We start from the raw sequence: 55,905 nt of genomic DNA on the forward strand, positions 1-55,905 counted from the left end.
ACTGACTCCTCAGTCGCTTCGCTTAATCAATTTCGTGATCAGCGAAGAAGCGAGATTATGACTGAATTCTTTTGAATCCGTCAAGCGCTTTGCAAAATATTTTTGTCATCGCGCTTGCTCACTCCCCATCTCCCCCAACCACTGCGCCCCGCCCCTTTCGAAGCAGCGCCGTGATCAGCGAAGTCCGCCACTATAGCATGGAAATTTCAGCCGGGCGAACATCTCTGCAGCGGGTATCGCAACGGCTAGTGCCGGACCGGCTCGCTGCGGCTGCTGGCGAACGCCAGCGACGCAGCCTGCTGCGGGTCTTCGCTCTGAAGAACGACAGGCAACAACTGTGCAAGGCGCCCACTGTCTGCGCGCAGCACGCGCTGCTTGATGGAGGGGATCTGCGCTGGATGCATTGAGAAGCTGCGCAGGCCCATGGCCAGCAGCAGGTCGGTAAACATTGGGTCGCCGGCCATCTCGCCGCAGACGCTGACCGACTTGCCCGCTGCGCGAGCCTGGGAAATCGAGGTGGAGATCAGTTGCAACACTGCCGGATGCCACGGGTCGTACAGATGCGCTACCGCTTCGTCGGCCCGGTCGATTGCCAGCGTGTACTGGATCAAGTCGTTGGTGCCAATGGAGACGAAGTCCACATGTTTGAGCAGCAGGGGCAGCATCACGGCCGCCGCGGGGATCTCGATCATCACGCCCAGCTCCACCTTGGTGTAGGCGTGGCCCGCGTCATTCAGCTGCTGCTGGACGCGCTTCAACGCCTCCAGGATCTGCTTGACTTCGTTCAGGTGCGCCACCATGGGAATCAGCAATCGAATCTTGCCGAAAGCGCTTGCCCTATAGATAGCCCGCAGCTGCTGGCGGAACATGCTGGGCTCGGCCAGACTCCAGCGGATGGCGCGCAGACCCATGGCCGGATTGAGCACATGCTCGTGGCGCAGCTCGTTGGTCGTCATGCGGTCCAGCGGCTTGTCGGCGCCGATATCCACGGTGCGGATGGTGACCGGCATGCCCCGCATGGCCTCGACAGCAGCCTTGTAGGCCTCGAACTGCTCATCCTCGGTAGGCAACTCACCGCCCCGGTTCATGAACAGGAATTCGCTGCGAAACAGTCCGACGCCGGTCGCCCCGGCCTCCACCGCCGCCACAGCGTCGGCCGGCAGCTCGATATTGGCGTGCAGCTCGATCCGCTCACCATCCATGGTCACGGCTGGCGTGTGGCGCAAACGGGCCAGCCTGGCTCGCTCAAGTTCGCTCTGGCGCTGGCGGAAGCGGTACTCCTCCAGCACGATGGGTGAAGGATCGACGATGACCAGGCCCGAGTCACCATCGATGATGACCCAGTCGTCCTGCCGGATCAGCCGGCTGGCCTCACGCGTACCGACGACCGCAGGGATGTCCAGGCTGCGCGCCACGATGGCCGTGTGCGAGGTCTTGCCGCCGATGTCGGTAATGAAGCCATGGAACACGCTGCGCTTGAACTGCAGCATGTCGGCCGGTGCAATGTCTGCCGCCACCAGCAGCAGCGGGTCTTCGCCGGCGAAATCTCGCTGGGTCACGCTGACCGCGCCGCGAGGTGTCTCGCCCGACTCGGCCGCCAGCGCATCCAGGATGCGTTCGACCACCTGCTCCAGGTCCGCCTTGCGCTCGCGCAGGTAGTCGTCCTCCATCTCGTCGAACTGGCGAGCCAGCACTTCGAGTTGGGCCGACAGCGCCCATTCGGCGTTGTAGTGACGCTCGACGATCCACTGCCGGGTTGCGCCTGTCAGGGCCTCGTCGTGCAGCAGCATCAGGTGCACGTCCAGCAGCGCGGCCAACTCGTGCGGAGCATCCTCGGGCAGGTCCTGCTTCAGCGTCGACAGCTCGCGGGCCACTTCGTCGCGGGCTCGCAGACAGCGGGCAATCTCGGCCTCGATATCGGCTGCGTCGATGAAGTAATGCGCCACGTCGAGCCGGCTGGACGCGACGAGCACGGCCCGTCCGATGGCCACGCCGCGAGAAACCGGAATGCCGAAGACCTGAAAACTCATGGGCCGAATGTAGCAGCGCCCTGCGTCATCTGGCGGTCACGCAGCGGTCACGACGAGGTCACGCCCGACGCCGAGCATCTCGCTATCTCAGCCAACGAGAGACGCCATGCGAGACCTGCCCCTGCCCACCCTACCCTTTGCCGAGCTGAACAGCGCGGACCGGAGGTCTCTTCCAGCAGCGTTGCCGCAAACTGTTGCGACGCCTAGGCTCCATGTGGCCTGGGCCCGCACGCAAGACGATCTGATCGAGGCGCAATCACTGCGATACCAAGTCTTCGTCGGCGAGATGGGTGCGCGCCTGACGCCCCCCGCCGGCACGCCGACGGGTCTGGACGTCGACCGCTTCGATGAATTCTGCGAACACCTGTTGGTGCGCACGGTCGAGGTCGACGGCCGCCCCGGTGAGGTGATAGGCACCTACCGCGTGCTCACACCGGACGCCGCTCGCCGGGCAGGCGGTCTCTACAGCGAAACCGAATTCGACCTGAGCCCGCTGGCCTCGCTGCGCTCACGCATGGTGGAACTCGGCCGCTCCTGTGTGCATGCCGACCATCGCTCCGGCGGCGCCATCATGAGCCTGTGGGCCGCGCTCGGTGAGTTCATGCAGCGCAACCAGCTCGACACCATGATCGGCTGCGCCAGCGTCTCCATGCGCGACGGCGGCCATTACGCCGCCAGCCTCTGGAAGCGCCTGGAGCAAAGCCATCTGGCCGCGCCTGAATGGCAGGTGCAACCCAAGCTCGCGCTGCCGGTGGCCGAACTGGACCAGAACCTGGATGCCGATCCGCCGCCGCTGATCAAGGGCTATCTGCGCTGCGGCGCCCGCGTGCTGGGCGCGCCGGCCTGGGATCCGGACTTCAACACCGCCGACCTGCCGCTGCTGATGCGCATCCCGGACCTGCCGGCGCGCTATCGCCGCCACTTCCTGGGCGAGTGACCCGGCGCCTTACTGGCCTTCGCCGAACTTGTCGTTCACCAGGGCGGTGATCGCGTCCTGCGCGGCCTGCTCGTCCGGGCCCTCGGTCTCCAGCTCGACCTGGCTGCCCAGACCGGCGGCCAGCATCATCACGCCCATGATGCTCTTGGCATTGACCCGCCGGCTGTTGCGGCTCATGAAGACTTCACACTGAAAACTGCTGGCCAGCTTGGTCAGCTTGGCGGAGGCGCGGGCATGCAGGCCCAGCTTGTTGCTGATGGTGAGGGTCGACTTGAGCATCTGGGAACGATCCGGCGGTTCAGGGGATGAAGTCAGGATTTGTCGGGCGAGGTCACCGGCGCAATGCCGCGTCCACCGCCTTCGATGGCGCGCTGGGCCAGGGCATCCAGCGGTTCGGAGGAATAGCAGAGCGTGCGCCACAGCATGGGCACGTTGACGCCGCTGACCATGCGCACCTGCTCGCCGAGCAGGCGCTGGGCGGCATTGCTGGGCGTCGCGCCGAAGACGTCGGTCAGCACCAGCACCTCGTCGGCGCCTGCCGAAGCCAGCAAGGCCCGCGCTTGGCTCTCCACTTCGTCGGCCGACATCTCCGGCGCCACGTCCAGCACGCTGAGCTGCGCGGTGCAGCTGGGGAAGGTGTGCTGGGCCACGGCCTTCAGGGCCGAAGCCAGGGGCGCGTGGGCGATCAGGAGCAGGTGAGCCATGGGCGGGATTATCCAGGCAGTGCCGTCTCGCCCAGGCGCAGCGAGCCCAGGAAGCCCTCCCAGGCGGCGGCATCCGCACGCGGGCCCAGCATCATCAGCTGGTAGACGCGCAGTCCGCGGGCGAACACCGCCAGGCGGGCCTGCGGACCCTTGCCATCCGGTGCCCCCAGAGCCTGGGTGAGGGCATGCGGGCTGGGCATCATGCCGGCCAATTGCAGTGCTTGCGGTTCGCCTGCCGGCAGCTTGAGCCCATCGACCACAGCCGCGCGCATCTGCTGCAGCGAAGGGCCGAGCTGGCTCGGGTCCGGCACGTCGGCCCAGGACAGGCTGAAACCCAGGCCGGCCGTTTCGCAACGCGCCAGACCCATGCGGGCGGTTGCCGGCGCATCGGGCGCCACCAGCGGCCGGGTCTCCTGCTCCGGCTTGCAGGGGAACATCAGAACCAGATCCGTCGTGCCCTCGGGCCGCACCTCGCGCCAGTTGAGGCTGGGCGTGCAAGCCGCGAGCGCGGCAAGCAGCAGCGGAAAAGGCAAGAAGGGCTTGATCGGCATGGAAGGATTATCCAGGGCCGCTACCGCACAATGCCTCGCCATGACCGCTACCCCCTCCCTCCCGCCCCAGGCCTTGGCCGGGGTCCGCGTCCTGGACCTCTCGCGCGTGCTCGCCGGCCCCTGGTGCACCCAGACCCTGGCCGACCTCGGCGCCGACGTGATCAAGGTCGAGCGGCCCGGCTCCGGCGACGACACCCGCAGCTGGGGCCCGCCCTATCTGAAGGACGAGGCAGGCGCCGACACCAGCGAGGCCGCCTACTACCTGGGCGCCAACCGCAACAAGCGCTCCATCGCCATCGACATCGCCAGCCCCGAGGGTCAGGCCTTGATACGCAAGCTGGCGGCCCAGGTCGACGTGCTGGTCGAGAACTTCAAGGTCGGCGACCTGGCCCGCTACGGCCTCGATGCCGAGACCCTGCAGCGCGAGAACCCGGGCCTGGTCGTCTGTTCCATCACCGGCTTCGGCCAGACCGGCCCCTACAAGGACCGGGCCGGCTACGACTATGCGATCCAGGGCATGGGCGGCCTGATGAGCGTGACCGGCGAGCGGGACGACCGCCCCGGCGGCGGCCCGCAGAAGGTGGGCGTGGCCGTGGCCGACCTGTTCACCGGCCTCTATTCCACCATCGCCATCCTGGCCGCCCTGCGCCACCGCGACCTCACCGGCCAGGGCCAGGTCATAGACATGGCCCTGCTCGACACCCAACTGGCCATGCTGGCCAACCTGGGCAGCAACTACCTCTGCACCGGCCAGCCGCCGGGCCGCATGGGCAATGCCCACCAGAACATCGTGCCCTACCAGGTGTTCGAGGCGGCCGATGGCTACCTGATCCTGGCGGTCGGCAACGACGGCCAGTTCGCCAAGTTCTGCGAGATCGCCGGCCGCGACTGGGCGCAGGACCCGCGCTTCGCCCGCAATGCCGACCGGGTCCGGCACCGCGCCCTGCTGGTTCCCGAGATCGAGACCGTGGTCAAGACCCGACCCCGCGCCGACTGGCTGGCCGCGCTGGAAGCCGCCAAGGTGCCCTGCGGCGCGATCAACGACATCGCCGAGGCCCTGGCCGATCCGCAGGCCCAGGCCCGCGGCATGACCGTGGCCATGGAACATCCGCTCAGCGACGGCCTGCGCCTTGTCGCCAGCCCGCTCAAGCTCTCGGCCACGCCGGTGCAGTACCGGCATGCGCCGCCGCTGCTAGGCCAGCACACGGACGAGCTGCTGGCCGAATTCGGCCTCAGCGAGGCCGAGATCGAAACCCTCAAACAGAAGAAGGCGGTGGCATGAGCGACTTCGTCCTGGTTCACGGCGCCTGGCATGGCGCCTGGTGCTGGCAGCGCCTGCTCGAACCGCTGTGGGCCGGCGGCCACCGCGTGTTCACCGTCAGCCTCACGGGCGTCGGCGAGCGGGCCCATCAGCTGAGCCCGGACATACGCCTGGCCACCCACATCCAGGACGTGCAGGCCGTGATCGAGGCCGAGGAGCTGCAGGACGTCATCCTGGTCGGCCACAGCTATGCCGGCATGGTGATCACCGGCGTGGCAGACCGGCTGGCCGACAAGCTGGCAGCCCTGATCTATCTAGATGCCGTGATACCGCTCAGCGGCGAGGCCTGGTCCAGCCGCCATGCACCTGAAACCCAGGCGCAGCGGCGGACGGCCATCGCCCAACACGGCTTCATCCCGGCGGCGCCGCCCAGCGTCCTGGGATTGACCGGTGCCGATGCAGCCTGGGTCGAGCGACGCCAGACCCCTCATCCCGGCGGCGTCTATGACGACCCGCTGCACTTCGATGCCGAACGCTGGGCCGGCATCTCGCGCTACTTCATTGACTGCACAGCCCCGGCCCTGCCGACCATCGCTATCGCCCGCGAACGGGCCCGCGAACAGCCGGGCTGGCAGGTCTACGAGATCGCCACCGGGCATGACGCCATGGTCAGCGCCCCGGACGAACTGTTGGCCATCCTGATGACCATCGCCTTCAAAACGTGAACAAATGCGCAGCCCGGCGGCCATGCCGGTGCGCACTGTGAAGTTCCCCCGGGGACGGGGGATGGACGCTGGGCAGGGCGAACGAGACCATGCGCCCGACTTGGTCTTGTTACAAATGATTGCCCCCCAGGCCTACAAGCCTCCGATGAACCACCCGCCGCCCACCGCCACGCCCGCGCCGCCGGCAGCCGCCAATGACGTGCTGCAAGGGCCGAGCCATGCCCAGTGGGTGGACATAGTCCAGCAGCTGGGCGCCGAGGTGGCCGGCCCGCTGAGCAATGCGCTGGAACGCATCCACAACCTGATCAGCACCGGCCAGATCGACCGCCAGAGCCTGCGCGCCCTGCGCGAAAGCGTGGCCCAGGCGCGCGAGTCGGGCATGGTCGGCCAGCAACTGGCCCGCCTGGCCTCGGGCCGTCTGCGGCTCAGCCGCGAGCGCCTGCACCTCACCCAGATGCTGCGCGGCGTGCTGGCCCACCGCAGCCGCGAGACGCAAGCCCGCGGCATCCAGGTGCGCCAGGTGCTCAAGCCGGTCGAGATCCTGGCCGATGGCGCCCTGCTGTTCTCGCTGCTCAATGCGCTGATGGACTGGGCCCTGGCCTGCACCCATTCATCCATCGACCTGCGCCTGGAGCTCAGCTCCTGGCCGGCCAAGGCCAGGCTGAGCTGCCGCTTCGCCCACCGCTCGCTGGAGATGATTGCCGACAGCCGGGGCGGCGCCGACGCGTCGAACCGGCTGGATTCGCTGGCCTGGCGCCTGGTCGAGCAGACCGCGCTGACCATGGGCGTGCTGCCCTTGCGCGAGGACGAAGCCGGCATCACCGTGCTGACGCTGGAATTCCCGCACACGGCCGGCGATGAACCCGGACTGCCCGAAGCCGAGGCGCCGCCCGCACCCGCAGCGCCGCGCGACTTCCATCCCTCGTCCAATTCCAAGCCCTTGGCAGGCAGCCACCTGCTGGTGGTCACGCCGCGGCGCGAACTGCGCACCCAGCTGCAGGACGCGGTGCGCCACATGGGCCTGATCATCGACGTGGTCGGCACGGTCGAGGAGGCCATGCAGTTCTGCCAGGACGGCCTGCCGCACGGCATCGTGTTCGAGTCCGCCGCCCGTGGCGAGACGCTGGACGAGCTGCGCGCCGGCATCGCCCAGGAAGTGCCGCAGTTCAGCTTCATCGAGGTGCTGGACGAAGAGCACATCACCCAGCTCTCCACCGCCACCACCGACGGCGTCGCCCGCATCGCCCGCAAGCATCTGGCCGATGCCCTGCCCTCGGTGCTGCTGTTCGAGTTCTCGAAAGCGCTCTGAAAGTCGGGCCCCTAGAATCGCGGCCCATGAAGCTGCCGCGCCTGCTCGCCCCCCTGCTGATCGTCGTCGCCTTGGTGATTGCCGGCGCGCTGGCCTATCGCAGCCTGGTGCAAAAGCAGCGCGCCCCCCAGGTGGACTATGTGCTGGTGGATGGCAGCAGGCTCAACTCGGCCCAGTGGGGCGGCAAGGTCATGCTGGTGAACTTCTGGGCCACCAGCTGCACGACCTGCGTGCATGAGATGCCGCAGATCATCGCCACCCACCAGAAGTTCAAGGGCCGCGGCTTCGACACCGTGGCCGTGGCCATGAGCTACGACCCGCCGGCCTATGTGGCCAGCTTTGCCGAGAGCCGCCAGCTGCCCTTCAGCGTGGCCATAGACAGCACCGGCGTCGTGGCCCAGTCCTTCGGCAAGGTGCAGCTGACGCCGACCACCTTCCTGGTCAACAAGCGCGGCGAGATCGTCAAGAAGTACGTGGGCGAACCCGACTTCAACGCGCTGCACGCCCTGGTCGAACAGCTGCTGGCCGAATCCTGAGCTGATCCCGCCGGTCGCACTGCGCACCGGCTTTGCGCTTCTTTTCATCAAGGCAATCGCCGATCGAAAGGCCCGCAGGTAGAGTCGTGCGCGCCGCGCCTCGCTGCGCCTCCCTGAACAAGAAGCCCCATGCCTCAAGCCCAGCCCCGCTCCGTTCGCCCCCTTCCCCACGCCCTGTCCGGCCGTGCCCTCTATTGGGGCCTGGCCGTGCTGGCCCTGGCAGCCGGTGGTGCCGGCTGGTGGTGGAAGTCGTCGCAGGCCGGCGCTGCCGGCGGTCCGGGGGTGGCGGCCAGTGCGGCCTCGGGTGCAGCCAGCGGACAGCAGGGCCCGGGTGGCCCCGGCGGACGGCGCTTCGGCGGCGGCAACCGCGAGCAGCCGGTCTCGGTGGCGCCGGTGCGCCGCCAGGACGTGCGCGTGATGGTCTCGGCCGTCGGCACGCTGACGGCTTCGAACACGACCACGGTGCGCACCCAGGTCGGCGGCCAGCTCCAGGCCCTGCTCTACAAGGAAGGCCAGCAGGTCAAGGCCGGCCAGCAACTGGCCCAGATCGACCCGCGCAGCTTCCAGGCCACGCTGGGCCAGGTCGAAGGCACGCTGGCCCGCGACAAGGCCTCGCTGGACAACGCCCGCATCGACCTCGCCCGGTATCGCGATCTGCTGTCCAAGGACGCCATCGCCAAGCAGCAGGTCGATACCCAGGAAGCCCTGGTGCGACAGCTCGAGGGCACGCTCAAGGCCGACCAGGCCGCGGTGGACAACGCCAAGCTGCAGCTCTCGTACACCAAGGTCATCGCGCCCATCCCCGGCCGTGCCGGCTTGAAGCTGGCCGACGTAGGCAACATCGTTTCGCCGGGCGACAGCGCCGGCATCGTCTCCATCACCCAGACCCAGCCGATTGCCCTGGTGTTCGCCGTGCCCTCGGCCAATCTGCCGCAGATCAGCAGCCGGCTGCGTGCCAACGAGCCCATGCAGGTCGACGCACTGGACCGCAACGGCGGCAAGTTCCTGGCCACCGGCAAGGTCGCCACGGCCGACAACGCCATCGACCTGACGACCGACACCATCAAGCTCAAGGCCTTGTTCGCCAACAAGGACGAGATGCTCTATCCCAACCAGGCGGTCAGCGTGCGCCTGCAGCTGGACACGGTGAAGGACGCACTGGTCGTGCCGCCAGCCGCCGTGCTGCGCGGCACCCAGGGCTTCTATGTCTACGTGGTCGCGGCCGACAGCACGGTGGGCGTGCGCGTGGTCAAGCCGGGCGTCGTCGATGGCGATGCCATGGTGGTCGAAGGCAATCTGGAACCGGGCGAGAAGGTGGTGATCGACGGCGTGGACCGTCTGCGTGACGGCGCCAAGGTCGTGGTGATCGCGGCCGACCCGCGCCAGCGCGTCGGTGCCACCGGCGGGGGCGGACGTCGTGGCGGACGAGGTGGCCCCGGCGGCGCCAGCGCGCCGGCCTCGGGTGCGGCGCCTGCCGCAGCCCCGGCTCCCGAGCGCGCCGCCAGCCGTGGTGGCAAGCCGCAAGGCGCCGCTTCGGCCCCGGCCCCGGCCCCGGCCGCGGCCCAGGCCGGCGCCGAGGAACGCCCGCGCTGGCTCGACCGCCTGCCGCCCGAGATGCAGGAGAAGTTCATGAAGATGAGCCCCGAGGAGCGCAAGGCATTCATCGAGAAGCGCCGCGCCGAACGGGCGGCCCGTGAAGGCGGCGGCAACTGAACAGCGGGACGGCGATGAACCCCTCACGTCCTTTCATCGAGCGGCCGGTCGCGACCTCGCTCTTGATGCTGGCCATCCTGCTGGCCGGCCTGCTGGCCTACCGGCTGCTGCCGCTGTCGGCCCTGCCCGAGGTCGACTACCCGACCATCCAGGTCACGACGCTCTACCCTGGCGCCAGCCCCGACGTCATCTCGACCACGGTCACCGCGCCGCTGGAGCGCCAGTTCGGCCAGATGCCCGGGCTGAACCAGATGACCAGCACCAGCTCCGGCGGTGCCTCGGTGATCACCTTGCGCTTCTCGCTCGGCCTGCAGCTCGACGTGGCCGAGCAGGAAGTGCAGGCCGCCATCAACGCCGGCAGCAACCTGCTGCCCAACGACCTGCCCATGCCCCCGGTCTACAGCAAGGTCAATCCGGCCGATGCGCCGGTGCTGACCCTGGCCGTGACCTCGCCTTCGCTGCCGGTGATCAAGGTCCATGACCTGGTCGAGAACCGGCTGGCGCCCAAGCTCAGCCAGGTCGATGGCGTGGGCCTGGTCAGCATCGCCGGCGGCCGCCGGCCTGCCGTGCGCATCCAGGCCAACCCCGGCACGCTGGCCGGGCTGGGCCTGTCGCTGGACGATGTGCGCAGCGCCATCGCCGCTTCCAACGTCAACCAGGCCAAGGGCAGCTTCGACGGCTCGCAGCGCGCCTCCACCATCGACGCCAACGACCAGCTGAAGTCGGCCGCCGAATACCAGAACCTGATCATTGCCTGGCGCAACGGCAATCCCTTGCGGCTGCGCGACGTGGCCAAGATAGTCGACGACGCCGAGAACCTGCGCCTGGCCGCCTGGGCCGACACCACGCCGGGCGTGATCCTGAACGTGCAGCGCCAGCCCGGCGCCAACGTGATCCAGACCGTGGACCGGGTGCGCGCCCTGCTGCCCAAGCTGCAGGCCACGCTGCCGGCCTCGATCGACGTGCAAGTGATCGCCGACCGCACGACCACGATACGCGCCTCGGTCGAGGACACGCAGATCGAGCTGCTGCTGGCCATCGCCCTGGTGGTAGCCGTGATCTTCGTCTTCCTGCGCAGCGGCAGCGCCACGCTGATCCCCAGCGTGGCCGTGCCGCTGTCCCTGGTCGGCACCTTCGGCGTGATGTACCTGGCCGGCTTCTCGATCAATAACCTGACCCTGATGGCCCTGACCATCTCGACCGGCTTCGTCGTGGACGATGCCATCGTGATGATCGAAAACATCGCGCGCAATCTCGAAGAGATGGAGCGCGATGTTTCGGCACAGGCTGACTTGGCCCCTGGCCAAGTCAAGGGCGCGGATGCGCCCGGCCGACGCCAGAACATCGTCATGCAAGCCGCGCTCAAGGGCAGCCAGCAGATCGGCTTCACCATCATCTCGCTGACCGTCTCGTTGATCGCCGTGCTGATCCCGCTGCTGTTCATGGGCGACGTGGTGGGCCGGCTGTTCCACGAGTTCGCCATCACCATGGCCGTGTCCATCCTGATCTCGGCCTTCGTCTCCTTGACGCTGACGCCGATGATGAGCGCGCGCCTGCTGCGCCCCGAGCGCGAGCACAAGCACAGCCGCTTCGGCGCCTGGTTCGGCCAGGCCTTCGAGGACCTGATCGCCGCCTACGGTCGCGCCCTGAACTGGGTGCTGGACCGGCCGGTGGCCACGCTCCTGACCTTCGTTGCCACCGTGGCCCTGACCGGCATCCTCTACATGGCCGTGCCCAAGGGCTTCTTCCCGGTGCAAGACACCGGCCTGGTCCAGGTGATCACCGAGGCCACGCAGGACAGCTCGTTCGAGGCCATGAGCCTGCGCCAGCAGAAGCTGGCCGAGGTGATCCTGCAGGACCCGGACGTGGACCATCTGGCCTCCTTCATTGGCGTGGACGGCCAGAACGCGACCTTGAACACCGGCCGCATGCAGCTGACGCTCAAGCCCCACGCGGAGCGCAAGGCCTCGGCCACCGAGATCATCCAGCGGCTCTCGCAGGCCACCTCGCGCATTCCCGGCATCACGGCCTACATGCAGCCGGTGCAGGACCTGACCATCGAGGACCGGGTCTCCAAGACCCAGTACCAGTTCCTGCTCAGCTCGCCCGACATGGGCGACCTGAACCGCGCCACCACGCAGATGGTGGAGCGGCTGAAGCAGCTGCCGCAGCTGGCCGACGTGGCGACCGACCTGCAGGACCAGGGCCTGCAGGCCTTCGTCGAGATCGACCGCGAGTCGGCCGGCCGCCTGGGCGTCAGCGTGGCCGCCATAGACACGGCGCTGTACAACGCCTTCGGCCAGCGCCTGATCTCGACCATCTACACCCAGAGCAGCCAGTACCGCGTGGTGCTGGAGGCAGCGCCGGAATTCCGCCGCGGCCCGCGCGCTCTGGAAGGCCTTTACGTGGCCGGCTCGACCAGCTCGCCCACCGGCGGCACGGTCTCGGCCCAGGTGCCGATCAGCTCGGTGGCCCGCGTGGTCGAGCGGCCGGCGGCCCTGGCCATCAACCATGTGGCCCAGTTCCCCTCGGCCACCGTGTCCTTCAACCTGGCGCCGGGAGCAGCCCTTGGCGACGCGGTCGATGCGATCAAGGCCGAGCAGGCCAAGCTGGAATTGCCGCTGAGCGTGGAGACAAGCTTCCAGGGCGCGGCCGAGGCCTTCCGCTCCTCGCTGTCCAGCACCTTGATGCTGATCCTGGCGGCCGTGGTCACCATGTACATCGTGCTGGGCGTGCTCTACGAGAGCTACATCCACCCGGTCACGATTCTCTCGACCCTGCCCTCGGCCGGCGTCGGTGCCCTGCTGGCCCTGCTGGCGGCCCGGCTGGACCTGGGCATCGTGGGCATCATCGGCATCGTGCTCTTGATCGGCATCGTCAAGAAGAACGCCATCATGATGATCGACTTCGCGCTGGAGGCCGAACGCGATGGCGGCATGGCGCCTCGCGAGGCGATCCACAAGGCCTGTTTGCTGCGCTTCCGTCCCATCCTGATGACCACGCTGGCCGCCCTGCTGGGCGCCCTGCCGCTGATGCTGGGCAATGGCGTGGGCCATGAGATGCGCCATCCGCTGGGCGTGACCATGGTCGGCGGCCTGATCGTCAGCCAGCTGCTGACCCTGTTCACCACGCCGGTGATCTACCTGGGCTTTGCGTCGCTGGCGCAGCGCTTCCAGGCCTGGCGTACGGCCGAGGCGGCATGAACATCAGTGCGCCTTTCATCGCAAGGCCGGTCGCGACCAGCCTGATCACGATCGGCGTGGCCCTGGCCGGCGTGCTGGCCTTCCAGCTGCTGCCGATAGCGCCGCTGCCCCAGGTCGATTTCCCGACCATCTCGGTCAGCGCCTCGCTGCCCGGTGCCAGCCCCGACACCATGGCGGCCACCGTGGCCACGCCGCTGGAGCGCGCGCTGGGCACCATCGCCGGCGTCAACGAGATCACTTCGCGCTCCTCGCTGGGCAACAGCAATATCACGCTGCAGTTCGACCTCAGCCGCGACATAGACGGCGCGGCCCGCGACGTGCAGGCCAAGATCAATGCGGCCCGCACCCTGCTGCCCACTGGCATGCCGAGCAACCCGACCTACCGCAAGGTGAATCCGTCGGCGGCGCCCATCATGATCATCTCCATGACCTCGCAGACGCTGACGCGGGGGCAGATGTACGACGCCGCGTCCACCGTGCTGGCGCAGCGGCTTTCGCAGATCAAGGGCGTGGGCCAGGTCAACGTGGGCGGCGGCGCGCTGCCGGCGGTGCGCGTGGAGCTGAACCCCGACAAGCTGGCCGGCAACGGCATCGCGCTGGACAGCGTGCGCCAGGCCATCACCGCCGCCAATGCCAATCGGCCCAAGGGCGCAGTGGAGGAAGACGGTCGCTACTGGCAGATAGGCGCCAACGACCAGGCACGCACCGCGGCCGACTATGCGCCGCTGGTGCTGAGCTACCGCAACGGCGGAGCGGTGCGGCTGCGTGACGTGGCCGAGGTCACGGACTCGGTGCAGGACATCCGCAACTACGGCGCCGCCAACGGCAAGCCGGCCATCCTGCTGTTCGTACAGAAGGAGCCCAACGCCAACATCATCGAGACGGTGGAGCGCATCCGCGAGGTGCTGCCGCAACTGCAGGCCTCGATACCGCAGGCCATAGACGTGAAGGTCGTGTCAGACCGCACGCCGACCATACGTGCCTCGCTGCGCGAGGTCGAACGGGCGATGGCGATCTCGGTCGGCCTGGTGGTGCTGGTGGTGCTGCTGTTCCTGCGCAACTGGCGCGCCACGCTCTTGCCGGCCGTGGCCGTGCCGGTGTCGCTGTGCGGCACCTTCGGCGTGATGTATTTGTGCGGCTACAGCCTCGACAACCTCTCGGCCATGGCCCTGACCGTGGCCACCGGCTTCGTGGTGGACGACGCCATCGTGGTGCTGGAGAACATCAGCCGCTACATCGAGCAGGGCATGGCGCCGCGCGAGGCGGCGCTGCGGGGTGCGCGCGAAATCGGCTTCACCGTGGTCTCGATCAGCCTGTCGCTGATCGCGGTCTTCATTCCCATCCTGATGATGGGCGGCGTGGTCGGCCGACTGTTCCGCGAGTTCGCGGTCGTGCTGTCCTCGTCCATCCTGGTGTCCATGCTGGTCTCGCTGACCACCACGCCGATGATGGCGGCCCAGCTGCTCAAGCCCCACACCGTGAAGCGCCAGCTGGGCCGGCTCGCACGCATTGCCAAGCGAATCAACAAGGCCTTGCTGCGCGGCTACCACCGTTCGCTGCTCTGGACCCTGCGCCACCAGCCCGTGGCCCTGCTTTCGCTGATAGGCGTGATCGCGCTGAACGTCTACCTGTACGGCGTCATCCCCAAGACCTTCTTCCCGCAGCAGGACACCGGCGTCATCACCGGCGGCGTGCAGGCCGACCAGGGCAGCTCGTTCCAGATCATGCGCCAGCGCCTGGACCGCTTCATGGCCATCATCATGGAAGACCCGGCGGTCGAGAACGTCAACGGCTTCACCGGCGGCGGCCAGCGCAACTCGGCCAACTTCTACCTGGCGCTGAAGCCGCTGGCCGAGCGCGGCGTCTCGGCCGATGCCGTGGTCAACCGGCTGCGCGGCAAGCTCTCGCGCGAGCCGGGCGCCAACCTGTTCCTCAGCCCGGTGCAGGACATCCGCATAGGCGGCCGCCAGGCCAATGCCCAGTACCAATTCACGCTGATGGCCGACGAGCTGGAGACGCTGCGCACCTGGGAACCGCGGGTGCGCAATGCGCTGTCCAAGCTGCCCGAGCTGGTGGACGTCAACACCGACCAGCAGGACAAGGGCCTGCAGACCTCGATCATCATCGACCGCGATGCGGCCGCGCGCCTGGGCGTCACGGTCAGCATGCTGGACCTGACGCTGAACAATGCCTTCGGCCAGCGCCAGGTCGGCGTGATCTACAACCCGCTGAACCAGTACCGCGTGGTGATGGAGCTGGCGCCCGAATACCTGCAGGGCCCGGAGACCCTGGCCCGGCTCTATGTGAGCAGCCGCAACGGCACGCAGGTGCCGCTGTCCAGCTTCGCCCGGGTGGAAACGACCAACACGCCGCTGTCGGTCAACCACCAGGGCGGCGGCCCGGCCTCCACCATCAGCTTCAACCTGCCCGAGGGCGCCTCGCTGTCGGACGCCACGCTGGCGGTCAACAACGCCATGGCCGAGCTGGGCGTGCCGGTCTCGGTGCGCGGCAGCTTCCAGGGCACGGCCAATGCCTTCCAGCAGTCGCTGTCCTCGCAGCCCATGCTGATCCTGGCGGCCATCGTCACCATCTACCTGGTACTGGGCATGCTGTACGAGAGCCTGGTGCATCCGGTCACCATCCTCTCCACCCTGCCCTCGGCCGGCGTGGGCGCCCTGCTGGCCCTGATGCTGTTCAACACCGAGTTCTCCATCATTGCCTTCATCGCGGTGATCCTGCTGATCGGCATCGTCAAGAAGAACGCGATCATGATGATCGACTTCGCGATCACGAGGCAGCGCGACAGCAGCATCGGCGCGGCCCCGGCCATCTTCCGCGCCGCGCGCTTGCGGGTGCGCCCCATCCTGATGACGACCTTCGCCGCCATCTTCGGCGCCGTGCCGCTGGCCCTGGGCACGGGCGACGGCGCCGAGCTGCGCCAGCCGCTGGGCATAGCCATCGTCGGCGGCCTGCTCCTGAGCCAGCTGCTGACGCTCTACACCACGCCGGTGGTCTATGTGCTGATGGACAAGCTGCGCTGGCGCGGCCGCCGCAAGACCAAGAACCTGGTTGCCGCCCCCCAGGCGGAACCCCAACCCAACGTCTGAACCATGCGCTCCACCCTGATCCGACACCTGACCCCACTGGCGACGGCGCTGCTGCTGGCCGGCTGCGCTGTCACCCGCGTCGAACCGCCTCAAGCGGTCCAGGCCCCGGCCCAGTTCAAGGAAGGCGGCCAATGGCAGCGCGCCGCCGCCACCCAGGCCGCGCCCGATGCCTGGTGGACCCTGTTCCAGGATCCGCAGCTCGACGAGCTGCAAAAGCGTCTGCTGATTGGCAACGAGAACCTCAAGGCCTCGGCCGCCCAGGTGGCCAGCGCCCGAGCCTCGCTGGAAGCCAGCCGCACGGTGATCTTCCCGACGCTGTCCGCCGGACTTTCCGGCACGCGCAGCGACAGCGCCGGCAGCAACACCAGCCCTTCCAACAGCGCCTCGCTGTCGTTGAACGCCAGCTGGGAGGTCGACCTCTGGGGCCGGCTCAGCCAGGCCACCAGCGGCGCCCAGTCGGGCTACCAGGCCAGCACGAACGACCTGGCGGCAGCGCGGCTGTCGGCCCAGAGCCTGCTGACCCAGAGCTATTTCTCGCTGCGCACGGCCGAGGCGCAGCAGGCCCTGCTGGAGCGCAGCGTGGCGGCCTACCAGCGCTCGCTGGAGCTGACCCAGACCCGCTATGCCGGCGGCGTGGCCTCGCGCAGCGACGTGCTGCAGGCCGAGACCCAGCTGCGCAATGCGCAGTCGCAGGCGCTGGAATCCGCCACGCAGCGTGCCCAGCTGGAGCACGCCATCGCCGTGCTGCTGGGCCAGCCACCAGCGGCGCTGAACCTGGCGCGCAGCGCCCAGTTGCCGACCGTACCGGCGGTGCCCGAGCTGCTGCCCTCAACGCTCTTGCAGCGCCGGCCCGACATTGCCGCAGCCCAGTCGCGCGTGGCCGCGGCCTATGCCCAGATCGGCGTGGCCGATGCGGCCTTCTTCCCCTCGCTGACGCTGTCGGCCGGTGCCGGCTACCGCAGCTCCACGCTGTCCAATCTGGTCAGCGCGCCCAATCTGTTCTGGTCGCTGGGCCCTTCGCTCGCGGCTTCACTCTTTGACGGTGGCCAGCGCAAGCTTGCAGCCACGCAGGCCCGCAACACGGCCGAGATCCAGTCGGCCAACTATCGCCAGCTGGTGCTGACCGCCCTGCAGGAGGTCGAGGACAACCTGGTGCTGGCCGACCATCTGCAGCAGCAGACCGCCCTGCAGCAGCAGGCGCTGCTGGCGGCCCAGCGCAACCTGGAGATCGTCACCGAGCAATACCGTGCCGGCACGGTCAGCTTCCTCAACGTGGTGACCGCCCAGACCGCCGCGCTGAACAGCGAGCAGACCCTGCTCAGCTCGCGCAACCGCCAGCTGGCCGCGGTCAACCTGCTGCTGAAGAACATCGCCGGCCGCTGGGAGCCGGCGCGGCTCTGAAGACGTTATGGCCGGTCCACGAGTTCTCATGGTCGGCCGGGCCCGCATGAACCACACTGTCCGGATGCGATTCAAGACCCTCTCCGTGCTCGCGACGGCCGCCTTGCTGGCCGCCTGCGCCCACCAGCCGGTGCCGCCGGTCGCCCCGCGTGTGCAGCCGACCACGGCCCAGCTCGAGGCCGCACGCCGTGTCGCCCTGCCGGTCGAGCAGCTGACCGACCTGCTGAACAAACCGCTGTACCAGATGCAGCCGGCCGAGCTGGGCCGTTACCTGGCCTGGCAACAGCTGGAGCAGCCCGACTTCCGCCACCGCGTCGCGGCCCTCGCCCGCAAGAACATAGGCCAGCCCTACGAGCTCTACCTGCTCGGCGAGTTCCCCTACGAGAGCTACGACGCCCAGCCTCTGTTCAACCTCGCCAAGAGCGACTGCGTGGTGTTCGCCGAGCATGTCTACGCGATGGCGCTGAGCGCCTCGTGGGAGGAGTTCTTCTGGATGCTGCAGCGCATCCGCTACCGCGACGGCGTGATCGGGGTCGCCACGCGCAACCACTACACCGAGGCCGACTGGAACCCGGCCAACAGCTGGCTGGTCAAGGACATCACCGGCGAGCTCGGCGCCCAGACCCAGGCCTACCGCCAGCGCATAGACCGCAAGGCCTTCCTGCAGAAGCAGTTCAAGATCACGCGCGAGATCCCGGTCCAGCAGTTCGACGATGTCTTCGTGCCCAAGCAAAACGTGGCGGCCGTCGAGTCGCAGCTGCAGGAGGGCGACTTCGTCAACGTGATCTCGGGCCGCGACGGCGGCTACTGGGCCTCGCACGTGGGCCTGATCGTCATAGGCGCCGATGGCCAGCGCCACCTCCTGCACTCGGCCGAGCCGCAGGTGCGCGAAGAGACGCTGCAGGGCTTCGTGGCCCGCATGGCCGAGCGCGATGCACGCAATGCCGGCCAGAACAAGGTGCAGTTCGCCGGCTTCAAGTTCCTGCGCCTGAACGACAACCCGCAGGTGCCGGCCATGGCACCGCAGCCGCGTCCGGCGCGGCCGGCGGTGCTGGGCGGCTGAGCCCTTCTCAATCCTTGGGCGCCATCGCCGCCGGGTCCATCCAGCAGGCGGCCCACATATGGCCGTCCGGGTCGGCGAAGTCGCGGGTGAACATGAAGCCGTGGTCCTCCGGCGGGTTCACGTCGGCCTTGCCGCCATGCGCAGCAGCGGCTTCGTTGATGGCGTCGACCGCCGCGCGGCTTTCAATCGACAGCGTCAGCATGTGACCGGCCGAACCCGGAGCCGGGAACGGCCGCTGGGTGAAGCTGCGCCACTTGGCATGGCTGACCAGCATCACGTAGATCGCCTCGCTCCACACCATGCAGGCACCGCTGTCGTCGCTGAAAGCCGGGTTCCTGGTGAGGCCTATGCCCTCGTAGAACTTGAGGGCCGCCTGCAGGTCGGCAACGGGCAGGCTGATGAAGAGCATCTTGTTGGTCATGGGGCTGTCCTCTGGCGGGTCGGGTGACGGGAGTCTCCGCGACCGCAGAGACTTCATCAACACGACGAGCGAGTAAGCCCGGAATCGACAAGCGCCTCGATCGAGGCGCCTGGATTTCTTGTCAGCCGGCAGCCAGCACGTCGTGGGCCTGCTGGTCGGCGTGATAGCTGGACCGCACCATGGCGCCGACGGCGGCATGCGAGAAGCCCATCTTGTAGGCCTCCTGCTCGAACATCTTGAAGGTGTCCGGGTGCACATAGCGGCGCACCGGCAGGTGGTGGCCCGAAGGCGCCAGGTACTGGCCAATGGTCAGCATGTCGATGTTGTGCTCGCGCATGTCGCGCATGACCTGGAGGATTTCCTCGTCGGTCTCGCCCAGGCCCACCATGATGCCGCTCTTGGTCGGCACGCCGGGCACTTCTTCCTTGAAGCGCTTGAGCAGGTTGAGGCTGAACTGGTAGTCCGAACCCGGGCGTGCTTCCTTGTAGAGGCGCGGCGCGGTCTCGAGGTTGTGGTTCATCACGTCGGGCGGCGCGGCCTTGAGGATGTCTAGGGCGCGGTCCATGCGGCCGCGGAAATCGGGCACCAGCACCTCGATCTGCGTCGTCGGGCTCAGCTCGCGCACCTGGCGTATGCATTCGGCAAAGTGGCCGGCACCGCCGTCGCGCAGGTCATCGCGGTCCACGCTGGTGATGACCACGTACTTGAGCTTCAGCGCCGCAATGGTCTTGGCCAGGTTGAGCGGCTCATCGACGTCCAGCGGATCGGGGCGGCCATGGCCCACGTCGCAGAAGGGGCAGCGACGGGTGCACTTGTCACCCATGATCATGAAGGTGGCCGTGCCCTTGCCGAAGCATTCGCCGATGTTGGGGCAGGAGGCTTCCTCGCAGACCGTGTGCAGCTTGTGCTCGCGCAGGATCTGCTTGATCTCGTAGAAGCGGGTGCTTGGCGAACCGGCCTTGACGCGTATCCAGTCGGGCTTCTTCAGCACCTCGGCCGGCACGATCTTGATCGGGATGCGGGCGGTCTTGGCCTGGCTTTTCTGCTTGGCCGTCGCGTCGTAGTCGGCTGCGCTCTTGGCTTCGTGGGTGATGTTTTCTGTGGCCATGGTCAGGGTGTCAGTTGCGCGCTGAGGCGCTCGCCGAAGATCTCGGCCACCGTGGCCCAGTCCGTCCGTCGGCCCAATTTTACGAGGTCCACCGTTTCCAGCCCTGCGTAGCCGCAAGGGTTGATGCCCAGGTAGGGCTCCAGATCCATGGCCACGTTCAAGGCCACGCCGTGGTAGGTGCAGTGCCGGCTGACCTTGATGCCCAGGGCCGCGACCTTGCCCAGGCCCTTGAACGGTTCGCCCGGATCGGTCGGCCCGGTCAGGGCCGCATGGGCGCCCGGGTCATCGAGCCGGACATAGATGCCGGGCGCACCGGCCACGCGATGGCCGGTGACGCCGAACCGGTCCAGCGTCTGGATCACCGCGGTTTCCATCCGGAACACGTATTCCTTGACGTAGATGCCCAGGCGCTTCAGGTCCACCAGCGGATAGGCCACGACCTGGCCGGGCCCGTGGTAGGTGACCTGGCCGCCGCGGTTGGTCTGCACCACCGGGATGCCGGCCAGGTTCAGCAGATGCTCGGGCTTGCCGGCCAGGCCCTGGGTGTAGGTGGGCGGATGCTCGCAGAGCCAAAGCTCGTCCGGTGTGTCCGGTCCACGCTGCTCGGTGAACTGGCGCATCGCCGCCTCGGTGGGCGCGTAGTCCACCCGGCCCAGAACCTTGACCAGCATGCTCAGAGCACGACCTTGACCATCGGATGCGTGGTCAGCGTGCGGTAGAGCTCGTCCAACTGCTCGCGGCTGGTGGCCGTGACCGTGATGGTCAGGCCCAGGTAGTTGCCGCCCTTGCTGGGGCGCTGCTCGATCGTGGTGGCGTCGAAGGCCGGATCGAACTGCCGCGCCACGATGACGATGGCCTCGACGAAGCCCTCGACATGGGCGCCCATCACCTTGATCGGGAACTGCGAGGGATATTCGATCAGCGACTGCTCGGGGGGAATGTAGGAATTGTTCATCATGCTCAGATACTTTGGGTCGCCTTGGCGTTTTGGTAGGCCTCGTACAGCCGACCATAGACCGGACCCGGCTTGCCGCGCATCGCGCCATGGCCGACCGGCTCATGGTCGAGCGTGGTCACGGCCAGCACTTCCTTGGTGGCCGAGCTGAGCAGGATCTCGTCGGCGGCGAACACCTCGGACTCGGCGATGGGCCGCAGGTTGTAGCCTATGCCGGCCTCTTCGCAGAGCTCCTTCAGCAGCTCGACGCGAATGCCCTCCAGCACCTGCTCGCTGCGCGGCACGCCCAGCAGGGCGCCTTCCTTGACGATCCAGACATTGGAGGCCGAGGCTTCGGTCAGATGGCCGTCGCGGAACATGATGGTCTCGACCGCGCCCTGGTCGGCCGAGATCTGGCGGGCCAGTACATTGCCCAGCAGCGAGGTGCTCTTGATGTCGCCGCGCTCCCAGCGGAAGTCGCGCGCCGAGACCACGGCCACGCCCTGATGGCGCAGCTCGGCCGGCACCGGCCGCGAGGGACCGCTGTACGAGAACACGGTGGGCCTGAGGTCAAGGGGCATCACATGGTCGCGCGGCGCCACGCCACGGGTCACCTGCAGATACCACCACTGCTCGGCCACGCCGACGCGGGCCACCAGCTCGCGTCCCACGGCCAGCCAGTCGGCGCGACTCAGCGGGTTCTCGATCCGCAGCTTGGCCAGGCTGCGGTCGAAGCGCTCCATGTGCTCGTCGAAGCGGAACAAACGGCCGCCGTAGGCCGGGATCATCTCGTAGGCGCCGTCGCCGAAGATGAAGCCGCGGTCCATGGGCGAGATGCGCGCCTGGGCGAGCAGCATGAACTCGCCGTTCAGATAGCAGGGCAGGTCGGGCAGCGCACTCATGGGCAAGACTCCTCGTGAGGCCGGTGGTGCCAGCTTACGGCCAGAAGCTCACTTGATCCAGAGGCGTATCGCATCCCAGGCCCGGCCGAAGATGCCGGCCAGCGGCACTTGCTCCTGCACCACCAGCGGAACCTCGGCCACGGCCACGCCGGAAGCGGTGGTCACCTTGAGCACGCCGACCTTCTGGCCCTTGGCCAGCGGGGCGATCAGCGGATCGGTGCGTTCGACCTGCGTCTTCAGATTGGCGCCTTCGCCACGCGGCACGGCCACATAGACCGCCTGGGCGGCGCCCAGTTTGGCCTCGGCCGAGGTGCCCTTCCAGACCTGCGCCTTGGCGATGGCCGCGTCCTTGTCGAACAGGCGCACCGCGTCGAAGGCCGAGTAGCCCCAGTTCAGCAGCTTCTGGCTCTCGGTGGCGCGGGCTTCCTTGGAGGCCGTGCCCATGACCACGCTGAGCAGGCGGCGCTTGCCGTTCGGGAATTCGCGCTGGGCGCTGGCGATCAGGCAGTAGCCGGCGTCCTTGGTGTAGCCGGTCTTCATGCCGTCCACGCTGGGGTCGCGGCCCAGCAGCAGGTTGCGGTTGCCCTGCTTGATCTTGTTGTAGGTGTACTCGCGGACCGAGTAGTAGGGGTAGTAGTCGGGGAAGTCGCGGATCAGGTTGGCCGCGATGGTGGCCATGTCGCGGGCGCTGCTCTTGTGGCCCGGTTCGGTCATGCCGGTCACGTTGCGGAAGCTGGTGTTCTTCAGGCCCCAGGCCTGGGCCTGCTTGTTCATCATGGCGACGAACTGCTCCACCGTGCCGCCCACGCCTTCGGCCAGGGCCACCGAGGCGTCGTTGCCGCTCTGCACGATCATGCCGCGCAGCAGCTCGTCGACCTTGGGCGTCATCGTGGTGTCGATGAACATCAGCGAAGCGTCTTCCTTGCGCTCGTCCCAGGCGCGCTTGGACACGTTCAGCGTCTGGTCCAGCGTCAGACGCTTTTCCTTCAGCGCGTTGAACACCAGGTAGGCGGTCATCAGCTTGGTCAGCGAGGCCGGGTCGTTGGGCTGGTCGGCCTCACGCTCGGCCAGCACCTTGTTGGCCGTCATGTCCAGCAGCAGATAGCCCTTGGCCGCGATCTCGGGCGGCTGCGGGGCCTGGGCGTGGGCGGCGAAGGCGCTGGCGGCAGCCAGCAGGAAGGCAAGGAATCGCTTCATCGGGAGGAACTTCAGGACAGGGAAACAAGCGTGCCGGGCGCATGCCAGCCACGCAGGATGATGTGCTTGAGCAGCGGCAGCTGCCCGTGGAAGAAATGACCCACGCCGGGCACCACGGTCACCGGCAGGGCCTGCGGCCGGGCCCAGTCCAGCACGCTGGAAAGCGGCACCACGTCGTCGGTCTCGCCGTGTATCACCAGGCTGTCGGCCGGCACCGTGGTCATGTCGAAACGGCTGGCGGCCGGACCCACCAGGCACAGGCGCTCGGCCTTCTGCTCCAGCCGCTGGGCGGCATGCGAGGCCACGTAGCCGCCGAAGGAGAAGCCGCCCAGGGCCAGCGGCAAGGCTGCGTCGCGTTCAGAGGCGATCACGGCCAGCGCGTCGTCCACCTCGCCGCGGCCCTCGTCCCACTGGCCTTCGGACTTGCCTATGCCGCGGAAGTTGAAGCGCACGGCGCGGTAGCCCATCTGCACGAAGGCCCGGGCCAGGGTCTGCACGACCTTGTTGTCCAGCGTGCCGCCCTGGGTCGGGTTGGGATGGCAGAGCACGGCCACGCCGCGCAGCTCGGCCGCGGGCTGGTCGATGGCGATCTCGATGGCGCCGGCCGGGCCGGCGATCAGGCGCTTCTCGGTCTGGGAGTTCATTTAGCGTCCGCCCGGCCGCCCGTAGGACGCTGAGCGCCCCCTCGGGGGGCAGAGAACGAAGTGAGCGTGGGGGCCAACATTTCAGCGGCCGATGTTGTCCGGCAGCAGCAGGCGCTCGACCACCTTGCCGTGCTTCAGGTGCTGCTCGACGATCTCGTCGATGTCGGTCTTGTCCACGAAGCTGTACCAGACCGCCTCGGGATAGACCACCGCCACCGGGCCGCCGGCACAGCGGTCCAGGCAGCCGGCCTTGTTGACGCGCACGCCGCCCTTGCCGGCCAGGCCCAGGGCCTTGACCTTGGACTTGCAGTGGTCGAAGGCCTCCTGCGCCCCATGCTGGGCGCAGGCGTTTTCGCCGTTGTCCCGCTGGTTCAGGCAGAAAAAAACGTGGTGCTGGTAGTAGGACGGCTCGCTCATGGGCCGCGATTGTAGGCAGCCGGTGTTTTCACCGAGTCGGGTCGCGCTGGGCCACCCGCCACAGCAGCCAGGCCAGGGCGGCGAAGGGCCAGGTCCAGCCTATCCACTGGGCCAGGCCGTAGAGGTTGATGAAGCGGCCCTGCTCCCAGAACTGCAGGCTCTGCGCCAGATAGGGATCGGCCGGCGCTTCGCTGACCAGGGCGATCAGGGCGGTCAGCACCACCAGGCCCCAGGCGGCCGCAGCCCGGCGCGAGAGCAGGCAGGCCAGCCAGGCCAGCGCCGCGCCCAGCCCCAGGCCCGGCCAGGTCGCCGGCGTGAGCCAGGCCCAGGCGTGCTGGGGACCGAAGTTCAGCACGGTGGACCAGGTCGTGCCCACCACGCCCAGCAGCAAAGCCCCCAGCACCAGGAAGACTCGCCGCCAGCCCGGCCGGGCGGCCGACAGCGCCAGCAGCGCCGGCCCCAGCAGGCCGAGGGCGATGGCGATGGCTTCCAGCCCCGGCGGCAAGGGTCGCACGACGGGTTCCGCGCCACTGACGATTTCCCAGGGCGTGCCCGCCAGCAGGCTTTCGCTCAGCTCGCGCAGCCGCGGCAGCAACTGCCCCAGGCCCAGCGGCAGCGGCGCCGGGAACAGCAGGCCGACCGGCCACAGCGCCAGCAGAGCCAAGGCGCCCTCGCTGGGCTGGAGAAACCAGCGCTCGCGCCAGCCATGCCAGCGCTGCAAGCCGCCGAAGTGGTGCAGCAGTCCGCCGAGCAGGCCGCCCAGCAAGGCGCCCAGGCTGTTCAGGAGCCAGTCCGCCAGCGAGGGAGCGCGGCTGGGCAGGAAGTACTGCAGGCTCTCCATCAGATAGGACAGGGCCGACAGCCCGGCAATGGCGAGCAGCAGTCCCGCGCGCCGGCTTCCGCCACTGCGGACCACGGCGGCAAACGTCAGCAAGCCCATAGGCAAATAACCGAGCACATTGACCCAAACGTCGAAGGGTCCCCAGTAGCGAGGCCAGGGCAGGCCTATCAGCCAGCTGGGCGTGACACCGGTGGGCCAGGTCCACGGCCCGAAGGGATAGAGGCTGGCATGAACCACCAGCAGGCCGTAGATTAGCGCCAGCCAGGTGGCGGAACTGCGGCGACGGCCGGGCTCCTGCATGTCAGAAGGGCTTGGTCACCGCCAGCACCACGATGGCCATGAACAGCAGCACCGTGACCTCGTTGAAGACCCGGTACCAGCGATGGCTGCGCCGGTTGGCCAGGCGCTCGAAGTCCTGCAGCAGGCGGCGGCAGACATGCTGGTAGCCGATCACCCCTGCCACCAGCACCAGCTTCAGATGCAGCCAGTAGCTGCCGGCGAAGCGGCTGCTGCCGTAGCCCAGCCACAGCCACAGCCCGAGGCCCAGGGCCACCCACATCAGCACATGCATGAAGCGGTAGAGCTTGCGCGCCATCAAGAGCAGCCGCTCGCGCTCGGCATGGCTGTCGGCCGGCACCATGGCCAGGTTGACGAAGATGCGGGGCAGGTAGAACAGGCCGGCGAACCAGGAGGCCACGAAGACCAGGTGGAAGGCCTTGATCAGCAGATACACCATCGGGCCATTATCCCGGGCGTCATCCGGGCTCCGGACGAAAAAAAGCCCCGGCCAAGAGCCGGGGCGGGAAAGCCTTTTCGCTGTCATCACGTCAAGGCTCCTGCTCAGGGAGGAAAAGCAGGGGACGACCACCTTGCGGCTATCATCCGGGGCCAATGTTAGCAGAGGCACTTGGGGCATTTCTACGGGTCAACGCCTAGAAAAGTTGACCGATGTCATAACCCACAGCCTGTGCCCCCGCGAACCGGGGAGTCATCACTGGAGCCCCCATCTTGGCCCGTCATCAGCCCGCCCCTTTTCCCGCCAACCGACCGCGCCGACTGCGCCGTGACGCCTTCACGCGCGACCTTGTGCGTGAGCACCGCCTGAGCGCCAAGGACCTGATCTTGCCGGTCTTCGTGCACGAGGGCGAGAACTTCTCGCAGCCGATTCCGTCCATGCCGGGCGTGTCGCGCCAATCCCTGGACCACCTGCTGCGCACGGCCGAGGAGGCGGTGGCTCTGGGCATCCCGGTGATCGCCCTGTTCCCGGCCATCGAGCCCAGCCTGAAGACGGTGGACGGCGCCGAAGCCTTCAATCCGCAGGGCTTGATCCCGCGCGCGGTGCGGGCCCTCAAGTCCCACTTCCCGCAGCTGGGCGTGCTGACCGACGTGGCCCTGGACCCCTACACCAGCCATGGCCAGGATGGCCTGCCGGACGAGACCGGCTACCTGATCAACGACGCGACCGTGGAGCTGCTGGTGCGCCAGGCCCTGACCCAGGCCGAGGCCGGCGCCGACATGGTCGGCCCCAGCGACATGATGGACGGCCGCATTGGCGCCATCCGCTCGGCCTTCGATGCCGCCGGCCTGATCCACACGCGCATCATGGCCTACAGCGTCAAGTACGCCAGCGCCTTCTACGGCCCCTTCCGCGACGCCGTCGGCTCCAAGGGCGCGCTGGGCAAGGCCGACAAGAACACCTACTACGTGGACCCGGGCAACAGCAACGAGGCGCTGCGCGAGGTGGCCATGGACCTGGCCGAGGGCGCCGACATGGTGATGGTCAAGCCCGGCATGCCCTACCTGGACGTGGTGCGCCGCGTGAAGGACGAGTTCGGCGTGCCCACCTTCGCCTACCAGGTCAGCGGCGAATACGCCATGCTCAAGGCCGCCGCCGCCAACGGCTGGCTGGCCCACGACGCCGTGATGATGGAGTCGCTGCTGGCCTTCAAGCGCGCCGGCGCCGACGGCATCCTCAGCTACTTCGCGCTGGAAGCGGCGCGGCTGCTGAAAGCCCAGGCCTGAGCGTGCGTCGGTAATGCGCTTGTTTCATCTGCATGGCGACCAGTTCGAGGAACTGGCCGCGCTGCCCGCCAAGCTGCCCGAGCAGGGCTTTCTGTGGCTGGGCCTGGGCCGGGGCGAGTTCGAGGTCCGGCTGGCCGAGGTGCAGGCGGCGCTGCAGGCCTGGACCGGCGGCCAGCTGGTCGACCTGCATGTGTCCGACCTGCTGAACCACCAGCTGCCCTCGCATTTCGACTACACCAGCTGGTATGACCTGATGGTGTTCCGCCGCCTGGCCGCCGCGCCGGGCAGCGCCAAGCTGTTCTTCGATGAGGAGCACGGCACGCTGGCCTCGGCCGAGAAGGCGCTGGAGGCCATAGACACCAGCCCGGTCGGCTTTGCGCTGTTCGACCGCGTGCTGCTGACCGTGCATCCCACCGACTGCCTGGTGCGCGACTACTTCGCCGACAAGCTAGGCAAGATGACGCCCACCGAGGGCCGCGACCTGCGCGGCAGCGGCCGCATGCCCACCAGCTCGGCCGACCTGATGCTGCGCATGGTCAATCACATGGTGGACAGCTACCTGGACCTGCGCCGGCTGCTCAGCAAGCAGCTGACTCTGCTGCAGAAGATGCTGCTGGACCAGCACAGCCATTTCGACGACTGGGCCATGGTGCTGGCCTCGCGCGAGGCGCTGCACAGGCTGGAGGACACCTGCGAGGACCAGCGCAGCGCGGTGCAGGAATGGATAGACGCGCTGGAGGAATGGCCCGATACCGGCGACGCCCAGAGCCAGCGCGAGCGCGAGCTGCTGCGCGTGCGCTCGCGCGACGTGCTGGAGCATGTGGAGCGGGTGCTGAGCCATGTGCGTCGGCTGGAGTCGTCGGCCGAGAGCGCGGTGCAGATGCACTTCTCCGCGCTGGGCCACCGCACCAACAGCATCATGCGCACGCTGACCGTGCTGACCGCCATCTTCCTGCCGCTGAACCTGATCACCGGCATCTTCGGCATGAACTTCGACGCCCTGCCGCTGATACACAGCGGCACCGGCGTCTGGATCGCCTTCGCGCTGATGGCCACCGTGGGCCTGGCCCTGGGCCTGGTGTTCTGGCGCAAACGCTATCTCAGCAGCGGCGGCCGCTGAGGCCGCGCGGCTGATCAGCGGCCGGCGTAGGGGTCGGCGAAGCCCAGGCCGGTCATGATCTCGGTCTCGCGGGCCTCCATGCACTCGGCCTCGTCGTCCTCTTCATGGTCGTAGCCCTGCGCGTGCAGGGTGCCATGGACCAGCATGTGGGCGTAGTGGGCCAGCAGATCCAGGCCCATCTCCTTGGCCTCCTGCTCGACCACCTCGGCGCAGATCACCAGGTCGGCGCCGACCACCGGCTCGTGGCTGTAGTCGAAGGTCAGCACATTGGTCGCGTAGTCCTTTTCGCGGAACTCGCTGTTCAGGGCCCGACCTTCCTCGGCATCGACGATGCGCACCGCGATCTCGCCCGGCAGCTCCAGCGCCGCGCGGATGAAGCGCATGACCTTGTGGCGCGGCAGCTGATCGCGGTGGCGCGGATCGGCGAACTGCAAGGACAGGCTCAATTCAGGACGGCTCATTTCGCAGCTCCTGCAGCGGCCTTGGCCTCGCGCTTGGCGCGGGCCTCGTAGGCCTCGACGATGCGGGCCACCAGCGGATGCCGCACCACGTCGCCCGAGGTGAATTGCGTCATCGCGATGCCCTTGACCTTGGCCAGCACCCGCTCGGCATCGACCAGGCCGCTCTGGATGCCCTTGGGCAGGTCGATCTGGCTGGTGTCGCCGGTGACCACGCAGCGGCTGCCGAAGCCGATCCGGGTCAGGAACATCTTCATCTGCTCCGGCGTGGTGTTCTGGGCCTCGTCCAGGATGACGAAGGCATGGTTCAAGGTGCGGCCGCGCATGAAGGCCAGCGGGGCGATCTCGAGCTGGCCTTTCTCGAAGGCCTTGGTCACGCGGTCGAAGCCCATCAGGTCGTACAGCGCGTCGTAGAGCGGCCGCAGATAGGGATCGACCTTCTGCGTCAGGTCGCCGGGCAGGAAGCCCAGGCGCTCGCCGGCCTCGACCGCCGGGCGGGTCAGGATGATGCGCTGCACGCTGGAGCGCTCCAGCGCATCCACCGCGCACGCCACGGCCAGGAAAGTCTTGCCGGTGCCGGCCGGGCCAATGCCCATGGTGATGTCGTGCGACAGGATCTGGGCCAGGTACTGGTGCTGGTTGGGCGTGCGGCCGGCCAGGTCGGCACGGCGGGTGCGCAGCACCAGGGCTTCGCCGCCGGCACCGGTGGCCGCCGGCTTGGCCGAGACCGGCTTGAGCCCCAGCTCGCCGGCCGCCTCGACCAGGGCCAGCTGCAAGGTCTCGGCCGCTATCGGCTTGCGGGCGCGGTCGTACAGGCTCTGCAGCAGCTTGAGCGCGCGCTCGGCATTGGCCTTGGCGCCTTCGATGCGGAAAGCCTCGTTGCGCCGCGAGATGCGTACCGCCAGCGCCGCCTCGACCTCGCGCAGATGGCCGTCCAGGCTGCCGCAAAGCTGGGCCAGTCGCGGGTTGTCGGCGGGGCTGAATTCGTGGCGAAGAATCATTGATTGTGAATTGCTTGGGGAACAGGCCGGTTTGCGGCGAACCGCGATTGTCGCCCGGAGCGCGGTCTCAGCTGCACAATCGCTGCCCATGCGAAATGCCGCCCTCCCCTGGTCCAGCGCCCTGGCGCCCGAGGCCGCCCAGTTCTGGCTGCAGAGCCTGCCAGCCCTGATGAACGGCATGCTGCTGGGCATGGCGGCCTGGATGCTGATGCTGGCCTGGATGCAGCCGCGCGAGCGCAAGCTGGCCTACCTGGCCGCGCTGATGGGCAGCTGGGTGCTGCTCAATACCGGTCTGTGGCCTGCGCCACTGGCCCTGCCGCCCCAATGGGATGAGTTGCTCCGCATCTCGCTGCTGCCGGTGCTGGCACTCTGCACGGTGCAGCTGCTGCTGCGCCAGGTGCAGATCCGCGATGTGCGCGTGGACTGGATCCTGCGCGGCCAATGTCTGCTGGTGCCCGTGAGCGCCCTGCTCGCAGGAGCGGCCCTGCATGGCCATGTCTGCCGCTTCTGGGCCATGCTGCTGGGGCTGGAGGTGTTGGCCGCCATGGTCTGGTTCCTGCGCCTGAGCCGGCGGGCGGAGAAAGTCGACCTTGAGATCGCCCCGCTGGCCAAGCCCTTGCATCGCCAGCTGGTGATCGTGGGCGGACTGCTGCTGCTGTCCGAGCTGGTGTTCCAGCACCTGCGCAGCAGCGAGCAGCTCCTGATCAGCCCGCTGCTGCTGCCGCCGCTGCTGATGCTGCTGGCCCTGCATGCCGGCGTGCAGATGGTGCGCAGTGGCGTGGCCGCCGAGCGCCTGCACCTGGAGCTGGAGGCCGAGCTGCAGGAAAAGATCACCAGCATCGAGCGCGATTTCAACCAGGTCGCCGAGCAGAAGCTGGAGCAGGTGACCGAGCGCGAGCGCAAGCGCATCGCCGCCGACCTGCATGACGACCTGGGCGCCAAGCTCCTGACCATAGTCCACACCAGCGAATCGGACCGTATCTCCACGCTGGCCCGTGAGGCGCTGGAAGAGATGCGCCTCTCGGTGCGCGGCCTGACCGGCAAGCCGGTGCAGCTGCTGGATGCGCTGGGCGACTGGCGCGCCGAGGTGGTCTCGCGACTGGGCCAGGCCAACATCATGGCCGAGTGGAAGTCGCCGGCCGAGGACATCGTCCACACGCTTCCGGCGCGGGCCTATGTGCAGACCACGCGCATCCTGCGCGAGTCGGTCAGCAACATCATCAAGCACAGCGGTGCCACCCATTGCACCGTCACCTGCAATGTGCAGGACGGGGATTTCCAGTTCATCATCCAGGACAACGGCCAGGGCATCGCCAACGAGACCGAAGGCCGGCTGGACCGCGGCCACGGCATGGCCAGCATGAAGTCGCGGGCCAAGCAGATGCATGGCCAGTGCCTGGTCGAATCAGGCCCGGGCTGGGGAACCGTGATACGGCTCACGATCCCGCTGTGAACGACCTGCCCATCGCTTGTAAGCTCAGCCGTATCCGACGATAAAGGCCGCCATGAACCACATCCTGCTGCTCGAAGACATCCCCGAGATCCGTGCCTGGCTGAAGGCGCTGATCAAGCAGGTCTTCGCCAATGCCCAGATCACCGAATGCTCGCGGGTGCAGGACGCCCTGCAGCAGGTGAGCCTGCAGAAGTTCACCCTGGCCCTGCTGGACCTGGGTCTGCCCGACGGCTCCGGCGTCGACGTGGTGAGCGCGCTGCGCGAGAAGCAGCCCGAGGTGCAGTCGGTGATCGTGACCATCCACGACGACGACGAACACCTGTTCCCCGCCCTGCAGGCCGGCGCCTTCGGCTACCTGCTGAAGGAACAGTCGCGCGAGCTGCTGGTCGAGCAGCTGCAGCGCATCAGCCAGGGCGAGCCGCCGCTGTCGCCGTCCATCGCCCGCAAGGTGATCTCCTATTTCGCCTCGCAGAGCCGCCCTTCCTCGGCCGCGCTGCTGCACGAGGTCTCGCTGACCGACCGAGAAACCGAGGTGCTGCTGCGCGTGGCCAAGGGCTTCACCCTGCCCGAGATCGGCGTGCAGCTGGGCCTGTCGCGCCACACCATCGCCGACTACGTGAAGCAGATCTACCGCAAGCTGAATGTGTCTTCGCGAGCCGAGGCAGCGCTGGAAGCGCAACGCCTGGGTTTGTTTGGTCGGAACTGAGCTGAGCCGGGCCGGATAATCGGCCCCCATGATCGGAAGACTGACCGGGCTCATCGCGGAAAAAACGCCCCCGCTCGTGCTCATCGACGTACAAGGCGTCGGCTACGAGGTGGACGTGCCCATGAGCACCTTCTACAACCTCGGCGCGCTGGGCGAGAAGGTCAGCCTGCTGACCCATTTCGTGGTGCGCGAGGATGCGCAGATCCTGTTCGGCTTCCTCACGGCCGAGGAGCGCAACACCTTTCGCCAGCTGATCAAGATCAGCGGCGTCGGCCCCAAGATGGCGCTGTCCCTGCTGTCGGGCCTGTCGGTGCCCGAGCTGGCCCAGGCCGTGTCCAAGCAGGACAGCGGCCGCCTGGTCAAGGTGCCCGGCATCGGCAAGAAGACCGCCGAGCGGCTGCTGCTGGAACTCAAGGGCAAGCTGGGTCCCGACCTGGCCTTGCCGGTCAGCGTGGCCAATGACAACCAGGCCGACATCCTGCAGGCGCTGATCGCCCTGGGTTACAGCGAGAAGGAAGCGGCCGCCGCGCTGAAGGCTTTGCCGCCCGACGTGAGCGTGACTGAGGGCATCAAGCTGGCGATGAAGAAGCTGACATGAGTATTCAGACCGACGACTTCACGCCCGCCCCGCAGCAGCGCGTCATCAGCGCCGTGGCCACCTCGCCCAATGAGGAGGCCATAGAGCGCGCGCTGCGGCCCAAGCTGCTGGACGAATACGTGGGCCAGGCCAAGGCGCGCGAGCAGCTGGAGATCTTCATTGGCGCGGCGCGCAAGCGCAGCGAGGCGCTGGACCATGTGCTGCTGTTCGGCCCGCCCGGCCTCGGCAAGACCACGCTGTCCCACATCATCGCGGCCGAGCTGGGCGTCAATCTGCGCCAGACCTCGGGCCCGGTGCTGGAGAAGCCCAAGGACCTGGCGGCCATCCTGACCAATCTCGAGAAGAACGATGTGCTGTTCATCGACGAGATCCACCGACTCTCGCCGGTGGTCGAGGAAATCCTCTACCCGGCGCTGGAGGACTACCAGATCGACATCATGATCGGCGAAGGCCCGGCGGCCCGCTCGATCAAGCTGGACCTGCAGCCCTTCACACTGGTTGGCGCCACCACGCGGGCCGGCATGCTGACCAATCCGCTGCGCGACCGCTTCGGCATCGTGGCGCGGCTGGAGTTCTACACGGCCCAGGAGCTGCAGCGTATCGTGACGCGCTCGTCGGGCTTGCTGAACGCGCCCATCGACCCCGAAGGCGCGCTGGAAGTGGCCCGCCGTTCACGCGGCACACCCCGCATCGCCAACCGCCTGCTGCGCCGCGTGCGCGACTATGCCGACGTCAAGGGCGACGGCCGCATCACCAAGTCCATCGCCGACAAGGCCCTGGCCATGCTGGACGTGGACCCGCAGGGCTTCGACCTGATGGACCGCAAGCTGCTGGAGGCCGTGGTGCACCGCTTCGACGGTGGCCCGGTCGGCCTGGACAACGTGGCCGCGGCCATAGGCGAGGAGCCGGGCACCATCGAGGACGTGATCGAGCCCTACCTGATACAGCAGGGCTTTCTGCAGCGCACGCCGCGCGGACGCATCGCCACGCTGGCGGCCTTCCGCCATCTGGGCGTGGCGCCGCCCAAGAGCGCCGGTCAGCTGTTCGACGAATAGTTCGAGACGGCCACCAGCAAGGCCAGGATCAGCGCGCCGCAAGCCAGCAGCGCTGCGGTGCCGAGCTGGTGGGCCTGCCAGAGATAGGCCGTCGTGGCATTGAGCGCCACCAGGAAGACCAGGGCCGCAATCCATTGCCGGCGCTTGGTGGCCGGCGGGTCGTACTTGCGGACCGCATAGGGGTCGAAGTCCTTGGTCGACGCCGTCACGCCGGGCATCCAGTGCGCCGGCTCCCACCAGACCCGCAGCTTGTTGACCAGGCCGGGCACCTCCAGCATCTTGCGCCACAGCGCGCGGTAGACGATGGTGTTGGCGGTCCAGGGGTTCCAGCTGTGCAGCACGTCGCGCACGCCGTAGACGCAGGGCTGCTCGTCCAGCTCGTCCTGGAAGCTGCCGAACATCCGGTCCCAGATGATCAGGATGCCGCCGTAGTTGCGGTCCAGGTAGGGCTCGTTGACCGCGTGGTGGACCCGGTGGTTGCTGGGCGAGCAGAACCAGCGGTCGAACCAGCCCAGGCGGCCGATCTGCTGCGTGTGGACCCAGTACTGGTAGAGCAGGTCGATCAGCGCCACCACGCCGAACACCAGCGGCGGAAAACCGGCCAGTGCCATGGGCAGGTAGAAGATCCAGCCGAAGATCCAGCCGCTGCTGGTCTGGCGCAGCGCGGTGGAGAGGTTGTAATCCTCGCTCTGGTGGTGCACCGAATGCGCGGCCCAGAACAGCGCCGTCGTGTGGCCGAAGCGGTGGTACCAGTAGTAGAAGAAGTCGTAGGCCAGCAGGCCGGCGATCCAGACCCAGGGCGAGGCCGGGTCCAGGTTCGTCAGCGCCGCATGCTCGTAGACCCAGACATAGATGCCCAGCGTGAAGACCTTGGTCAGCACGCCCACGACCTGGCTGAGGATGCCCAGGCCGATGCTGGAGAGCGCATCGTTGAGCCGGTAGGTGTTGCGGCCGCGGCGGACGCCGACCCAGTATTCCAGCGCAATCAGCGCGAAGAACACCGGGGTGACCAGGACGATGATTTGCGCGCTCTGCATCGGGGGGCTCACTCCTTGCTGATCAGGCTTCGGCCGCGTTGTCCAGGCCGTCCAAGTGCATGTCGTCGTTCCAGCCAACCAGGCTGGGGCCCTCGGGCGACCACAGCAGTCGATTGACCGCCGCGTTGCCGAGCTTCCAGGTGCGGGTGGCCTGCAAGGGCTGGCGCGAGGCGGCCCGGTAGAGGCAGTCCATCACGCCGCCATGGGCGACCACGGCGATGGTCTGGCCTGGATGGGCCAGGGCAATGCGCTCGACGGCCGCGATGCTGCGGGCATAGAAGTCCTGCAGGCTCTCGCCCCCCGGCGCGGCAAAGTCCGGCTCGCGGCGGCGCCAGCGGGCGCTGTCCTCGGGATGATTCGTTTCGATCTCGGCCCAGGTCAGGCCCTCGAAGGCACCGAAGGCCCGCTCGCGCAGGCTCGCATCTAGGTTCAGGTCCAGTTGCCGGGAGCTCGCGATGGCCGAGGCGGTCTGCTGCGCTCTTTGCAGATCGCTGGAATAGACGGCGGCGATGTCCTCGTCGCCCAGCGCCTCGGCCAGCAAGCGCGCCTGGGCCAGGCCGCGCTCGTTCAGCGGGATGTCGATATGGCCCTGGATGCGGGTCTCGGCATTCCAGGCGGTCTCGCCATGGCGGATGGCCAGCACGGTGGTCACGGCGTCGAGACTCACTGGACGCTCCAGATGATGTCGGTCTTCTCGCGCAGGCTGTGGCGTATCAGCTCGACCAGGGGCCAGACCCGCTGGCGCAGCTGGACGCCTTCGCGCTTGGGCGGCGGTTCGCCGTTCGCTTCGGCTTCGGCCTGCAGCTTGGCAAAGCGGGCTTCGTCGTCGGCCACGGCCTGCTGCAGCGAATCGCTGATGGCGCCCAGTTGATCCAGGGCCAGCAGGCCTTGGGGGGCGGGCTCGCGGCCCAGGATGCGGATCACTTGTTCGCCATTCGGCCCCAGCATGATCACATCGGCCCCGGCCTTGCTCTTGAAACGGTAAATCACGGCTACGCTTCCTGCTCTTGCGGCCCCCATTGTGGGCCAGGAGCGGAACCATGAAATTGCTGCGATTCGGCCCGGCAGGCCGCGAGAAGGTCGGCTGCATCGATGCCGCTGGTCAATTGCGCGACTTGAGCAGCGCCGTGCCCCACCTGAACCTGCCCGGCCTGGGCCAGGCCGGCCTCAAGCGCATCGCCAGGCTGAAGCCCGAGGACTTCCCGCGGGTCAAGGGCAGTCCGCGCCTGGGCGTGCCCTTCACCGGCATCAGCAAGCTGATAGGCATAGGCCTCAACTACCGGGACCACGCCATCGAAGCCGGCATGCCCATCCCGGCCGAGCCCATCGTCTTCATGAAGGCCACGACCTGCATCAGCGGCCCGCAGGACGCTGTCGTGCGGCCGGCCGGGTCGACCAAGCTGGACTGGGAAGTGGAGCTGGGCGTGGTAATCGGCAAGACGGCGCGCGCGGTCAGCCTTGTGAAGGCGCTGGACCATGTGGCCGGCTACTGCGTGGTCAACGACGTGTCGGAGCGGGCCTTCCAGCTGGAGCGCGGCGGCACCTGGGACAAGGGCAAGGGCTGCGACACCTTCGGCCCCATCGGCCCCTGGCTGGTGACCCGCGACGAAGTGCCGGACCCGCAGTCGCTGGCGCTCTGGCTGGACGTCAACGGCGAGAAGCGCCAGCGCGGCAATACGGCGACCATGATCTTCGGCGTGGCCGAGATCGTCAGCTATCTGAGCCGCTTCATGACCCTGCTGCCAGGCGATGTGATCTGCACCGGCACGCCGCCGGGCGTGGGCATGGGCATCAAACCCGAGCCGCAGTTCCTGAAGGACGGCGACGTGATGACGCTGGGCATCGCCGGCCTCGGCGAGCAGCGCCAGGCCGTGAAAGCTCAGTAGCGGGAGTTGTTGCTGCTGCGGCTGCGCCAGACGCGGTCTTCGAAGCTGTGCGCCTCCAGCGCCGGGGCGTAGAGGAAGCCCTGCATCTCGTGGCAGCCGGCGCGGCGCAGGAAGTCCATCTGCTCCTGCGTCTCCACGCCCTCGGCGATCACCTGCAGGCGCAGGGCCCGGCCCATCTGCACGATGGCATTGACGATGCCGGCATCGCTGGCGTCGTCCGGCAGGCCCTTGATGAAGCTGCGGTCGATCTTGAGCCGCTGGATCGGAAAGCGCTTCAGGTAGCCCAGGCTGGAATAGCCGGTGCCGAAGTCGTCGATGGACATGCCAATGCCCAGGGCCGCCAGTTGCTCCAGGCGCCGCAACGCGTCCTCGGCATCGCGCAGCAGGATGGATTCGGTCAGCTCCAGCTCCAGCAGCTCGGGCGGCAGGCTGGCGCTCTTGAGCGCCTCGGCCACGGTCTCGACGAACTGCGGCTGCTGGAACTGCAGGGCCGAGACGTTGACCGCGATAGGCATGCGCCATCCCTGGCGCAGCCAGGATGCCGCCTGTTGCACGGCCTGCTGCAGCACCCAGTCGCCGATGGCGACGACGAAGCCGCTCTCCTCGGCCACCGGAATGAATTCGCCCGGCGACACCTCGCCGCGCAGCGGATCGCTCCAGCGTATCAGCGCCTCGGCGCCGATGATGCGGCCGGTGGCCAGCTCGACCTGCGGCTGGTAGTGGACGCGGAATTCGCGCTCGGCCAGGGCCTTGCGCATCGCATGGTCCAGGCGCATGCGCGACAGCAGGTCCACGTCCTTGCGCGGCTGGTGGAAATGGTAGGCAGCGCGGCCGCTCTCCTTGACCCAGTGCATGGCACGCTCGGCGCTGGCCAGCAGCTCTTCCGAGCTGTTGCCGTCGCCCGGGAACAGGGCGATGCCGGTGCTGGCGGTGACCGTGAAGTTCAGGGTGTCGAAGCTGAAGGGCCGCGACATGGCTTCCTGGACCCGGCGCGCCGCGTTCTCGGCACCGCGCATGTCGGCCTGGTGGACCAGCAGCGCGTACTCGTCGCCAGACAAACGGCAGACGGCATCGACTTCACGCAGGCAGTCCTTGAGCCGCTGCGCCACTTCCTTGATCACCCGGTCGCCATAGGAATGGCCCAGGGTGTCGTTGATCTGCTTGAAGCGATCAAGGTCGACGTTGAGCAGGGCGAAGGAGCTGCCATCTCGGCGGGCGACGGCCAGGGCATGGTCCAGCCGCTCGCCCAGGGCCCGGCGGTTCGGCAGGTCGGTCAGCATGTCGGTATGCGACAGCTCTTCGATGCGCTGGCGGGCGGCTATCTTCTCGCTCAGGTCGCGGTAGGAATAGACCCGGCCGACCGGACGCTCGCGATGGAATTGCGGCAGCGAGACCCGCTCCAGCACCCGGCCGTCCAGCAGCTGGATGATGTCGCTGCTCTGCAGCAGCGGCGCTTCCTGGATCGCGACCAGGCGTTGCTGGTAGACCGCGCTGTCAGCCACGCTGCGGCGCATCCAGGCCTGGACGGCTTCGTCGTTGCGCTCCTTGAGCAGGTCCTCGGGCATGCCCCACAGCGAGGCAAAGCGCTGGTTGAACGAGCGCATGCGGCCGGCCAGGTCGGTGACCAGGATGCCGTCGGCGGTGGATTCCAGCGTGGCGCGCAGCTCGGCCAGCAGGGTCTCGCGGTCTTCTTCCTGCTGGCGCTGGCGCGTCTGGTCGCGCATGGAGACCAGCCAGAACTCGTCGCCCTCGGGCGGACGCACATGGGTGATGCGGCGCGTGACCCACAGCATGTGGCCCTTGCCATGGCGCACCAGAGTGTCGGAGCTGAGGCCGGTGCGGCTGCCGGAGGCCACGTCCTGCCAGAACATGGCGTCTTCCGGCGTGCTGGCCAGCGACTCGACCGAACTGCCGACCAGCTTGTCGGCGGGCATGCCCAGCAGTTCGGTCGAGGCGCCGTTGACGGCGACTATGCAGCGGCTGCGCGCATCAACCAGCCACACGGCTTCTTGCAGCGCTTCCAGCAGCGCCGCATTGCGCAGGGCCAGGGGGGACTGGTCCGCCGCGCGAAGCCGCAGCACGGTCACGCGGCAATCTCCCCTAGCGGCGCCGGCCCGCTGGACTCGAAGAAGTAGGCCACGCGGGCACGCGGGCTCAGGTAGTCCAGCGCCGCGCGCGGCAGCTGCGTGGGCTTGAGGCTGCGACGGATGCCGAGGTCGGGATGGTCCTCGAGGTTGACCACCAGGGCCTCTTCCTTGATGACCTTGGGGTCGTGGATCATCACGCGCGGCTTCAGCGGCCGGCTCGAATTGACGGCCACGACCAGGGCGTAGCGGTCATCGGTCAGTTGCACCGTCGAGCCCGGCGGATAGACGCCCATCATGCGGATGAAGGCGTTCAGCATGGTCGCGTCGAAGCGGTTGCGGCCCTGGGCGAACATCAGCGACAGCGCTTCGTGCGGCGTCATCGCCTTGGAAGGCAGCAGCGGATTGCAGAGCCCGTCGAAGCGGTTGACCAGGGCCACGATGCGGGCCGCGGCGCTCATCTTGTCGACGTTGATTCGCTGCGGAAAGCCGGTGCCGTCGGCGTGCTCATGGTGCTGGGCGATCACCAGCATGGGGCCGGGCGGCAGGCCCATGGCCTGGGCCAGGGCCACGCCCTTGATTACGTGTTGCTGGTAGGTCTGCAGCTCGGCGACGCTGAAGCTGTCGTCGCGGTTGCGCAAACGGGCCGGCAGTTCGATCTTGCCGATGTCATGCATCAGCGCGCCCACGCCCAGGTCCAGCATTTCGTCGCGCCCCAGGCCGAAGGCACGGCCCAGCAGCAGCGAGATGATGGAGACGTTCAGCGCATGGGCGGTGTTGCGGTCGCCCGCCCCTTCGTTCAGCAGCCGGATGTTGAGGTCGCCCTCGACCAGCATCTTGTCCAGCAGGGCATTGGTCAGCGCCAGCGACTGGTCCTTGGCATCGCGCGGATCGCGGGGAACCATGTCCATCACCTGGCGGAACGCGGTGGCAGCCTCGTTGTACTGCTTCTCGCAAAGCACCAGGGCCTCGCGCTGTGCAGCCAGGGCGCGCCGGTGCGCTTCCAGTGCCAGTTGTTCGGGAGTTGGCTCCATGCTGCCGGCATCCGCGGCCTGGGGCGGCGGCATGGGCACGGCATCGGTCTGCAGGTCGCTCTTGCCCGGGCTCCAGCGCACCTGCTTGAGGCCCAGACGGCGCAGGACCTGGAGCTGCTCCTCCGTACTCAGCTTGAAACTGCTGAGCGGAAACGGATGCGACATCCAGCCTAGATCCAGGTGGATGAACATGCCCACCTTGAGCTGGCTCACGTCGATCAAGGGATCTGAAGCTCTGTCCTTCATCTTGTGCAACGCCCCTGCAGCGGGAGCGCCCTCGTCAGTCTCTTTCGCCCGGCCAAGCCTACCTTGATACAGGCTGACAGCTTGACACAGTGTTGGGGACATGCCGACAAAGCGCCGTGCAAATTCTCACGCGAGGCGCTTGACCGGGTCCCTCCCCAGTTTTTACGATGTTCCATTTGAGAACCGTGGTTCGTAATTAGAACTTGCGAAAGCATCGCAATGATCGACAAGCTGCAGACTTCGGCTGCCGCCGCACTGTCCGATGTGCCGGATGGCGCCACCGTCATGGTCGGCGGCTTCGGCCTGGCCGGACAGCCGCTGGCCCTGATCGACGCCCTGCTGGCGCAAGGCGCGCGTGAGCTGACCCTGGTCAGCAACAACGCCGGCAATGGCGACACCGGCCTGGCTGCGCTGCTGGCGGCGGGGCGGGTCCGCAAGATCATTTGCTCCTTTCCGCGCCAAGCCGATTCCCATCATTTCGACCGGCTCTATCGAGCCGGCCGCATCGAGCTGGAACTGGTGCCCCAGGGCAGCCTGGCCGAGCGCATCCGCGCGGCCGGCGCCGGCATCGGTGCCTTCTTCACACCCACCGGCGCCGGCACCGATCTGGCTCGCGGCAAGGAGCAGCGCGAGATCGGAGGCCGGCTGCAAGTGCTGGAGTACCCGATCCACGCCGACTACGCCCTGGTCCAGGCCCAGCGCGGCGATCGCTGGGGCAACCTCTGCTACCGCAAGACCGCGCGCAACTTCGGCCCGGTGATGGCGGCGGCGGCCCGGGTGACCGTGGCCGCCGTGCGCGAGTTCGTCGAGCTGGGCGGGATCGATCCCGAGGCCGTGGTCACGCCGGGGATCTACGTCAAGCGTCTGGTCCACCTGCCGGAGGCTGCCCAATGAGCTGGACTCGCGAACAGATGGCGGCCCGGCTGGCCCACGACATTCCGGAAGGCGCCGTGGTCAACCTCGGCATTGGCCTGCCCACCCTGGTGGCCGCGCAACTTCCGACTGGGTGGGAAATCATCCTGCACAGCGAGAACGGCCTGCTGGGCATGGGCCCACCGCCCGCCCCCGGGCAGGAGGATGGCGAGCTGATCAATGCCGGCAAGCAGCCGGTGACGCTCAGGCCGGGCGGCTGCTTCTTTCACCAGGCCGACAGCTTCGCCATGATGCGCGGCGGCCATCTGGACCTGTGCGTGCTGGGCGCTTTCCAGGTGTCGGTGCAGGGCGACCTGGCCAACTGGCATACCGGTGCGCCGGATGCCATTCCTGCGGTCGGCGGCGCCATGGATCTGGCCCTGGGTGCCAAGCAGGTCTACGTGATGATGGAACTGCTGGACCGGGACGGCCGGCCCAAGCTCGTGCCCCAATGCAGCTATCCGCTGACGGCCGCAAGCTGCGTGGCCCGCGTCTACAGCGACCTGGCGGTGCTCGCGATCACGCCGGATGGCCTCCATCTGCTCGACTGCTGCGAAGGCATGGACCGCGCGCAGCTAGAACAACTGCTTCAATTGCCGCTGGCCCAGGGCTGAGCGGCACCCAAATATCAACCATCAAGGAGTTCCTCACCATGCAAGACGTCTATATCTGCGATGCCCAGCGCACGCCCTTCGGCCGCTACGGCGGTTCGCTGTCCTCGGTCCGGGCCGACGACCTGGGCGCCATCCCGCTGCGCGCCCTGATGGCCCGCAACCCGGGCGTCGATTGGGAGCAGCTCGACGACGTGCTGTTCGGCTGCGCCAACCAGGCCGGCGAAGACAACCGCAACGTCGCCCGCATGTCCTCCCTGCTGGCCGGACTGCCGATCACCGCACCCGGCATGACCATCAACCGGCTCTGCGGCTCCGGCCTCGATGCCGTGGGCTCGGCGGCCCGGGCGATCCGCGCCGGCGAGGCCCAGCTGATGGTGGCCGGCGGCGTCGAGAGCATGAGCCGGGCTCCGTTCGTGATGCCCAAGGCCGACTCGGCCTTCTCGCGCAGCACTGCGGTCCACGACACCACCATTGGCTGGCGCTTCATCAACAAGCTGATGAAGGAACAGTACGGCGTGGACTCCATGCCCGAGACGGCCGAGAACGTGGCCACCGACTACGGCATCAGCCGCGATGCGCAAGACCGCATGGCCCTGGCCAGCCAGCAAAAGGCCGTGGCCGCGCAGGAGGCCGGCTTCTTCGGCGTCGAGATCACGCCGGTCAGCATCGCCCAGAAGAAGGGCGACGCGCTGATCGTGGACCGCGATGAACACCCCCGCGCCACCAGCCTGGAGGCACTGGCCAAGCTCAGGCCCATCGTCCGGCCTGACGGCACGATCACCGCCGGCAACGCCTCGGGCGTCAATGACGGCGCCTGCGCCCTGCTGCTGGCCAGCGAAACCGCCGCTGCCCGCCACGGGCTCAAGCCGCGCGCCCGGGTACTTGGCATGGCCACGGCCGGCGTGGCACCGCGCGTCATGGGCATGGGTCCGGCCCCGGCCACCCGCAAGCTGCTGGCCCAGACCGGGATCCGGCTGGACCAGATCGACCTGATCGAACTGAACGAGGCCTTTGCCGCTCAAGGCCTGGCGGTGCTGCGCGACCTGGGGCTGGCCGATGACGATGCCCGGGTCAATCCGAACGGCGGCGCCATCGCCCTGGGCCACCCGCTGGGCGCCAGCGGCGCCCGCCTGGTCACGACCGCGGTGAACCAACTGCAGCGTAGCGGCGGCCGCTATGCGCTTTGCACCATGTGCATAGGCGTGGGCCAGGGCATTGCCCTGCTGATCGAACGCGTCTGAACCCCGCCTTGGGCACCGACACGTCCCCGCGAACGGGGACGTGTTCCATAAGAAAACTTGAGTGCGGTACGCGGAATTGGCATGTGAATTGTCAGCCCGGCGTCAGTTGAAACGCAGGTTCAGGTGGGATACTGGATCCAGATTGGCCTGCGCAGCGCACAAAAGCTGGTGACAAACCAGGGCGCTGAGGTCGCAGGGGCCGCCAGGGGACTGGCGAAAGCATCTCTATCCGACCGCTTTCGCTCTTATTCGCCCCAGATCACCAACATGGTGCGGTTCCGTGCGATCAGCGATTCAGGGATGGCGCGGACCAAAGACAATCCAGTTGTCCATCCCTATAGTCGCCGGCTGACCTGCTTGCGCCCTGCAGTCTTGGGCGTTAATCGCACACCTTGTATCCAATGTCCGCAGCCCGCGCCTTTGACGACCTGAGCTCCACGCCCGCCCCTGCTCCCGAGGCCCAGCCGACCAGCACCATGCCGCTGAAACGCGATCTGGTGGCCGGCCTGGAAAAGGGATTGGCCGTGATCGAGGCCTTCGACCAGGAGCGCCCGCGCCTGACGATCAGCGAGGTCGCCGCCCGCACCGGCCTGACCCGCGCTGCCGCCCGCCGCTACCTGCTGACGCTGACCTACCTGGGCTTCGTCTCGCAGGACCGCAAGATGTTCGCCCTGACCCCGCGCGTGCTGCGCCTGGGCCAGAGCTATATGCATTCGGCCCGCCTGCCGCGCATCGTCGAGCCCGAGTTGCACAAGCTGGCCTATGCGCTGAAGGAAGCCAGTTCGGCCGGTGTGCTGGACGGCAACGACGTGATCTGCATCTCGGCCGCCAGCGCCGGCCGCGTGGTCTCGCCCACGCTGCAGCCGGGCGCTCGCGTGCCCGCCTACTGCTCGGGCATAGGCCGGGTGCTGCTGGCTGCCATGCCGCAGAACGAGGTCGACGCCTGGATCGCCAAGCAGGAATTCAAGCCGCTGACCCCGCACACCATCGTCCATCCCGAGCGCCTGCGCATCGAGATCGCGCGCGCCCGTTCGCTGGGCTATGCCGTTATCGACCAGGAGCTGGAACTGGGCCTGCGCACGCTGGCCGTGCCGCTGAAGAACTACCGCGGCGATGTGGTGGCTGCGCTGACCATGTGCGTCCATGCCTCGCGCATGAGCATGGAGCAATTGGTGGAACTGTGCCTGCCGCCCCTCTTGCAGGCCCAGGCGCATTTGCGCATGCTGCTGTAAACCCGCTGCACTGACAGACAGGCGGGTGTCCCACACAGGAGACCCGTCATGCAGCAAAGCACCCAGGTCGCCATCATCGGCGCCGGGCCCTCGGGCCTGTTGCTGGGGCACCTGCTGGCGCGTGCCGGCATCCACAACGTCATCCTCGAACGGCACAGCGCCGAGCATGTGCTGGGCCGGGTCCGCGCCGGCATCCTCGAGCGCACCACGGTCGACCTGCTGGACCAGGCCGGACTGGCCGAACGCCTGCACCGCGAGAGCCTGGTCCACGACGGCATCTACATCGCCTTCGACGGCCAGCGCCAGCACATAGACCTCAAGGGCCTGAGCGGCCATGCCGTCGTGGTCTACGGCCAGACCGAGATCACGCGCGACCTGATGAGCGCCCGCGCCGCGGCCGGGCTCGTCACCCACTACGAGGCGAGCGGCGTCGCCCTGCACGACTTCCAGAACGGCCAGAAGCCCTGGCTCAGCTACCTGCGCCAGGGCAAGCCGCAGGAGCTGCACTGCGACTTCATCGCGGGCTGCGACGGCTTTCATGGCGTGGCCCGCCACAGCGTGCCGCCGGATGCGATCCGGACCTTCGAGCGCACCTACCCCTTCGGCTGGCTGGGCGTGCTGGCCGACACGCCGCCGGTCGCGCCGGAGCTGGTTTATGCCCAGCATCCGCGCGGCTTTGCGCTGTGCAGCATGCGTAGCAAGACGCGCAGCCGCTGCTACCTCCAGTGCAGCCTGACCGACTCGGTCGAGCAGTGGAGCGACGAGCTGTTCTGGGCCGAGTTGCGCAGCCGGCTGGATCCGGTCTCGGCCGCCGCGCTGCAGCCGGCGCCGTCGATTGAGAAAAGCATCGCGCCGTTGCGCAGCTTCGTGGCCGAGCCCATGCGCTTCGGCAAGCTCTTCCTGGCCGGCGACGCGGCCCACATCGTGCCACCCACCGGCGCCAAGGGCCTCAACCTCGCGGTGTCCGACGTGCGCTACCTGGCCGAGGGCCTGATCGAGCATTTCCGCGAGCGCAGCCGGGTCGGCCTCGACCATTACTCGGCCCGCGCCCTGCGCCGCGTCTGGCGGGCCGAGCGCTTCTCCTGGGCCATGACACGGCTGCTGCACAGCTTCCCCGACCAGGGCAGCTTCGACCACAAGCTGCAGCAAGCCGAACTGGACTATCTGTTCAGCTCCCGGGCCGCCCAGACCGCCCTGGCCGAGAACTACGTGGGCCTGGCCCTGGATGCATAGACGCCTCGCCCTGCTGAGCGCTCTGGCTTTGGCGGCCTGTGCCAGCCCATCTGCCGAACACACGGTCGCCGCGAACTGGGAACCTTTGCAAGCCAAGCCCGGCGAAGAGGCCTTGAGCCTAGCCCCCGCCGCCTCGCACTTGCGGGCCTATGTGTTCCGCGCCGGCCCCGCTGCAAGACTGGGCCACAACCATGTGCTGACCGCGCGACCGCAGGAGGCCCAGATCCTGATGGAGCCCGGCCGTGCCGCTTCGGCCCGCTTCCAGCTCGGCCTGAAGCTGGACCAGTTGCAGCTCGACGATCCGGCCCTGCGCGCCGAGCTCGGAGGCGGCTTTGCCCGAGCCCTCGACGCCGAGGCCATCGCCGGCACGCGCGCCAACATGCTGGGCGAGCGCGGCCTGCAGGCCGAGCGATTCCCCTGGCTGAGGATGCGCTCGCTGCGCCTGGTCGGCGAGGCGCCCCGGATGGCGGCGCTGGTCGAGATCGAACTGCACGGCCAGCGCCGCGAGCAATGGCTGGCGCTGACGATCTCCGAAGCCGACCAGGGGCTGAAGGTCAGCGGCCGCTTCGTGCTGCACCAGACCGATTTCGGCCTGGTGCCCTTCAACTTGCTCGGCGGCCTGCTGGCCGTGGCGGACGAGATCGTGGTCGAGTTCGAGCTGGTGCTGATCAGGCCTTGAAGCGCTGTTCGCGCAGCAGCGGGCTGATGCGGTAGCGCTCGCCACGGTAGGCCTCGAACAAGCCGTCGAGCGTGGCGCAGACCCGCTCGGCGCCCAGCAAGGCCAGCCAGTCGAACGGACCGGCCGGATAGTTGACGCCCAGCTTCATCGCCGTGTCGGCCGCGGCCTCGTCGCAAACGCCCTGCCAGACCGCATCGCTGCCCTCGTTCACCAGCATGGCCACGGTGCGTGCCACGGCCAGGCCGGGCACGTCACGCAGCACCTGGGGCTGCCAGCCCAGATGCAGCAGCAGCTGACGCGCCAGCTCGCGGTGGCCCTCATCGACACGCGGGGCAAACGCAATCGCCAGGGCATCGCAGCGATCAGGAGCCACCGGCCAGTCGATCACGGCCAGCATCGGATGGGCCCGCTCCTTGGCCATCTGCGCTGCAGTGACACCGCTGGACAGATGCAGCTGCAGATCGCCGAGCTGCAGGCCGCACCAGTCGGCCGCCTCGCCGCGGGCAAAGGCCAGGCCCTTGTGCTCCAGCCAGCGGCCCAGCGAATCGACCAGGCCGCCACGCCCGCAAAGCACCAGGCCCTGCGGCGCATCGCCGTTGGGCGCGACCACCGGATCGGCCGCGCTCGGCGTGCCTACGTAAAACCCCTTGCCAACCTTGCGACCCAGGCGGCCACCATCGACCAGGGCTCGTTGCACCAGCGAAGGCTGGTAGCGCTGGTCGCCGAAGTTGGCCTCGAACACCGACTGCGTGACCAGGAAATTCGTGTCGTGGCCTATCAGGTCCATCAGCTCGCAAGGCCCCATGCGGAAGCCCGCACCACGCAGGCAGCGGTCCAGCTGGGCCGGCGTGCCGGCCTGCTCCAGCAGCAGGGCCAGGGTCTCGGCGTAATAGGGACGGGCAATGCGGTTGACGATGAAGCCCGGCGTGGACTTGGCATGCACCGGCGTCTTGCCCCAGCGCCGGGACAAGTCAAAGATGGCCTCGGCAATGCCGGCATCCGTCTCAGCGCCCGACACCACCTCCACCAGCTTCATCAGCGGCACCGGATTGAAGAAATGCATGCCCACCAGGCGCTGCGGATTCGTCAGGCCATTGGCCAGGGCCGTGATGCTGATGGACGAGGTGTTGGAGGCAATCACCGCACCCGGCGCCAGCAGGGCATCGAGCTCGCGCAGCAGGGCCTGCTTGGGCTCCAGCTTCTCGATGATGACCTCGATCACCAGGGCCGCGCCGGCCAGCTCGGCCGTGGCCGCGGCAGGCTGGATGCGGGCCATCACCGCATCCCGCTCCGCGGCCTCCATGCGCCCCTTGGCCACCAGGCCGTCCAGGCCCTTGGCGGTCTGGGTGATGGCCGCAGCGGCCGCGCCTTCGCGCACATCCAGCAGCAGCACCGGATGGCCGGCCTGCGCCGCCACCTGGGCGATGCCGGCGCCCATCACGCCGGCGCCAATGACGCCGACCAGCGCGCCTTCTTGAATCCTGAAATCGCTCACGCCTTGTCTCCCGGAATCCAGGCTGCCGCCCGCTTCTCGCTGAAGGCCGCAAAGCCTTCGCGCGCCTCGTCACCCATGCGGACGCGGGCAATGGTCTCGGCCGTCAGCTCGCGCACCTCGGCCGTCACCGGGCCGACTTCCAATTGCGCGAACAGCCTCTTGATCTCGCCCTGGGCCTGCGGTCCGTTCTGCAGCAACTCATGGACCCAGCGCTCCACGGCCGCATCCAGTTCATCCAGCGGCGCCACTTCATGTATCAGGCCCATCTGCAAGGCCGTGTCGGCACCGATGCGGCTGGCAGTCAGCGCGAGCCGGCGCGCCTGGCGCGGCCCGACCGCATTGATCACATAGGGACCGATCACTGCCGGCAGGATGCCGAAGCGAGCCTCGCTGACCGCAAACCTGGCGTCGTCGGCCGCGACCGCGATATCGCAGGCCGCTGCGAGGCCCACGCCGCCACCCAGGGCCAGGCCCTGGACCCGTGCCAGCACCGGCTTCGGGCATTCGGCGATGGCAGCCAGCATGCCGGCAAAGCGGCGCGCATCGGCCAGGTTGTCTTCGTGAGAGGCAGCGGCTGCGCGCTTCATCCAGTCGATGTCGGCACCGGCACTGAAGGCCTTGCCGGCGCCGCACAGCACGATCACGCGCACCTTGGGGTCGGCCACCAGATGGCCCAGGGCCTGGGCCAGCTCGCCGATCATGGTCTCGTTGAAGGCATTGAAGCGCTCGGGTCGGTTCATCGTCAGCCGGGCCACGCCCCGCGCATCGACGGCAATGTGCAAAGTCTCCACGGAAGAACTCCTTGTGCTTGGCCGGCAGTATCGCAGCGGACCCCATGGCAAACTGCCGGCAGCCAGCCCCAGCCCTCGGCCATGCGCCCCCAATCGCCTCCATTTCTTCATCCCTTGGACGACGCGATCCGGATCGAGTCGCAATGGCTCAATCCGGATCTCGCCGAACGGCCGCTGATCGTCTTCCTGCACGAAGGCCTGGGCTCGCTCTCGCAGTGGAAGGATTTTCCGCAGCAGCTCTGTGATGCCGCGAACTGCCGCGGCCTGGTTTTCTCGCGCCCCGGCTACGGCAACAGCACGCCACGCACCGAGCCCTGGCCGCAGGACTATCTGCAAGAGCAGGCTCGGCATCTGCTGCCCGCCTACTTCGATTCGCTGGGCTTGCAGGACCAGCCCCTGCTGCTGTTCGGCCACAGCGACGGCGCCAGCCTGGCCCTGCTGTTCGCCGCCTACTTTCCGCGGCGGGTGCGCGCCCTGGTGGCGATGGCGCCACATCTCTTCGTCGAGCCCGTCACCATCACCGGTCTGCGTGCCGCCAAGGCTGCCTACGAGCAGGAACGCAGCTCCTTGCGCGCGGCCCTGGCCCGCCACCATGCCGACACCGACTCGGCCTTCTACGGCTGGAACGACGCCTGGCTGCGGCCGGGCTTCGAAGGCCAGTGGAATATCGAAGCCGATCTGCGCGGCCAACTGGCCTGCCCGGTGCTGGCCGTCCAAGGCGTGGGCGACGAATACGCGACGCTGGAGCAAATCCATGCGATCCAGCGCCTGCATTCCCCAACCCGGCTGCTGACCCTGGAACAATGCAGGCATTCGCCGCAGCGCGATCAACCTGAGGAGGTGATCGCGCGCACGGCCGCCTTCTTTGCTGAACAGCGCTGATGGTGCGGAACTGATCACAGAAGAACACATGAATCCCCCGATCGAACTCCAAGTGCGCGAGGTCCTGGCCTCGCAGCCGGTGCAGGACGGCGCACTGCTGCCGCTCCTGCACGCCATCCAGGAACGCCTGGGCCATGTGCCGCCCGAGGCCGTGCCGGTGCTGGCCGAATACCTGAACCTGTCTCGCGCCGAGGTCCATGGCGTGGTCAGCTACTACCACTTTTTCCGCACGACGCCGCCGGGTCGGCATGTGGTGCAGGTCTGCCGGGCCGAGGCCTGCCAGGCCCGCGGCGCTGAAAGCCTGATGGCGCATGCCGAGAAGGCCTTGGGTTGCGCCGTGCATGCAACGCGTGCCGATGGCGCGGTGACGCTGGAGCCGGTCTATTGCCTGGGCCTGTGCGCCTCATCTCCGGCCATCCAGATCGACGACAAGCTGCACGCGCGGATGACGCCGGCGCGCTTCGATCAGCTCACCAAAGGCTTGCTATGAGCGCTGCCGTCCGTGTCTTCGTGCCGCGGGACTCCGCGGCGCTGGCCGTCGGTGCCGACGAGGTGGCGGCCGCGCTGCAAGCCGAAGCGGCCCGCCGCGGCCTGAGCATCGAAATCGTCCGCAACGGTTCGCGTGGCCTGTTCTGGCTGGAGACCCTAGTCGAAGTGGCAACACCCGCCGGCCGCGTGGCCTATGGCCCTGTCATGCCGGAGGATGTGCCTTCCTTGCTCGACGCCGGCCTGCTGTCAGGCGGCGCCCATCCGCTGCATCAAGGTCTCACCGAAGCGATTCCCTTCCTCGCCCGCCAGGAGCGCCTGAGCTTCCGCCGCATGGGCGTGACGGACCCGCTTTCACTCGCCGACTACGAAGCGCTTGAAGGCTGGGCCGGCTTGCGCGCCGCGCTGGCTCTCGATGGCGCCACCATCGTGCAGCAGGTGCTGGACTCCGGCCTGCGCGGCCGTGGCGGTGCGGCCTTCCCGACCGGCATCAAGTGGAAGACGGTGCTGGCGGCTGAAGCCTCGCAGAAGTACATCGCCTGCAATGCCGACGAAGGCGACTCCGGCAGCTATGCGGACCGCATGGTGATGGAGGGCGACCCCTACATGCTGATCGAGGGCATGGTCATCGCCGGGCTCGCGGTGGGCGCCACACGCGGCTATGTCTACATCCGCTCCGAGTATCCGCAGGCCATCGCCGTGATGAACGAGGCAATTGCGCGCGCCACGGCGGCCGGTTTCCTGGGCGAGAACGTCTGCGGCAGCGGCCGCGCGTTCACGCTTGAAGTGCGCAAGGGCGCCGGCTCCTATGTCTGCGGCGAAGAGACGGCGATGCTGGAGAGCCTGGAAGGCAAGCGCGGCGTGGTTCGCGCCAAGCCGCCGCTGCCGGCCATCGAAGGCCTGTTCGGCAAGCCCACGGTCATCAACAACGTCTTGAGCTTCGCCGCCGTGCCGCTGGTGCTCTCGCGCGGTCCGGCGTTCTATCGCGACTACGGCGTCGGCCGTTCGCGCGGCACCCTGCCCTTCCAGCTGGCCGGCAATATCAAGCAGGGCGGGCTGGTCGAGAAGGCCTTCGGCCTGAGCCTGCGCGAGCTGCTGATCGACTTCGGTGGCGGCACGGCCAGCGGTCGACCGATCAAGGCCGTGCAGGTGGGCGGCCCGCTGGGCAGCTATCTGCCCGAGTCGCAATGGGACCTGCCGCTGGACTACGAGGCCTATGCGGCTGCAGGCGCCGTGCTGGGCCACGGCGGCATCGTCGTGCATGACGACACGGCCGACATGGCCAAGCTGGCCCGCTATGCGATGGAGTTCTGCGCCATCGAGTCCTGCGGCAAGTGCACGCCCTGCCGCATAGGCTCGACCCGCGGCGTCGAGGTCATCGACCGGATCCGCGGCAACCAGAACCGCGAACAGCAGGTGACGCTATTGCGCGATCTCTGCGACACCATGACCCACGGCTCGCTGTGCGCCATGGGTGGCATGACGCCCTTCCCGGTGCTGTCGGCGCTGAACCACTATCCGCAGGACTTCGGGCTGGCCGAGTCAGAAGCCGCCAAGCCTTGAAGTCGGCCAGGAAAGAGACCATGCTGGATTCTGTGAAACAAACCGACATCGACTACGGCACGCCGCGCCGCGATTCCGCCGAGACCGTCAAGCTCGAGATCGACGGCTTCGAGGTCGCCGTGCCCAAAGGCACTTCGCTGATGCGCGCCGCGATCAACGCCGGCATCCAGGTGCCCAAGCTCTGCGCCACCGACAGCCTGGAGCCCTTCGGCTCCTGCCGCCTGTGCCTCGTGGAGGTGGAAGGCCGCAAGGGCTACCCCGCCTCCTGCACGACACCGGCCGAAGCCGGCATGAAGGTGCGCACGCAGACGCCGAAGCTGCAGGAACTGCGCAAGGGAGTGATGGAGCTCTACATCTCCGACCATCCGCTGGACTGCCTGACCTGTTCGGCCAATGGAGATTGCGAATTGCAGACGCAGGCCGGCGTGGTCGGCCTGCGCAATGTGCGCTATGGTGTTGGAGAGCAGGCTGGAGCCCACCACTGCGACCTGCCCAAGGACGAATCCAACCCCTATTTCACGTTTGACTCCAGCAAGTGCATCGTCTGCAACCGCCGCGTGCGCGCCTGTGAAGAGACCCAAGGCACCTTCGCCCTGACCATCTCGGGCCGCGGCTTCGAGGCGCGCGTCTCACCGGGCCAGGATCAGCCCTTCATGGATTCGGAATGCGTCAGCTGCGGCGCCTGCGTGCAGGCCTGCCCCACGGCCACCCTGCAGGAAAAGACGGTCGTCCAGCTCGGCCAGCCCGAACACAGCGTCATCACCACCTGCGCCTATTGCGGTGTGGGCTGCGGTTTCAAGGCCGAGATGAAGGGCACGCAGGTCGTGCGCATGGTGCCCTGGAAGGACGGCAAGGCCAACGAGGGTCACAGCTGCATCAAGGGCCGCTTCGCCTGGGGCTATGCCACGCATGCGGACCGCATCACCAAGCCGATGATCCGCGCGTCCATCGACGACCCGTGGCAGGAAGTGAGCTGGGAGGCGGCGCTCACCCATGCGGCCAGCGAGTTCCGCCGGCTGCAGGCCAAGTACGGCAAGGATTCCATCGGCGGCATCACCTCCTCGCGCTGCACCAACGAAGAGACCTACCTGGTGCAGAAGCTGATCCGCGCGGCCTTCGGCAACAACAACGTCGACACCTGCGCCCGCGTCTGCCACTCGCCCACCGGCTATGGCCTGGGCCAGACGCTGGGCACCTCGGCCGGCACGCAGACCTTCGAGTCGGTGGACCAGGCCGACGTGATCGTGGTGATAGGTGCCAACCCGACCGACGGCCATCCGGTCTTCGCCTCGCGGATGAAGAAGCGGCTGCGCCAGGGCGCCAAGCTCATCGTCGTCGACCCGCGCCGCATCGACATCGTGCGCTCGCCCCATATCCAGGCCGAGCACCACCTGCAACTGCGGCCCGGCACCAATGTGGCGGTGATCACGGCGATGGCGCATGTGGTCGTCACCGAAGGCCTGGTGGCGGAGAGCTTCGTGGCCGAGCGCTGCGATGCCAAGTCCTTCGCCGACTGGCGTGATTTCGTCGCCAAGGCGGAGAACTCGCCCGAGGCTCTGGAAGCAGCCTCCGGCGTGCCGGCGGCCGAGCTGCGCGCGGCGGCACGCCTGTACGCCACCGGCGGCAACGCGGCCATCTATTACGGCCTGGGCGTCACCGAGCACAGCCAGGGCTCGACCATGGTGATGGGCATCGCCAACCTCGCCATGGCCACCGGCAACATCGGCCGCGAAGGCGTGGGGGTGAACCCGCTGCGCGGGCAGAACAATGTGCAGGGCAGCTGTGACATGGGCAGCTTCCCGCATGAGCTGCCGGGCTATCGCCATGTGTCCGACCCCCTGGTGCGGGCCAGCTTCGAGGCGGCCTGGGGCGTGGAGATCAATCCCGAGCCGGGCCTGCGCATTCCGAACATGTTCGACGCGGCCATTGCCGGCAGCTTCAAGGGCCTCTATTGCCAGGGCGAGGACATCGTGCAGTCCGACCCCAACACCCAGCATGTCTCGGCCGCGATGCGAGCGATGGAATGCGTGGTGGTGCAGGACATCTTCCTGAACGAGACGGCCAAGTACGCCCATGTCTTCCTGCCCGGTTCCAGCTTCCTGGAGAAGGACGGCACCTTCACCAATGCCGAGCGCCGCATCTCGCGCGTTCGCAAGGTGATGCCGCCGCTGGCCGGCCTGGCGGACTGGGAGGTGACGGTGCAGTTGGCCAACGCGCTGGGCTATCCGATGGCCTACCAGAGCCCGCAGAAGATCATGGCCGAGATCGCCGCCCTGACACCCAGCTTCAGCGGCGTCAGCTACGACAAGATCGAGCGCTTTGGCAGCGTGCAATGGCCTTGCAACGCGAGCACGGCCGAGGCCGGCACGGCCATCATGCATGTGGACCGCTTCGTGCGCGGCAAGGGCCGCTTCTTCATCACCCAGTACCTGCCCACCGAAGAGAAGGTCACGCGCAAGTTCCCGCTCTTGCTCACCACCGGCCGCATCCTCAGCCAGTACAACGTCGGCGCGCAGACCCGCCGCACCGAGAACAACCAGTGGCACAGCGAAGACCGGCTGGAGATCCATCCGCATGACGCCGAGGAGCGCGGTATCAAGATGGATGACTGGGTCAGCATCCAGAGCCGCGCCGGCGAGACCGTGCTGCGCGCCACCCTCACCGAGCGCATGCAGCCGGGCGTGGTCTACACGACCTTCCACTTCCCCGAATCGGGCGCCAACGTGATCACCACCGAGAACTCCGACTGGGCGACCAACTGCCCCGAGTACAAGGTCACGGCGGTGCAAGTGATGCCGGTGATGCAGATGTCCAGCTGGCAGCAGGAGTACAGCCGCTTCAGCAAGACCCAGCAGGAGTTGCTGGACGCGCGGGCCCTGGCCGAAGTGCAGGGCAAGTGAGCGGCCCCATGCCTGGCGATTCCCGCGATGGCGCCCGCTCGCTGCCAGTGCGCGGCATGCGGGCTGGCCACGCCTTCGAGCAGCAGGACTGGGTGGCCGAGGAAGTGCCGGTGGCGCTGGAGTTCAACGGCATCTCTCAGGCGGTGATGCTGGCCACGCCGCTGGACCTGGAAGACTTTGCGCTGGGCTTCTCGCTCAGCGAGGGCCTGCTGCAAGGCGCGGATCAGCTGTACTCGGTCGAGGAAGAAGTCTCCGAGCTGGGCATCACGCTGCATTGCGAAATCGCCGGCGAGGCCTTTGCCCGACTGAAGGAACGCCGCCGCACCATGGCCGGCCGCACCGGCTGCGGTTTGTGCGGCACCGAGAGCCTGGCGCAGGTGGCGCGCGATCTGCCGCCGCTGAAGGCGGGCGGTGCCTTCGGCCGCCAGGCCATTGCCCGCGCCCTCGGCCAGTTCCGAGACCACCAGGCGCTGCAACAAGCCACCGGCGCGGTCCACGCCGCGGGTTGGTGTTCTGCGGACGGCGAAGTGAGATGTCTGCGCGAAGACGTGGGCCGCCACAATGCGCTGGACAAGCTGATCGGCGCCCTCGCCCGCCAAGGCGTCGATGCCTCGCAAGGCTTCATTGCCATCACCAGCCGCGCCAGCTTCGAGTTGGTTCAGAAAGCCGCGTCGGCGGGTGTATCCCTGCTGGCGGCCGTGTCTGCACCGACCTCGTTCGCCGTGACCACCGCCGATCGTGCCGGCATGACCCTGGTCGGCTTCGCCCGCGAGCAGGACCTGGTCGTCTATTGCCATCCCGAGCGCCTGGCCCTGCCGGCGCCTGCCGAGAACCCGTCCCATGCAAATTGACAAGCTGGTCACCATGGCCAACCAGATCGGCAGCTTCTTCGCCGCCATGCCCGACCATCAGGAGGCGCTGGACGGCATCGCCAATCACCTCAAGAAGTTCTGGGACCCGCGCATGCGCCGCGAGCTGTTGGCGCACATGGATGCGACGGCGGAATCCGGCCTGGCGCCGCTGGTGCTGGAAGCCATTGGCCAGCACCGGGAACAACTTCGCTGAGTCAGGCGCCCGGCCACTGCCGTTGTGATCTCTCGATCAGAGGATCAGGCCCGAGCGTCGGCCGGCCGGCGCGCTCCATGAACCTGGCGGATCACCCGCACCAGGTCCAGCGGCTGGAAGCGCGAGCCCGCCTCGGACTCGGTGTCGACCCGGTGCACCAGCACCAGGCCATGCTGCGGATACACGCCCAGCATGTGGACATCGACGCCGGTATGGAAGAACGAAGGCGGATGGACGCTGCCGGCCTCGGGCACCAGCACGTCCCACAGGAGGCCGTAGGCATGGCCCCATTCGGGCTCCAGCAGCGAGATCGGCTGGGTGCTGCGGGTCACCCAGTCGGCCGGCACCAGTTCGCGGCCCTGCCAGCGGCCGCGCTGCAGCCACAGCTGGCCGTACAGCGCCAGGTCATGAGCCGAGAGGCGGAAGTGGTAGGCCGGGTAGCGCGACTTCTCGGCCTCCAGCTGGTAGTAGCCATCGAGCTCGGCATCGCGCTGCCGGCCGATGCGGCCCTGGTAGTCCCGCATGCCCAGCGGCCGCGCCAGTTCGTCGAGGAAGGACTCGTAGAGGCTGCGCCCGCTCGCCTTTTCAAGCAGGGCGCCGACCAGGTTGAAGTCCCAGTTGTTGTAGTAGTAGCGGCTGCCCGGCGCGGCCGAACCGCGGGCGGGCCGGGCCGCCTCCATGGCCGGGGACTCGGCAGCCGCCGGATGGTAGACACCGGAGCGCGAGGCCAGCAGGTCCAGCAGCCGCGCCTGCTTCTCCGCAGGGCTCAGCGGCTGCAGATCATCGATGCCGAGTTGTTCCAGCGTCGCCTGCAGGTCGATCTGGCCACGCGCCACGGCACGGCCGACCAGGCTGCTGAGCAGGCATTTGCGGATGGAATGCACCAGGCGACGCCGGCGGATGTCGCCCCATTCGAAGAACACCCGGCCCTGGTGCAGCAGCAGCAAGGACTCGGAGCCCGACCGCTCGAGAAACCCGGCCAGCGCTTGCAGCTTGGCGGCGTCGTAGCCCGCGGCCTCTGGCGTGATGCGCTCGAAGGCATCGCTGCTCGAAGCGGCCCGGCTTGAGGGCAGAGCCAGCAGCGGCACCAGACAGAGCTCGCGCCGCC

At 67.9% G+C, this 55,905-nt stretch carries 53 protein-coding genes (1 of these 53 only partly in view); 29 read left to right on the forward strand and 24 right to left on the reverse strand.

What is annotated here, in order from left to right:
• Positions 1–245 precede the first annotated feature (245 nt).
• A complete protein-coding gene (gene ptsP, locus QT382_RS17975) occupies positions 246–2,030 on the reverse strand; it encodes a phosphoenolpyruvate--protein phosphotransferase (RefSeq protein ID WP_289255495.1) in 1,785 nt (594 codons plus the stop codon).
• Between the two features lie 106 nt (positions 2,031–2,136).
• On the opposite strand from ptsP, the gene QT382_RS17980 reads away from it, so the two are divergent.
• Positions 2,137–2,967, forward strand: a complete 831-nt coding sequence (locus QT382_RS17980; protein WP_289255496.1) for a GNAT family N-acetyltransferase — start codon at positions 2,137–2,139, stop codon at positions 2,965–2,967.
• A 9-nt stretch (positions 2,968–2,976) separates the two neighbouring features.
• On the opposite strand, the gene QT382_RS17985 is transcribed toward QT382_RS17980, so the two are convergent.
• The 3 genes from QT382_RS17985 to QT382_RS17995 are packed head-to-tail and all read right to left on the reverse strand — an operon-like array spanning position 2,977 to position 4,222.
• Positions 2,977–3,246, reverse strand: a complete 270-nt coding sequence (locus QT382_RS17985; RefSeq protein WP_289255497.1) for an HPr family phosphocarrier protein — start codon at positions 3,244–3,246, stop codon at positions 2,977–2,979.
• Between the two features lie 32 nt (positions 3,247–3,278).
• On the reverse strand, positions 3,279–3,671 hold the full coding sequence (locus QT382_RS17990) for a PTS sugar transporter subunit IIA (protein ID WP_289255498.1): 393 nt from the start codon (positions 3,669–3,671) through the stop codon (positions 3,279–3,281).
• An 8-nt stretch (positions 3,672–3,679) separates the two neighbouring features.
• Complete coding sequence (locus QT382_RS17995; RefSeq protein WP_289255499.1) at positions 3,680–4,222, reverse strand: hypothetical protein; 543 nt, start codon at positions 4,220–4,222, stop codon at positions 3,680–3,682.
• 40 nt (positions 4,223–4,262) lie between these two features.
• On the opposite strand from QT382_RS17995, the gene QT382_RS18000 reads away from it, so the two are divergent.
• The 9 genes from QT382_RS18000 (at position 4,263) to QT382_RS18040 (ending at position 18,540) form a co-directional block, all read left to right on the forward strand.
• Entirely contained in the window at positions 4,263–5,504 is a 1,242-nt protein-coding gene (locus QT382_RS18000; protein ID WP_289255500.1) for a CaiB/BaiF CoA transferase family protein, read from the forward strand.
• Positions 5,501–6,208, forward strand: a complete 708-nt coding sequence (locus QT382_RS18005) for an alpha/beta fold hydrolase (RefSeq protein ID WP_289255501.1) — start codon at positions 5,501–5,503, stop codon at positions 6,206–6,208. Before QT382_RS18000 ends, QT382_RS18005 begins: the two co-directional genes overlap by 4 nt.
• A gap of 145 nt (positions 6,209–6,353) precedes the next feature.
• Positions 6,354–7,517, forward strand: a complete 1,164-nt coding sequence (locus QT382_RS18010; protein WP_289255502.1) for a sensor histidine kinase family protein — start codon at positions 6,354–6,356, stop codon at positions 7,515–7,517.
• 26 nt (positions 7,518–7,543) lie between these two features.
• Positions 7,544–8,053: a TlpA disulfide reductase family protein gene (locus QT382_RS18015; protein WP_289255503.1), complete on the forward strand. Its 510-nt coding sequence runs from the start codon at positions 7,544–7,546 to the stop codon at positions 8,051–8,053.
• Positions 8,054–8,182: 129 nt separating this feature from the next.
• Entirely contained in the window at positions 8,183–9,766 is a 1,584-nt protein-coding gene (locus QT382_RS18020) for an MdtA/MuxA family multidrug efflux RND transporter periplasmic adaptor subunit (protein ID WP_289255504.1), read from the forward strand.
• A gap of 14 nt (positions 9,767–9,780) precedes the next feature.
• Positions 9,781–12,969, forward strand: coding sequence for an efflux RND transporter permease subunit (locus tag QT382_RS18025; RefSeq protein WP_289255505.1), 3,189 nt, complete (start codon positions 9,781–9,783; stop codon positions 12,967–12,969).
• Positions 12,966–16,076: a multidrug efflux RND transporter permease subunit gene (locus QT382_RS18030; protein WP_289255506.1), complete on the forward strand. Its 3,111-nt coding sequence runs from the start codon at positions 12,966–12,968 to the stop codon at positions 16,074–16,076. The genes QT382_RS18025 and QT382_RS18030 overlap by 4 nt, the downstream gene beginning before the upstream one ends.
• Positions 16,077–16,079: 3 nt before the next feature.
• Positions 16,080–17,477 (forward strand): efflux transporter outer membrane subunit, encoded by a 1,398-nt coding sequence (locus QT382_RS18035; protein WP_289255507.1) that lies wholly within the window; start codon positions 16,080–16,082, stop codon positions 17,475–17,477.
• Positions 17,478–17,541: 64 nt separating this feature from the next.
• Positions 17,542–18,540, forward strand: a complete 999-nt coding sequence (locus tag QT382_RS18040; RefSeq protein WP_289255508.1) for an N-acetylmuramoyl-L-alanine amidase-like domain-containing protein — start codon at positions 17,542–17,544, stop codon at positions 18,538–18,540.
• A gap of 7 nt (positions 18,541–18,547) precedes the next feature.
• On the opposite strand, the gene QT382_RS18045 is transcribed toward QT382_RS18040, so the two are convergent.
• From QT382_RS18045 to QT382_RS18090, 10 genes are all read right to left on the reverse strand, one after another.
• The gene (locus QT382_RS18045; RefSeq protein ID WP_289255509.1) at positions 18,548–18,961 is read right to left on the reverse strand and encodes a VOC family protein; all 414 of its coding nucleotides are present in this window, start codon (positions 18,959–18,961) and stop codon (positions 18,548–18,550) included.
• Between the two features lie 121 nt (positions 18,962–19,082).
• Positions 19,083–20,069: a lipoyl synthase gene (gene lipA, locus QT382_RS18050; protein WP_289255510.1), complete on the reverse strand. Its 987-nt coding sequence runs from the start codon at positions 20,067–20,069 to the stop codon at positions 19,083–19,085.
• Positions 20,070–20,071: 2 nt separating this feature from the next.
• Positions 20,072–20,740: a lipoyl(octanoyl) transferase LipB gene (gene lipB / locus QT382_RS18055; protein ID WP_289255511.1), complete on the reverse strand. Its 669-nt coding sequence runs from the start codon at positions 20,738–20,740 to the stop codon at positions 20,072–20,074.
• Between the two features lie 2 nt (positions 20,741–20,742).
• Positions 20,743–21,024, reverse strand: coding sequence for a DUF493 family protein (locus tag QT382_RS18060; RefSeq protein ID WP_502929921.1), 282 nt, complete (start codon positions 21,022–21,024; stop codon positions 20,743–20,745).
• A gap of 5 nt (positions 21,025–21,029) precedes the next feature.
• On the reverse strand, positions 21,030–21,905 hold the full coding sequence (locus tag QT382_RS18065; RefSeq protein WP_289255513.1) for an aminotransferase class IV: 876 nt from the start codon (positions 21,903–21,905) through the stop codon (positions 21,030–21,032).
• A 48-nt stretch (positions 21,906–21,953) separates the two neighbouring features.
• A complete protein-coding gene (locus QT382_RS18070; RefSeq protein ID WP_289255514.1) occupies positions 21,954–23,102 on the reverse strand; it encodes a D-alanyl-D-alanine carboxypeptidase family protein in 1,149 nt (382 codons plus the stop codon).
• 11 nt (positions 23,103–23,113) lie between these two features.
• Positions 23,114–23,746: an alpha/beta hydrolase gene (locus QT382_RS18075; RefSeq protein ID WP_289255515.1), complete on the reverse strand. Its 633-nt coding sequence runs from the start codon at positions 23,744–23,746 to the stop codon at positions 23,114–23,116.
• Positions 23,747–23,827: 81 nt separating this feature from the next.
• On the reverse strand, positions 23,828–24,163 hold the full coding sequence (locus QT382_RS18080) for a (2Fe-2S) ferredoxin domain-containing protein (protein ID WP_289255516.1): 336 nt from the start codon (positions 24,161–24,163) through the stop codon (positions 23,828–23,830).
• 28 nt (positions 24,164–24,191) lie between these two features.
• Positions 24,192–25,304 carry a VanZ family protein gene (locus QT382_RS18085; protein WP_289255517.1) on the reverse strand — a complete coding sequence of 371 codons (1,113 nt, stop codon included), beginning with the start codon at positions 25,302–25,304 and terminating at the stop codon, positions 24,192–24,194.
• 1 nt (position 25,305) lies between these two features.
• On the reverse strand, positions 25,306–25,740 hold the full coding sequence (locus tag QT382_RS18090) for a CopD family protein (protein ID WP_289255518.1): 435 nt from the start codon (positions 25,738–25,740) through the stop codon (positions 25,306–25,308).
• 272 nt (positions 25,741–26,012) lie between these two features.
• Here QT382_RS18090 and hemB point away from each other — a divergent pair, with 272 nt between their 5' ends.
• Positions 26,013–27,026, forward strand: a complete 1,014-nt coding sequence (gene hemB, locus QT382_RS18095; RefSeq protein ID WP_289255519.1) for a porphobilinogen synthase — start codon at positions 26,013–26,015, stop codon at positions 27,024–27,026.
• Between the two features lie 13 nt (positions 27,027–27,039).
• Positions 27,040–28,146 (forward strand): magnesium transporter CorA family protein, encoded by a 1,107-nt coding sequence (locus QT382_RS18100; RefSeq protein WP_289255520.1) that lies wholly within the window; start codon positions 27,040–27,042, stop codon positions 28,144–28,146.
• Positions 28,147–28,160: 14 nt separating this feature from the next.
• On the opposite strand, the gene ybeY is transcribed toward QT382_RS18100, so the two are convergent.
• On the reverse strand, positions 28,161–28,607 hold the full coding sequence (gene ybeY, locus QT382_RS18105) for an rRNA maturation RNase YbeY (protein WP_289255521.1): 447 nt from the start codon (positions 28,605–28,607) through the stop codon (positions 28,161–28,163).
• Positions 28,604–29,605, reverse strand: a complete 1,002-nt coding sequence (locus tag QT382_RS18110) for a PhoH family protein (protein ID WP_289255522.1) — start codon at positions 29,603–29,605, stop codon at positions 28,604–28,606. Before QT382_RS18110 ends, ybeY begins: the two co-directional genes overlap by 4 nt.
• An 88-nt stretch (positions 29,606–29,693) precedes the next feature.
• On the opposite strand from QT382_RS18110, the gene QT382_RS18115 reads away from it, so the two are divergent.
• Genes QT382_RS18115 through ruvB form a run of 4 tightly spaced genes read left to right on the forward strand, consistent with a single transcriptional unit; the run spans position 29,694 to position 33,417 of the window.
• Positions 29,694–31,058, forward strand: coding sequence for a sensor histidine kinase (locus QT382_RS18115; protein ID WP_289255523.1), 1,365 nt, complete (start codon positions 29,694–29,696; stop codon positions 31,056–31,058).
• 52 nt (positions 31,059–31,110) lie between these two features.
• On the forward strand, positions 31,111–31,764 hold the full coding sequence (locus tag QT382_RS18120; protein WP_289255524.1) for a response regulator: 654 nt from the start codon (positions 31,111–31,113) through the stop codon (positions 31,762–31,764).
• 28 nt (positions 31,765–31,792) lie between these two features.
• Positions 31,793–32,362: a Holliday junction branch migration protein RuvA gene (ruvA, locus tag QT382_RS18125; RefSeq protein ID WP_289255525.1), complete on the forward strand. Its 570-nt coding sequence runs from the start codon at positions 31,793–31,795 to the stop codon at positions 32,360–32,362.
• The gene (gene ruvB / locus QT382_RS18130) at positions 32,359–33,417 is read left to right on the forward strand and encodes a Holliday junction branch migration DNA helicase RuvB (protein ID WP_289255526.1); all 1,059 of its coding nucleotides are present in this window, start codon (positions 32,359–32,361) and stop codon (positions 33,415–33,417) included. Before ruvA ends, ruvB begins: the two co-directional genes overlap by 4 nt.
• On the opposite strand, the gene QT382_RS18135 is transcribed toward ruvB, so the two are convergent.
• The 3 genes from QT382_RS18135 to QT382_RS18145 are packed head-to-tail and all read right to left on the reverse strand — an operon-like array spanning position 33,399 to position 35,444.
• Complete coding sequence (locus tag QT382_RS18135; protein ID WP_502929922.1) at positions 33,399–34,454, reverse strand: sterol desaturase family protein; 1,056 nt, start codon at positions 34,452–34,454, stop codon at positions 33,399–33,401. The genes ruvB and QT382_RS18135 overlap by 19 nt on opposite strands.
• A gap of 22 nt (positions 34,455–34,476) precedes the next feature.
• Positions 34,477–35,121 carry a histidine phosphatase family protein gene (locus QT382_RS18140; protein WP_289255527.1) on the reverse strand — a complete coding sequence of 215 codons (645 nt, stop codon included), beginning with the start codon at positions 35,119–35,121 and terminating at the stop codon, positions 34,477–34,479.
• Positions 35,118–35,444 carry a DUF1840 domain-containing protein gene (locus QT382_RS18145; RefSeq protein ID WP_289255528.1) on the reverse strand — a complete coding sequence of 109 codons (327 nt, stop codon included), beginning with the start codon at positions 35,442–35,444 and terminating at the stop codon, positions 35,118–35,120. Before QT382_RS18145 ends, QT382_RS18140 begins: the two co-directional genes overlap by 4 nt.
• 50 nt (positions 35,445–35,494) lie before the next feature.
• On the opposite strand from QT382_RS18145, the gene QT382_RS18150 reads away from it, so the two are divergent.
• Positions 35,495–36,340 carry a fumarylacetoacetate hydrolase family protein gene (locus tag QT382_RS18150; protein WP_289255529.1) on the forward strand — a complete coding sequence of 282 codons (846 nt, stop codon included), beginning with the start codon at positions 35,495–35,497 and terminating at the stop codon, positions 36,338–36,340.
• Here the strand turns inward: QT382_RS18150 and QT382_RS18155 are convergent.
• Entirely contained in the window at positions 36,334–38,427 is a 2,094-nt protein-coding gene (locus QT382_RS18155; protein WP_289255530.1) for a putative bifunctional diguanylate cyclase/phosphodiesterase, read from the reverse strand. The genes QT382_RS18150 and QT382_RS18155 overlap by 7 nt on opposite strands.
• Positions 38,424–39,704, reverse strand: a complete 1,281-nt coding sequence (locus QT382_RS18160) for a cyclic di-GMP phosphodiesterase (RefSeq protein WP_289255531.1) — start codon at positions 39,702–39,704, stop codon at positions 38,424–38,426. Before QT382_RS18160 ends, QT382_RS18155 begins: the two co-directional genes overlap by 4 nt.
• 219 nt (positions 39,705–39,923) lie before the next feature.
• Between QT382_RS18160 and QT382_RS18165 the strand changes: the two genes are divergently transcribed.
• From QT382_RS18165 to QT382_RS18190, 6 genes are all read left to right on the forward strand, one after another.
• Positions 39,924–40,598: a 3-oxoacid CoA-transferase subunit A gene (locus QT382_RS18165; RefSeq protein ID WP_289255532.1), complete on the forward strand. Its 675-nt coding sequence runs from the start codon at positions 39,924–39,926 to the stop codon at positions 40,596–40,598.
• Positions 40,595–41,230, forward strand: a complete 636-nt coding sequence (locus QT382_RS18170; RefSeq protein ID WP_289255533.1) for a 3-oxoacid CoA-transferase subunit B — start codon at positions 40,595–40,597, stop codon at positions 41,228–41,230. The genes QT382_RS18165 and QT382_RS18170 overlap by 4 nt, the downstream gene beginning before the upstream one ends.
• A 38-nt stretch (positions 41,231–41,268) precedes the next feature.
• On the forward strand, positions 41,269–42,471 hold the full coding sequence (gene pcaF, locus QT382_RS18175; protein ID WP_289255534.1) for a 3-oxoadipyl-CoA thiolase: 1,203 nt from the start codon (positions 41,269–41,271) through the stop codon (positions 42,469–42,471).
• Positions 42,472–42,947: 476 nt separating this feature from the next.
• The gene (locus QT382_RS18180) at positions 42,948–43,703 is read left to right on the forward strand and encodes an IclR family transcriptional regulator domain-containing protein (protein WP_289256075.1); all 756 of its coding nucleotides are present in this window, start codon (positions 42,948–42,950) and stop codon (positions 43,701–43,703) included.
• A gap of 48 nt (positions 43,704–43,751) precedes the next feature.
• The gene (pobA, locus tag QT382_RS18185) at positions 43,752–44,936 is read left to right on the forward strand and encodes a 4-hydroxybenzoate 3-monooxygenase (RefSeq protein ID WP_289255535.1); all 1,185 of its coding nucleotides are present in this window, start codon (positions 43,752–43,754) and stop codon (positions 44,934–44,936) included.
• Positions 44,937–45,048: 112 nt separating this feature from the next.
• Positions 45,049–45,615 (forward strand): YceI family protein, encoded by a 567-nt coding sequence (locus tag QT382_RS18190; protein ID WP_289255536.1) that lies wholly within the window; start codon positions 45,049–45,051, stop codon positions 45,613–45,615.
• Here the strand turns inward: QT382_RS18190 and QT382_RS18195 are convergent.
• Together QT382_RS18195 and QT382_RS18200 are read right to left on the reverse strand one after the other, a co-directional pair.
• On the reverse strand, positions 45,605–47,110 hold the full coding sequence (locus QT382_RS18195) for a 3-hydroxyacyl-CoA dehydrogenase (protein ID WP_289255537.1): 1,506 nt from the start codon (positions 47,108–47,110) through the stop codon (positions 45,605–45,607). The two genes, QT382_RS18190 and QT382_RS18195, sit on opposite strands and share 11 nt — an antisense overlap.
• Entirely contained in the window at positions 47,107–47,901 is a 795-nt protein-coding gene (locus tag QT382_RS18200; RefSeq protein ID WP_289255538.1) for an enoyl-CoA hydratase-related protein, read from the reverse strand. The genes QT382_RS18195 and QT382_RS18200 overlap by 4 nt, the downstream gene beginning before the upstream one ends.
• A gap of 114 nt (positions 47,902–48,015) precedes the next feature.
• Between QT382_RS18200 and QT382_RS18205 the strand changes: the two genes are divergently transcribed.
• From QT382_RS18205 to QT382_RS18230, 6 genes are read left to right on the forward strand one after another with little or no spacing between them, the layout of a single operon-like run.
• On the forward strand, positions 48,016–48,783 hold the full coding sequence (locus QT382_RS18205; RefSeq protein ID WP_289255539.1) for an alpha/beta fold hydrolase: 768 nt from the start codon (positions 48,016–48,018) through the stop codon (positions 48,781–48,783).
• 28 nt (positions 48,784–48,811) lie between these two features.
• Complete coding sequence (locus QT382_RS18210; RefSeq protein ID WP_289255540.1) at positions 48,812–49,273, forward strand: formate dehydrogenase subunit gamma; 462 nt, start codon at positions 48,812–48,814, stop codon at positions 49,271–49,273.
• The gene (locus QT382_RS18215) at positions 49,270–50,832 is read left to right on the forward strand and encodes a formate dehydrogenase beta subunit (RefSeq protein WP_289255541.1); all 1,563 of its coding nucleotides are present in this window, start codon (positions 49,270–49,272) and stop codon (positions 50,830–50,832) included. Before QT382_RS18210 ends, QT382_RS18215 begins: the two co-directional genes overlap by 4 nt.
• 20 nt (positions 50,833–50,852) lie before the next feature.
• Positions 50,853–53,732: a formate dehydrogenase subunit alpha gene (gene fdhF / locus QT382_RS18220; protein ID WP_289255542.1), complete on the forward strand. Its 2,880-nt coding sequence runs from the start codon at positions 50,853–50,855 to the stop codon at positions 53,730–53,732.
• Between the two features lie 8 nt (positions 53,733–53,740).
• Positions 53,741–54,583 (forward strand): formate dehydrogenase accessory sulfurtransferase FdhD, encoded by an 843-nt coding sequence (gene fdhD / locus QT382_RS18225; protein ID WP_289255543.1) that lies wholly within the window; start codon positions 53,741–53,743, stop codon positions 54,581–54,583.
• Positions 54,573–54,797: a formate dehydrogenase subunit delta gene (locus tag QT382_RS18230; RefSeq protein ID WP_289255544.1), complete on the forward strand. Its 225-nt coding sequence runs from the start codon at positions 54,573–54,575 to the stop codon at positions 54,795–54,797. The genes fdhD and QT382_RS18230 overlap by 11 nt, the downstream gene beginning before the upstream one ends.
• A gap of 44 nt (positions 54,798–54,841) precedes the next feature.
• Here QT382_RS18230 and QT382_RS18235 read toward each other — a convergent pair whose 3' ends face one another.
• A protein-coding gene (locus QT382_RS18235; RefSeq protein ID WP_289255545.1) for a serine hydrolase domain-containing protein crosses the window boundary here: on the reverse strand, positions 54,842–55,905 show its 3' portion. Its footprint extends 7 nt past the window's final position; only the last 1,064 of its 1,071 coding nucleotides appear in the window; its start codon lies off the right edge, out of view; its stop codon occupies positions 54,842–54,844.

Origin of the sequence: Pelomonas sp. SE-A7 (assembly GCF_030345705.1) — a bacterium.
Taxonomy (GTDB): Bacteria; Pseudomonadota; Gammaproteobacteria; order Burkholderiales; family Burkholderiaceae_C; genus JAUASW01.

Coding starts and splice junctions, on each gene's coding strand:
- QT382_RS18230 (WP_289255544.1), top strand. CDS start 54,573: ATGCAAATTGACAAGCTGGTCACCATGGCCAACCAGATCGGCAGCTTC.
- QT382_RS17980 (WP_289255496.1), top strand. CDS start 2,137: ATGCGAGACCTGCCCCTGCCCACCCTACCCTTTGCCGAGCTGAACAGC.
- QT382_RS18080 (WP_289255516.1), bottom strand. CDS start 24,163: ATGAGCGAGCCGTCCTACTACCAGCACCACGTTTTTTTCTGCCTGAAC.
- QT382_RS18075 (WP_289255515.1), bottom strand. CDS start 23,746: ATGAACTCCCAGACCGAGAAGCGCCTGATCGCCGGCCCGGCCGGCGCC.
- pobA (WP_289255535.1), top strand. CDS start 43,752: ATGCAGCAAAGCACCCAGGTCGCCATCATCGGCGCCGGGCCCTCGGGC.
- QT382_RS18150 (WP_289255529.1), top strand. CDS start 35,495: ATGAAATTGCTGCGATTCGGCCCGGCAGGCCGCGAGAAGGTCGGCTGC.
- QT382_RS18040 (WP_289255508.1), top strand. CDS start 17,542: ATGCGATTCAAGACCCTCTCCGTGCTCGCGACGGCCGCCTTGCTGGCC.
- QT382_RS18065 (WP_289255513.1), bottom strand. CDS start 21,905: ATGAGTGCGCTGCCCGACCTGCCCTGCTATCTGAACGGCGAGTTCATG.
- QT382_RS18180 (WP_289256075.1), top strand. CDS start 42,948: ATGCCGCTGAAACGCGATCTGGTGGCCGGCCTGGAAAAGGGATTGGCC.
- QT382_RS18030 (WP_289255506.1), top strand. CDS start 12,966: ATGAACATCAGTGCGCCTTTCATCGCAAGGCCGGTCGCGACCAGCCTG.
- QT382_RS18070 (WP_289255514.1), bottom strand. CDS start 23,102: ATGAAGCGATTCCTTGCCTTCCTGCTGGCTGCCGCCAGCGCCTTCGCC.
- QT382_RS18015 (WP_289255503.1), top strand. CDS start 7,544: ATGAAGCTGCCGCGCCTGCTCGCCCCCCTGCTGATCGTCGTCGCCTTG.
- QT382_RS18005 (WP_289255501.1), top strand. CDS start 5,501: ATGAGCGACTTCGTCCTGGTTCACGGCGCCTGGCATGGCGCCTGGTGC.
- fdhF (WP_289255542.1), top strand. CDS start 50,853: ATGCTGGATTCTGTGAAACAAACCGACATCGACTACGGCACGCCGCGC.
- QT382_RS18025 (WP_289255505.1), top strand. CDS start 9,781: ATGAACCCCTCACGTCCTTTCATCGAGCGGCCGGTCGCGACCTCGCTC.
- QT382_RS18035 (WP_289255507.1), top strand. CDS start 16,080: ATGCGCTCCACCCTGATCCGACACCTGACCCCACTGGCGACGGCGCTG.
- QT382_RS18100 (WP_289255520.1), top strand. CDS start 27,040: ATGCGCTTGTTTCATCTGCATGGCGACCAGTTCGAGGAACTGGCCGCG.
- fdhD (WP_289255543.1), top strand. CDS start 53,741: ATGCCTGGCGATTCCCGCGATGGCGCCCGCTCGCTGCCAGTGCGCGGC.
- ruvB (WP_289255526.1), top strand. CDS start 32,359: ATGAGTATTCAGACCGACGACTTCACGCCCGCCCCGCAGCAGCGCGTC.
- QT382_RS17995 (WP_289255499.1), bottom strand. CDS start 4,222: ATGCCGATCAAGCCCTTCTTGCCTTTTCCGCTGCTGCTTGCCGCGCTC.
- QT382_RS18020 (WP_289255504.1), top strand. CDS start 8,183: ATGCCTCAAGCCCAGCCCCGCTCCGTTCGCCCCCTTCCCCACGCCCTG.
- QT382_RS18045 (WP_289255509.1), bottom strand. CDS start 18,961: ATGACCAACAAGATGCTCTTCATCAGCCTGCCCGTTGCCGACCTGCAG.
- QT382_RS18060 (WP_502929921.1), bottom strand. CDS start 21,024: ATGAACAATTCCTACATTCCCCCCGAGCAGTCGCTGATCGAATATCCC.
- QT382_RS18120 (WP_289255524.1), top strand. CDS start 31,111: ATGAACCACATCCTGCTGCTCGAAGACATCCCCGAGATCCGTGCCTGG.
- lipA (WP_289255510.1), bottom strand. CDS start 20,069: ATGGCCACAGAAAACATCACCCACGAAGCCAAGAGCGCAGCCGACTAC.
- QT382_RS18085 (WP_289255517.1), bottom strand. CDS start 25,304: ATGCAGGAGCCCGGCCGTCGCCGCAGTTCCGCCACCTGGCTGGCGCTA.
- pcaF (WP_289255534.1), top strand. CDS start 41,269: ATGCAAGACGTCTATATCTGCGATGCCCAGCGCACGCCCTTCGGCCGC.
- QT382_RS18135 (WP_502929922.1), bottom strand. CDS start 34,454: ATGCAGAGCGCGCAAATCATCGTCCTGGTCACCCCGGTGTTCTTCGCG.
- QT382_RS18165 (WP_289255532.1), top strand. CDS start 39,924: ATGATCGACAAGCTGCAGACTTCGGCTGCCGCCGCACTGTCCGATGTG.
- lipB (WP_289255511.1), bottom strand. CDS start 20,740: ATGCTGGTCAAGGTTCTGGGCCGGGTGGACTACGCGCCCACCGAGGCG.
- QT382_RS18000 (WP_289255500.1), top strand. CDS start 4,263: ATGACCGCTACCCCCTCCCTCCCGCCCCAGGCCTTGGCCGGGGTCCGC.
- QT382_RS17985 (WP_289255497.1), bottom strand. CDS start 3,246: ATGCTCAAGTCGACCCTCACCATCAGCAACAAGCTGGGCCTGCATGCC.
- QT382_RS18090 (WP_289255518.1), bottom strand. CDS start 25,740: ATGGTGTATCTGCTGATCAAGGCCTTCCACCTGGTCTTCGTGGCCTCC.
- QT382_RS18170 (WP_289255533.1), top strand. CDS start 40,595: ATGAGCTGGACTCGCGAACAGATGGCGGCCCGGCTGGCCCACGACATT.
- QT382_RS18160 (WP_289255531.1), bottom strand. CDS start 39,704: ATGAAGGACAGAGCTTCAGATCCCTTGATCGACGTGAGCCAGCTCAAG.
- QT382_RS18115 (WP_289255523.1), top strand. CDS start 29,694: ATGCGAAATGCCGCCCTCCCCTGGTCCAGCGCCCTGGCGCCCGAGGCC.
- QT382_RS18215 (WP_289255541.1), top strand. CDS start 49,270: ATGAGCGCTGCCGTCCGTGTCTTCGTGCCGCGGGACTCCGCGGCGCTG.
- QT382_RS18110 (WP_289255522.1), bottom strand. CDS start 29,605: ATGATTCTTCGCCACGAATTCAGCCCCGCCGACAACCCGCGACTGGCC.
- ruvA (WP_289255525.1), top strand. CDS start 31,793: ATGATCGGAAGACTGACCGGGCTCATCGCGGAAAAAACGCCCCCGCTC.
- ybeY (WP_289255521.1), bottom strand. CDS start 28,607: ATGAGCCGTCCTGAATTGAGCCTGTCCTTGCAGTTCGCCGATCCGCGC.
- QT382_RS18010 (WP_289255502.1), top strand. CDS start 6,354: ATGAACCACCCGCCGCCCACCGCCACGCCCGCGCCGCCGGCAGCCGCC.
- ptsP (WP_289255495.1), bottom strand. CDS start 2,030: ATGAGTTTTCAGGTCTTCGGCATTCCGGTTTCTCGCGGCGTGGCCATC.
- QT382_RS17990 (WP_289255498.1), bottom strand. CDS start 3,671: ATGGCTCACCTGCTCCTGATCGCCCACGCGCCCCTGGCTTCGGCCCTG.
- QT382_RS18210 (WP_289255540.1), top strand. CDS start 48,812: ATGAATCCCCCGATCGAACTCCAAGTGCGCGAGGTCCTGGCCTCGCAG.